General features: G+C 46.4%; 50 protein-coding genes, 2 tRNA genes and 1 pseudogene. 37 read left to right on the top strand and 16 right to left on the bottom strand.

Translation table 11 applies throughout. From position 1 onward, the window contains the following. Nucleotides 1–108: 108 nt before the first annotated feature. The 6 genes from trmB to AC4EVX_RS08190 all read left to right on the top strand — a co-directional run bounded on the left by trmB (nucleotide 109) and on the right by AC4EVX_RS08190 (nucleotide 5,521). A complete protein-coding gene (gene trmB / locus AC4EVX_RS08165) occupies nucleotides 109–744 on the top strand; it encodes a tRNA (guanosine(46)-N7)-methyltransferase TrmB (protein WP_177978361.1) in 636 nt (211 codons plus the stop codon). A gap of 258 nt (nucleotides 745–1,002) precedes the next feature. Then, nucleotides 1,003–1,317 carry a thioredoxin gene (gene trxA / locus AC4EVX_RS08170; RefSeq protein ID WP_177978362.1) on the top strand — a complete coding sequence of 105 codons (315 nt, stop codon included), beginning with the start codon at nucleotides 1,003–1,005 and terminating at the stop codon, nucleotides 1,315–1,317. 100 nt (nucleotides 1,318–1,417) lie between these two features. Then, nucleotides 1,418–1,490, top strand: a tRNA-Lys gene (locus tag AC4EVX_RS08175). A gap of 259 nt (nucleotides 1,491–1,749) precedes the next feature. After that, nucleotides 1,750–1,822: transfer RNA gene (locus AC4EVX_RS08180), tRNA-Lys, on the top strand. 203 nt (nucleotides 1,823–2,025) lie between these two features. After that, complete coding sequence (locus AC4EVX_RS08185) at nucleotides 2,026–3,360, top strand: CitMHS family transporter (RefSeq protein ID WP_177978363.1); 1,335 nt, start codon at nucleotides 2,026–2,028, stop codon at nucleotides 3,358–3,360. Between the two features lie 553 nt (nucleotides 3,361–3,913). Continuing rightward, nucleotides 3,914–5,521: a peptidoglycan-binding protein gene (locus tag AC4EVX_RS08190; protein ID WP_490159964.1), complete on the top strand. Its 1,608-nt coding sequence runs from the start codon at nucleotides 3,914–3,916 to the stop codon at nucleotides 5,519–5,521. A gap of 88 nt (nucleotides 5,522–5,609) precedes the next feature. Here the strand turns inward: AC4EVX_RS08190 and AC4EVX_RS08195 are convergent, their stop codons facing one another. From AC4EVX_RS08195 to AC4EVX_RS08225, 7 genes are all read right to left on the bottom strand, one after another. Further along, complete coding sequence (locus tag AC4EVX_RS08195) at nucleotides 5,610–7,913, bottom strand: histidine kinase dimerization/phospho-acceptor domain-containing protein (RefSeq protein WP_177978364.1); 2,304 nt, start codon at nucleotides 7,911–7,913, stop codon at nucleotides 5,610–5,612. A gap of 45 nt (nucleotides 7,914–7,958) precedes the next feature. Next, the gene (locus tag AC4EVX_RS08200) at nucleotides 7,959–8,654 is read right to left on the bottom strand and encodes a response regulator transcription factor (RefSeq protein ID WP_308450251.1); all 696 of its coding nucleotides are present in this window, start codon (nucleotides 8,652–8,654) and stop codon (nucleotides 7,959–7,961) included. A gap of 277 nt (nucleotides 8,655–8,931) precedes the next feature. Further along, the gene (locus AC4EVX_RS08205) at nucleotides 8,932–9,684 is read right to left on the bottom strand and encodes a phosphotransferase (protein ID WP_177978366.1); all 753 of its coding nucleotides are present in this window, start codon (nucleotides 9,682–9,684) and stop codon (nucleotides 8,932–8,934) included. A 256-nt stretch (nucleotides 9,685–9,940) separates the two neighbouring features. Then, nucleotides 9,941–11,866, bottom strand: a complete 1,926-nt coding sequence (gene glgB, locus AC4EVX_RS08210; RefSeq protein WP_490159965.1) for a 1,4-alpha-glucan branching protein GlgB — start codon at nucleotides 11,864–11,866, stop codon at nucleotides 9,941–9,943. A gap of 3 nt (nucleotides 11,867–11,869) precedes the next feature. Further along, nucleotides 11,870–13,204, bottom strand: a complete 1,335-nt coding sequence (locus tag AC4EVX_RS08215; RefSeq protein ID WP_490159966.1) for an alpha-amylase family glycosyl hydrolase — start codon at nucleotides 13,202–13,204, stop codon at nucleotides 11,870–11,872. A 132-nt stretch (nucleotides 13,205–13,336) separates the two neighbouring features. After that, entirely contained in the window at nucleotides 13,337–13,567 is a 231-nt protein-coding gene (locus AC4EVX_RS08220; protein WP_490159967.1) for a YaaL family protein, read from the bottom strand. Nucleotides 13,568–13,697: 130 nt separating this feature from the next. After that, nucleotides 13,698–14,033 carry a metalloregulator ArsR/SmtB family transcription factor gene (locus tag AC4EVX_RS08225; RefSeq protein WP_177978370.1) on the bottom strand — a complete coding sequence of 112 codons (336 nt, stop codon included), beginning with the start codon at nucleotides 14,031–14,033 and terminating at the stop codon, nucleotides 13,698–13,700. A gap of 444 nt (nucleotides 14,034–14,477) precedes the next feature. Between AC4EVX_RS08225 and AC4EVX_RS08230 the strand changes: the two genes are divergently transcribed. The 12 genes from AC4EVX_RS08230 (at nucleotide 14,478) to AC4EVX_RS08285 (ending at nucleotide 25,609) form a co-directional block, all read left to right on the top strand. Next, on the top strand, nucleotides 14,478–15,002 hold the full coding sequence (locus AC4EVX_RS08230; RefSeq protein ID WP_177978371.1) for a prepilin peptidase: 525 nt from the start codon (nucleotides 14,478–14,480) through the stop codon (nucleotides 15,000–15,002). 27 nt (nucleotides 15,003–15,029) lie between these two features. Beyond that, nucleotides 15,030–16,040 carry a hypothetical protein gene (locus AC4EVX_RS08235; RefSeq protein WP_177978372.1) on the top strand — a complete coding sequence of 337 codons (1,011 nt, stop codon included), beginning with the start codon at nucleotides 15,030–15,032 and terminating at the stop codon, nucleotides 16,038–16,040. Between the two features lie 205 nt (nucleotides 16,041–16,245). Next, on the top strand, nucleotides 16,246–17,508 hold the full coding sequence (locus AC4EVX_RS08240) for a TadA family conjugal transfer-associated ATPase (RefSeq protein ID WP_490159984.1): 1,263 nt from the start codon (nucleotides 16,246–16,248) through the stop codon (nucleotides 17,506–17,508). Beyond that, nucleotides 17,390–18,235 (top strand): type II secretion system F family protein, encoded by an 846-nt coding sequence (locus tag AC4EVX_RS08245; RefSeq protein WP_490159968.1) that lies wholly within the window; start codon nucleotides 17,390–17,392, stop codon nucleotides 18,233–18,235. The genes AC4EVX_RS08240 and AC4EVX_RS08245 overlap by 119 nt, the downstream gene beginning before the upstream one ends. A gap of 61 nt (nucleotides 18,236–18,296) precedes the next feature. Further along, nucleotides 18,297–19,523 (top strand): hypothetical protein, encoded by a 1,227-nt coding sequence (locus tag AC4EVX_RS08250; RefSeq protein ID WP_177978373.1) that lies wholly within the window; start codon nucleotides 18,297–18,299, stop codon nucleotides 19,521–19,523. Nucleotides 19,524–19,666: 143 nt separating this feature from the next. Continuing rightward, on the top strand, nucleotides 19,667–19,840 hold the full coding sequence (locus AC4EVX_RS08255; protein WP_177978374.1) for a Flp1 family type IVb pilin: 174 nt from the start codon (nucleotides 19,667–19,669) through the stop codon (nucleotides 19,838–19,840). Then, nucleotides 19,840–21,987 (top strand): DUF5702 domain-containing protein, encoded by a 2,148-nt coding sequence (locus AC4EVX_RS08260; RefSeq protein ID WP_177978375.1) that lies wholly within the window; start codon nucleotides 19,840–19,842, stop codon nucleotides 21,985–21,987. The genes AC4EVX_RS08255 and AC4EVX_RS08260 overlap by 1 nt, the downstream gene beginning before the upstream one ends. A gap of 141 nt (nucleotides 21,988–22,128) precedes the next feature. Then, nucleotides 22,129–23,001 carry a hypothetical protein gene (locus tag AC4EVX_RS08265; protein ID WP_490159969.1) on the top strand — a complete coding sequence of 291 codons (873 nt, stop codon included), beginning with the start codon at nucleotides 22,129–22,131 and terminating at the stop codon, nucleotides 22,999–23,001. A 7-nt stretch (nucleotides 23,002–23,008) separates the two neighbouring features. Continuing rightward, nucleotides 23,009–23,488 carry a prepilin peptidase gene (locus tag AC4EVX_RS08270; RefSeq protein WP_331681963.1) on the top strand — a complete coding sequence of 160 codons (480 nt, stop codon included), beginning with the start codon at nucleotides 23,009–23,011 and terminating at the stop codon, nucleotides 23,486–23,488. Between the two features lie 106 nt (nucleotides 23,489–23,594). Next, entirely contained in the window at nucleotides 23,595–24,017 is a 423-nt protein-coding gene (locus AC4EVX_RS08275) for a hypothetical protein (RefSeq protein ID WP_490159970.1), read from the top strand. A gap of 12 nt (nucleotides 24,018–24,029) precedes the next feature. Further along, entirely contained in the window at nucleotides 24,030–24,884 is an 855-nt protein-coding gene (locus tag AC4EVX_RS08280; protein WP_490159971.1) for a DUF6382 domain-containing protein, read from the top strand. After that, entirely contained in the window at nucleotides 24,881–25,609 is a 729-nt protein-coding gene (locus tag AC4EVX_RS08285; RefSeq protein ID WP_490159972.1) for an FHA domain-containing protein, read from the top strand. Before AC4EVX_RS08280 ends, AC4EVX_RS08285 begins: the two co-directional genes overlap by 4 nt. A gap of 164 nt (nucleotides 25,610–25,773) precedes the next feature. Here the strand turns inward: AC4EVX_RS08285 and sdaAA are convergent, their stop codons facing one another. Together sdaAA and sdaAB are read right to left on the bottom strand one after the other, a co-directional pair. Next, the gene (sdaAA, locus tag AC4EVX_RS08290; RefSeq protein WP_177978379.1) at nucleotides 25,774–26,697 is read right to left on the bottom strand and encodes an L-serine ammonia-lyase, iron-sulfur-dependent, subunit alpha; all 924 of its coding nucleotides are present in this window, start codon (nucleotides 26,695–26,697) and stop codon (nucleotides 25,774–25,776) included. Nucleotides 26,698–26,720: 23 nt separating this feature from the next. Beyond that, nucleotides 26,721–27,380 carry an L-serine ammonia-lyase, iron-sulfur-dependent subunit beta gene (gene sdaAB, locus AC4EVX_RS08295; RefSeq protein WP_177978426.1) on the bottom strand — a complete coding sequence of 220 codons (660 nt, stop codon included), beginning with the start codon at nucleotides 27,378–27,380 and terminating at the stop codon, nucleotides 26,721–26,723. Nucleotides 27,381–27,897: 517 nt separating this feature from the next. Between sdaAB and AC4EVX_RS08300 the strand changes: the two genes are divergently transcribed. From AC4EVX_RS08300 to AC4EVX_RS08310, 3 genes are all read left to right on the top strand, one after another. Continuing rightward, nucleotides 27,898–30,135, top strand: a complete 2,238-nt coding sequence (locus tag AC4EVX_RS08300) for a PTS sugar transporter subunit IIABC (protein WP_490159973.1) — start codon at nucleotides 27,898–27,900, stop codon at nucleotides 30,133–30,135. A 120-nt stretch (nucleotides 30,136–30,255) separates the two neighbouring features. Next, entirely contained in the window at nucleotides 30,256–31,071 is an 816-nt protein-coding gene (locus tag AC4EVX_RS08305) for a PRD domain-containing protein (RefSeq protein ID WP_177978381.1), read from the top strand. Nucleotides 31,072–31,243: 172 nt separating this feature from the next. After that, entirely contained in the window at nucleotides 31,244–31,753 is a 510-nt protein-coding gene (locus tag AC4EVX_RS08310; RefSeq protein ID WP_308450265.1) for a QueT transporter family protein, read from the top strand. Nucleotides 31,754–31,862: 109 nt separating this feature from the next. Here the strand turns inward: AC4EVX_RS08310 and AC4EVX_RS08315 are convergent, their stop codons facing one another. From AC4EVX_RS08315 to AC4EVX_RS08325, 3 genes are all read right to left on the bottom strand, one after another. Beyond that, complete coding sequence (locus AC4EVX_RS08315) at nucleotides 31,863–32,561, bottom strand: hypothetical protein (RefSeq protein WP_177978382.1); 699 nt, start codon at nucleotides 32,559–32,561, stop codon at nucleotides 31,863–31,865. A gap of 14 nt (nucleotides 32,562–32,575) precedes the next feature. Continuing rightward, complete coding sequence (locus AC4EVX_RS08320) at nucleotides 32,576–35,431, bottom strand: transglycosylase domain-containing protein (RefSeq protein WP_490159974.1); 2,856 nt, start codon at nucleotides 35,429–35,431, stop codon at nucleotides 32,576–32,578. 219 nt (nucleotides 35,432–35,650) lie between these two features. After that, nucleotides 35,651–36,736 carry a transposase gene (locus AC4EVX_RS08325; RefSeq protein ID WP_490159975.1) on the bottom strand — a complete coding sequence of 362 codons (1,086 nt, stop codon included), beginning with the start codon at nucleotides 36,734–36,736 and terminating at the stop codon, nucleotides 35,651–35,653. A gap of 234 nt (nucleotides 36,737–36,970) precedes the next feature. Here AC4EVX_RS08325 and AC4EVX_RS08330 point away from each other — a divergent pair, with 234 nt between their 5' ends. Continuing rightward, nucleotides 36,971–37,132: a hypothetical protein gene (locus AC4EVX_RS08330; protein WP_177976724.1), complete on the top strand. Its 162-nt coding sequence runs from the start codon at nucleotides 36,971–36,973 to the stop codon at nucleotides 37,130–37,132. Between the two features lie 115 nt (nucleotides 37,133–37,247). Here AC4EVX_RS08330 and AC4EVX_RS08335 read toward each other — a convergent pair whose 3' ends face one another. Both AC4EVX_RS08335 and AC4EVX_RS08340 read right to left on the bottom strand, forming a co-directional pair. Then, a complete protein-coding gene (locus tag AC4EVX_RS08335) occupies nucleotides 37,248–38,363 on the bottom strand; it encodes a 5-methyltetrahydropteroyltriglutamate--homocysteine S-methyltransferase (protein ID WP_490159976.1) in 1,116 nt (371 codons plus the stop codon). Between the two features lie 233 nt (nucleotides 38,364–38,596). After that, nucleotides 38,597–39,499 carry a LysR family transcriptional regulator gene (locus AC4EVX_RS08340; protein WP_177976722.1) on the bottom strand — a complete coding sequence of 301 codons (903 nt, stop codon included), beginning with the start codon at nucleotides 39,497–39,499 and terminating at the stop codon, nucleotides 38,597–38,599. Between the two features lie 183 nt (nucleotides 39,500–39,682). On the opposite strand from AC4EVX_RS08340, the gene AC4EVX_RS08345 reads away from it, so the two are divergent. From AC4EVX_RS08345 to AC4EVX_RS08360, 4 genes and pseudogenes are all read left to right on the top strand, one after another. Next, the gene (locus tag AC4EVX_RS08345; protein WP_490159977.1) at nucleotides 39,683–39,838 is read left to right on the top strand and encodes a hypothetical protein; all 156 of its coding nucleotides are present in this window, start codon (nucleotides 39,683–39,685) and stop codon (nucleotides 39,836–39,838) included. A 72-nt stretch (nucleotides 39,839–39,910) separates the two neighbouring features. Beyond that, nucleotides 39,911–40,621: pseudogene (locus AC4EVX_RS08350) on the top strand (alanyl-tRNA editing protein); the annotation flags it as partial. 30 nt (nucleotides 40,622–40,651) lie between these two features. Then, complete coding sequence (locus tag AC4EVX_RS08355) at nucleotides 40,652–41,149, top strand: DHHA1 domain-containing protein (RefSeq protein WP_490159985.1); 498 nt, start codon at nucleotides 40,652–40,654, stop codon at nucleotides 41,147–41,149. A gap of 24 nt (nucleotides 41,150–41,173) precedes the next feature. Continuing rightward, nucleotides 41,174–42,343 carry an exonuclease domain-containing protein gene (locus AC4EVX_RS08360; RefSeq protein WP_177976720.1) on the top strand — a complete coding sequence of 390 codons (1,170 nt, stop codon included), beginning with the start codon at nucleotides 41,174–41,176 and terminating at the stop codon, nucleotides 42,341–42,343. Nucleotides 42,344–42,582: 239 nt separating this feature from the next. Here the strand turns inward: AC4EVX_RS08360 and AC4EVX_RS08365 are convergent, their stop codons facing one another. Next, nucleotides 42,583–43,251 carry a GntR family transcriptional regulator gene (locus tag AC4EVX_RS08365; protein WP_490159978.1) on the bottom strand — a complete coding sequence of 223 codons (669 nt, stop codon included), beginning with the start codon at nucleotides 43,249–43,251 and terminating at the stop codon, nucleotides 42,583–42,585. A 761-nt stretch (nucleotides 43,252–44,012) separates the two neighbouring features. Here AC4EVX_RS08365 and AC4EVX_RS08370 point away from each other — a divergent pair. From AC4EVX_RS08370 to AC4EVX_RS08415, 10 genes are all read left to right on the top strand, one after another. Beyond that, nucleotides 44,013–44,699 (top strand): cyclase family protein, encoded by a 687-nt coding sequence (locus tag AC4EVX_RS08370; protein ID WP_177976718.1) that lies wholly within the window; start codon nucleotides 44,013–44,015, stop codon nucleotides 44,697–44,699. Between the two features lie 154 nt (nucleotides 44,700–44,853). After that, a complete protein-coding gene (locus tag AC4EVX_RS08375) occupies nucleotides 44,854–45,768 on the top strand; it encodes a 2-dehydropantoate 2-reductase (protein ID WP_177976717.1) in 915 nt (304 codons plus the stop codon). A gap of 61 nt (nucleotides 45,769–45,829) precedes the next feature. Further along, a complete protein-coding gene (locus tag AC4EVX_RS08380) occupies nucleotides 45,830–46,294 on the top strand; it encodes a YhcH/YjgK/YiaL family protein (protein WP_177976716.1) in 465 nt (154 codons plus the stop codon). Nucleotides 46,295–46,506: 212 nt separating this feature from the next. Further along, a complete protein-coding gene (locus AC4EVX_RS08385) occupies nucleotides 46,507–47,508 on the top strand; it encodes a TRAP transporter substrate-binding protein (RefSeq protein ID WP_490159979.1) in 1,002 nt (333 codons plus the stop codon). Then, the gene (locus AC4EVX_RS08390; RefSeq protein ID WP_177976714.1) at nucleotides 47,508–47,987 is read left to right on the top strand and encodes a TRAP transporter small permease subunit; all 480 of its coding nucleotides are present in this window, start codon (nucleotides 47,508–47,510) and stop codon (nucleotides 47,985–47,987) included. The genes AC4EVX_RS08385 and AC4EVX_RS08390 overlap by 1 nt, the downstream gene beginning before the upstream one ends. Nucleotides 47,988–47,990: 3 nt before the next feature. Further along, nucleotides 47,991–49,295, top strand: coding sequence for a TRAP transporter large permease subunit (locus AC4EVX_RS08395; RefSeq protein ID WP_177976713.1), 1,305 nt, complete (start codon nucleotides 47,991–47,993; stop codon nucleotides 49,293–49,295). A 454-nt stretch (nucleotides 49,296–49,749) separates the two neighbouring features. Further along, nucleotides 49,750–50,382, top strand: coding sequence for a rhomboid family intramembrane serine protease (locus tag AC4EVX_RS08400; RefSeq protein ID WP_177976712.1), 633 nt, complete (start codon nucleotides 49,750–49,752; stop codon nucleotides 50,380–50,382). A gap of 76 nt (nucleotides 50,383–50,458) precedes the next feature. Further along, nucleotides 50,459–50,875, top strand: a complete 417-nt coding sequence (locus AC4EVX_RS08405) for an HIT family protein (protein WP_490159980.1) — start codon at nucleotides 50,459–50,461, stop codon at nucleotides 50,873–50,875. Between the two features lie 75 nt (nucleotides 50,876–50,950). After that, entirely contained in the window at nucleotides 50,951–51,103 is a 153-nt protein-coding gene (locus AC4EVX_RS08410) for a hypothetical protein (protein WP_490159981.1), read from the top strand. 108 nt (nucleotides 51,104–51,211) lie between these two features. Continuing rightward, nucleotides 51,212–51,592, top strand: a complete 381-nt coding sequence (locus tag AC4EVX_RS08415; RefSeq protein WP_490159982.1) for an RNA polymerase sigma factor — start codon at nucleotides 51,212–51,214, stop codon at nucleotides 51,590–51,592. Between the two features lie 156 nt (nucleotides 51,593–51,748). Here the strand turns inward: AC4EVX_RS08415 and murG are convergent, their stop codons facing one another. Continuing rightward, nucleotides 51,749–52,831, bottom strand: coding sequence for an undecaprenyldiphospho-muramoylpentapeptide beta-N-acetylglucosaminyltransferase (gene murG / locus AC4EVX_RS08420; RefSeq protein ID WP_177976709.1), 1,083 nt, complete (start codon nucleotides 52,829–52,831; stop codon nucleotides 51,749–51,751). A 383-nt stretch (nucleotides 52,832–53,214) separates the two neighbouring features. On the opposite strand from murG, the gene AC4EVX_RS08425 reads away from it, so the two are divergent. Further along, the coding region (locus AC4EVX_RS08425; RefSeq protein ID WP_490159983.1) for a hypothetical protein at nucleotides 53,215–54,462 on the top strand (1,248 nt) is incomplete at its 3' end.

Here is a 54,462-nt window from a genome sequence, read left to right on the forward strand (position 1 = left end):
TTGCAAGTAGTATCTGTTTCGGCAGTATGAAAGCATACTCGATGAAGTAGGAATGGAACATAAAAGTTTATAACTTTTTATAAGTTTTCAGTGATGGAAAAAGAAAATATGAGATTGCGCCATATTCAGGGGGCGGAGGAGACGATTGCGACCAGCCCGTTTGTGATTCAGGAGCCGGAACAGCACAGAGGTCATTTTCATGAACTGTTTGGAAATGATCATCCGATCCGTATTGAGGTTGGAATGGGAAAAGGTCAGTTCCTGATGGAGCTTGCGACACGTCATCCGGAGATCAATTTCATCGGAATTGAACGATATTCCAGTGTTCTTCTGAGAGCGATCCAGAAGAGAGAACAGCTGGAACTTTCCAATATTTATTTTATGTGTGTGGACGCGAAGGGACTGTCTGAGATCTTTGCGCCGGAGGAGGTAGAGCGGATTTATCTGAATTTCTCCGATCCGTGGCCGAAGGATCGCCATGCGAAGAGACGTCTGACTTCCCCGGAGTTCATGAAAGTCTACGATCAGATTCTGAGAAAAGACGGAACCGTGGAGTTTAAGACGGACAACCAGGATCTGTTCACCTACTCACTCGAGTCGATTCCGGAGGCAGGCTGGAAGATTGATGCGTATACGCGTGATCTGCACCACAGCGAGATGGCTGAGGGAAATGTTATGACGGAGTATGAGGTGAAGTTCTCTTCAATGGGAAATCCGATCTGCAAACTGATTGCAAGCAGATAGTTCTTCGTGTATATTTGTGCAGATTCGTGTATCATGGAAGGCAGAGCGCATAAGATAGGGCGAAACCTGATAGATTTAAGAATAGGAAGAGAAGCCATGTGTCTGAGAGACAAGATAGTGCGAAACCTGCAATGCAGTTGTTGTGATAAGATTGATTTGAACCGAAAATTTCTTCATCTTGCGAAATGCATGAAGGAAGTAGATGCATGCATAAACCGCGGGAAATGTGGAAAAAATAAATAGAGAAGGAGAAACGCTATGGAGAAAAAGTTTACGACGGAAAATTTCAGCACAGAGGTTCTGGCATCGGATAAAGTTGTCCTTGTCGATTTCTATGCAGATTGGTGCGGACCGTGCCGGATGGTTGCCCCGGTTGTGGAGCAGATCGCTGAGGAGTATGCAGACCGCGCAGTGGTAGGCAAACTCAATGTGGATGAGAATGAGGAGATCGCGGTTCGCTATGGCGTGATGTCGATTCCGACGCTGATCGCATTTAAGAATGGTGAGGTTGCCGGAAAGCTCGTCGGCGTACAGCCAAAGGAAGTGATCGAGCGCCTGATTCAGGAAGCATAAAAAAATTTAAAAAAACTGTTGACATTTGTCAGAAGTTGCGGTATTATAATGTTCGTGCTGTTGAGGTAAACACTTCATCAGTACGAACAGAATAAGGAATGCGCCTTTAGCTCAGTTGGTAGAGCAGTAGACTCTTAATCTATTTGTCCAGGGTTCGAGTCCCTGAAGGCGCACGCGAGAGCACTGGTTTTGCAGACAGAGAGCTGTGGGGTTGGTGCTTTTTATTTTGCAAAATTCGCTTCCACCATTGTGTGATGCTATAATGCGGAATTTTCAGTTCAGAAAACTCTCATCCGCGTGCAGTAACCGTACAGGAATAACAGCTCAAAAAGAAAAAATAAAAAAATAAAAAAACTGTTGACAAAAGTGGAAAACTGCGATAGAATAACACTCGTGCTTGTGAGACAGCACAACAACAGAAAAAAAGAATATGCGCCTTTAGCTCAGTTGGTAGAGCAGTAGACTCTTAATCTATTTGTCCAGGGTTCGAGTCCCTGAAGGCGCACTGAAAGAAAAGGTTCGAGCATTTTCATAAGGAAGGTGTTCGGATTTTTTTTGTTTAATAGAGGATTTTTCGGGAATCTTAATAAACATTAAGGAGAAACTGAACAGTTTGTAAGGCGAAGATGGTACTCCTGTAAGAATTGTATCGTAGAATAAACATTGTTAATTTATTAATGATGTAGCGATGTTCAAAGGAGGAGTATCATGAGTGAGCAGATGCTTGCCCTGCTGGGGTTTGCAACCATCATTGCGATCATTGTGTTGTTATTAAGAAATGTGACCGTTCCGGCGATCGCATTTATCGGGGTATCCACAGTGACGGCGCTGATTCTGGTTCTTACTGGAACGTATTCAGTCAGCGAGATGGGAGATTTTGTTTCTGCCGGAGTGAAAGGTGTTCATTCTACCGCAGCACTTTTTATCTTTTCGGTATTGTTTTTTGGAATTATGTCCGACGCGGGAATGTTCGATGTCATCATCGGCGCCCTGTTAAAGAGAGTGGGCAATAATGTAGTCGGAGTCGCAATGATGACCTGCATTATTGCAATGATTGCTCATCTTGACGGAAGTGGCGCAGCAACCTTCCTGATTACGATTCCGGCAATGTTGCCGGTTTATAAGAAGCTGAAAATGCGTCCGACGACCCTGCTTCTGATCTGTGTCACCGCAATGGGTGTTATGAACCTGATGCCGTGGGGTGGTCCGACGATGCGTGCAGCATCTGTTCTGAGCATGGACTCCAACCTGCTTTGGATGCACATTCTGCCGATGCAGGCAGTCGGAATGGTGATTGCTCTGCTGACTGCATTCTTCTGGGGTACGGTTGAGAAGAAGCGCGGTGCAGGCGAGAACAGCACACTCGAAGTGGAGTATGGTGATCTGGAAGAGGCTGGAAGCGGTGCGACCAAGACCGATCTTGCAAGACCGAAGCTGTTTGCAGTGAATCTGATCTGGACTCTGCTGATTATTGTAGCCCTGATTCTGTTAAAGGTTCCGGCTTACTATATCTTCATGGTCGGCTGTGTGGTTGCTCTTCTTGTAAATTACCCGGGCGCGAAGTTACAGGGTAAGATCATCAAGTCCCATGCAGGTCCGGCACTCACGATGGCTTCCACGATTCTGGCAGCAGGTGTTTTCCTCGGTGTCATGGAGGAGAGTGAGATCATGAACCACATGGCAACGATTCTGGCAGCATTCATTCCGCAGTCTATGGGACGCTTCCTGCCGTTGATTGTTGGTGTTCTGTCCGTTCCGCTGACCCTGATGTTCTGTACGGATTCCTACTTCTACGGACTGCTTCCGGTACTCATCGGAGTTGGAAACCAGTTTGGTGTAGATCCGGTTCACACTGCAATCACAATGGTTGTGTGCAGAAACTGTGCAACTTTCATCAGCCCGGTTGTACCGGCTACCTTCCTCGGTGTTGGTCTTGCAGGAGTTGAGATCAAGGATCACATCAAGACGAGTTTCTTCTGGATCTGGGGTGTGAGCCTGATCTGCATGATTGCAGGTCTGGTCCTCGGAGTTTTGACGATTTAAGTAATGAGTTTTACCTTTTCCCCACACGGTTTGGAGCCTTCCCCCAATTTCCAGACCGTAACCATTTTCGATTTTCGACAAATATGATTTGATAACCGATATAGATAAACACATATAGCAAGAATTAAAGAATTACAGAGAAATAAAATAAGTGCTTGATCAGACATGCTTCTGCCTTTCCTCCCGCACAGGAAATGGCAGGGGCATGTTTTGATTTACGCATCCTTTTTGCAAAATCTGTTACAGTTTGTGCAAAGCATGAGTAGTAGCCTTAATGTTTTTATAAGAATTTCGCACATTGAAAGCAAAAAGGGAATGTGATAAAATAGATGAGATTTGGTGCGTCCGCTTCGGAAGCGGAATTAAGAAATATGAAAATGATTTTATAATTGTGGCGGAAGATAGCGAACCGTCACGATTATGGATGATACATCATGGATAGATAAGATAATGGATCGTTGATAAGTCGGTAAGTTACTTAATAATTAGAAAATAAATTAAAAAATCTTAAAAGACTTAGAAGAATCAAGGAAGCGAGGGACTGTTTATATTTATGACAGGAAAATACAAGCGATATAAACGATGGATGAATGGAGCATGCCGGTTTGGAGCCGTATTTCTGACCGGAGCATTGTTGGCAGGATGTCAGGCAAATGGAAAATCTGCCGATGCGTCTGCTGAGACAGAGCTGGTTTTGACGGACGAGACCCTGCCTCAGACGGCAGCGGATGAATCCGTGATGGCGCTTTCACCGGATGGACCGCTTTTGCCGTCGGTGGCAGGTGTGGATGCAGAGTATACCGATCCGATCCCGGATTATCTGCGTGTCGGAGAACAGCATCCGATTGTGGAAAAATTACAGCAGAGATTGATGGATTTAGGATTCATGGATAACGATGAGCCGACTGATTATTACGGCGAGGTGACGCAGAGTGCGATCAAGATCTATCAGCGTCAGAATCATCTGGCACAGGACGGTATCGTCGGACCGGATACGCTGGCAGCTGTGTTCTCACCGGACGCAAAATACTATGCTGCTCAGCCGGGAGATGTCGGTGACGATATCAGCCGGATTCAGAGCCGTCTGTACGAGCTTGGTTATCTGGCTCAGGCAGAGCAGGTTTCGGGAAACTTTGACGAGAGTACCGAGAATGCGGTAAAAAAGATGCAGAGTGTCAATGGTCTTGATCAGGATGGTAAAGTTGGACGAAAGACGATGAACCTTCTTTACAGCGATGAGGTAAAGCCGAACATGCTCTCCTATGGCGAGCAGAGTGAGGTGGTTCTCGCAGCGCAGAAGAGATTGAAGGAACTCGGATATCTGACAACCGATCCGGATGGTACATACGGATATGACACGACGGTTGCTGTAAAGCAGTTCCAGTCGAGAAACGATCAGATCGTGGATGGTTATCTTGGACCGTCAACGAGAGTTGCACTGAACAGTTCGACTGCAGTTCCGAACGCGCTGAGTATCGGAGACAGCGGTGACAATATCTCGAGAGTGCAGACACTCCTCAGCAAGCTGGGATATTTGAATTCCGGAAACGTGACGGGATATTATGGAGAGATGACGGAGGATGCAGTCAAGCTCTTCCAGAATACGAACGGACTGAGCCCGGATGGACAGGTCGGCATGCAGACGATGGCGAAGCTGACTTCGAGTGACGCGAGAAAGGCTCCGGCGAGAACTTCCGGTGGGAAGTCGAATTCCTCAAGTGGAAATAAGACTTCTGTCGCAAAGGGAAATTCCGGAAAAAAGGGAAGCAGTGGATCGGTCAATACCGGATCTGCGAGCGGAGGAGCAAGCGCTCTGATCTCAGTTGCAAGCTCGAAACTTGGAAGCCGTTATGTCTGGGGAGCAAAGGGACCGAACACATTTGACTGTTCCGGTTTCGTCTACTGGTGCTTAAATCAGGTCGGTGTCCGCCAGAGTTATATCACTTCCTCCGGTTGGAGAAGTGTGGGACGTTACACGAGAATCAGCAGTTTCTCAAATCTGAGAGCCGGTGATATCGTCGTTGTAAGCGGACATGTCGGAATCGTCGCAGGTGGCGGTACGGTAATCGATGCTTCTTCCGGTAACGGAAAGGTTGTCCATCGTTCTTTAAGCTCCTGGTGGGCAAAGAACTTCATCGTCGGATGGAGAATCTTTGGATAAAATAAAATCATCAAATAAATCATGAAATAAATAAAAATCGCCCGGACCGTATCAGGTCTGAGCGATTTTTTACAAAATCCTTTTCGGATTATTCTTTTTCTTTTTCTTTCTCTTTCTCCACAACAGGGAAACCGACACGGACTTTGAAGAGGTCGCCGTCGATGATGATCTCAAACGTGCCTTTCTGGAGCTTTGTCAGGCTCTTTGCGATTGAAAGACCGAGACCGCTTCCCTCGGTCGCACGAGAGACATCCCCGCGCACAAAACGCTCGGTCAGCTCATCCGCCTGAAAGTTCAGCGGATTTTCGGAGACGTTCTTGATCGTGAAGTAAACCATGTTGTCGACTTTGGCAATGTCCGTGTATACACGGCTGTGCTCCATCGCGTATTTGAATGTGTTGTTGTAGAGGTTCTCGAGAACCCTCCACAGCCTGCGCCCGTCAGCGCGGATCAGAATCGATTCGTCCGGCAGGTTGGAGACAAGCTCAAGGTGGCGTGTTTCAAATTTCTCCTCAAATTCTCCGTTTGTCTGCCAGATCATCTCGACAAAATTGATCGTCGTCATGTCCAGCTTGAGGTTGCCGGAGCTTGCCTTGGAGACTTCGACAAGGTCTTCCGTCAGATTCTTTAAGCGCTGTGACTTCTGGTCCAGAATCTTTAAGTATTCCTGAACTTTCTCACCCGGCAGATTCTCACGCTTGAGCAGGTCAACGTAGCTGATAATCGAGGTCAGAGGGGTCTTGATGTCGTGGGAGACATTTGTGATCAGGTCGGTCTTCATCCTCTCGCTCTTGAGCTGTTCCTTGAGTGCCTGCTCGAGACCGGTTCCGATGCTGTTGATCATTTTTCCGAGACCGAGTTCCTTGCCCGAGAGTCCGTCAAGATCCATCTGGTAACCGGTGTCCCCGCTTGCGATCATTGAGATCGCGTCGGCAATCCGATCTTCCTGCGTTGAGGAGATGTAGAGCCGGTGAAATGCGAGATAATCAACTGTGATCAGCCCTGCGATCAGAAGAGTCGCTCCCGCCTTGGCGATCGGGTAGTGCCAGAAGCGAAGGCAGACGCCGATCAGTCCGAGACAGACAACCTGAACAGAGATAAATCCACCGTAGAGGCAGGCGAGACGCTTGGAAAATGTTCCGTTTGTAAAGTAGGTCTGAATATTCTGCGTGACATGATGGACGACGCTGTTTTCCCAGAGCTGTCGGCTTTTGTAACGGCGCAGAAGGCTGAATGCGCCGGTCATGCAACAGCCGTAGACAATCAGTGCCCGTACGATTCTTTCCGCATAATCCCACTCAGATTCGATGACAAGAAGGTGAATCAGCCGGTAAATGATTTTCTCCCCGAGGAACAGGGCAAACATTGTGCTAAGTGCTGTCATTGCGATACAGCTCTCTGTCGTGATCATGTCAAAGCCGTGAAGATACGGATTGAGGCGTTCCTCAGTCTTGTAGCCGGAGACGAGAATCAGGTAGTAGAGCGTCACGATGCAACCAAGGATTCCGATCAGCAGGGCAGTGAGTCCCTCTAAGAAGTGACTGCGAAGCAACTGGTACTCGTTTGCTTGATTGGCATAGACATCCTCGGCGGAGTAGGTCGTGTCGACTCCCGCAATAATGTAATAGCTGTCTGCGTCATAGAGGTTGTTGTTTTCCATCGAGACCGTGATGTTCTGCGGGATCTCGCTCAGGTTCGTCTCAATAAAAATCGAATCGCTCGTCAGATAGCAGTAGCGCCCGAGTTTTTTCATCTCATCGATCGTCATGTTGCCGGTATTGGAGAAAATCGCATCCGGCTCTGTCTGATCCTCATCCTGATAGACGATTTTAAAGTAGAAATTCGACGGGTTCACGAGCATCCGATAGTGAACCGTGTAGTACTCGCTCAGACAGTTTAAAACCTCCCGGCACAGGTCAAGGAGCGAGGTGTAGGCATCGCCCGGTTCCTTGAGAATTGCGTTCGGGTCGTAGGCTCTCCAGTTGACATACTGATCGCGTGCGGTCGAGGCATTGTCATAGATGAAGGTATCGTTGACGACCTGAAACTGTTCATTCAGGTAGAAGCCCTGACTCTTTGCGTATCGAAGAACCTCCTCGAGTGTGTAAATGATCTCCGGGGAGTCCCCGCGTGAGACAGAAAACATCTGCTTCGACAGATCGAGACTTCCGTCAGACTCAAAGACATCGCGGTAGGCGGAGTATTTTAAAATGTGATCAATGTCGCTCTGAAATTGTTTCTGAAAGGCTTCTGAGTCTTCATAATGGTTGTCCGAAATCCATCCAATGCCTGCGCCGATCTGAGAGTGCAGATACATGATGCTGATGCCTGCGACCACGGTCAGCAGAAAGATAATGTGAAGGACAACGGCAAAATTTTTTTTGATTCTCATAGAACAATCTTTCCATCTCATCCGATTTTCAACACCGTCCTGTCCTTACTGTTTCTCAACCTTGTAGCCGACACCCCATACGACTTTCAGGTAACGCGGTTCACGCGGATTGATCTCGATTTTCTCACGGATATGGCGGATATGTACGGCAACGGTGTTGTCTGCTCCGATCGCCTCCTCATTCCAGATCTGCTCGTAGATTTCGTCGATTGAGAATACCTTTCCGGCATTCTTGACGAGAAGCAGAAGAATATTGTATTCAATCGGAGTCAGTTTGATCGGCTCCTCGTCGACCCAGACTTCCTTCGTGTCATCATTGATCACAAGACCACCGCATTTGTAGACCTGATCGCTTGTCTGCTGGGCGAGGTTGCCAAGCTGGGTGTAACGGCGAAGCTGAGACTTGACGCGGGCGACAAGCTCAAGCGGGTTGAACGGCTTTGAGAGATAGTCATCCGCGCCGATGTTCAGACCGAGAATCTTGTCGGTGTCCTCGGATTTTGCGGAGAGGATGATGATCGGGATACTGCTCGTCTCACGTACCTTGCGTGTCGTGCGGATTCCATCAAGACCCGGCATCATCACATCGATGATCATCAGATCAATGTGCTGTTTGTCGAGGATCTCGAGGGCTTCATAACCGTCGTAGGCTTTGACGACCTCAAATCCCTCCCCGCTCAAATAAATATCTATGGCATCGACGATCTGTTTATCGTCATCACATACCAGAATTCTCTGCATAAAAGTTCCTCCAATCTGCAATCCCTTTTGTGGGATTCACAACCCCCCTTTTAGGGGATTCACGAATCAGTATAACGCAAATTAAATTTTGTCGCAATCACGATTCACAAAAAAGAGTGTGCCGTGCTACATTCCCCATGAAGCGAAAAAGGACGGGGGAAATCCCCCGCCCTTCGGTGAGAAAGCCTGCCAGGATCAGATCCCGGCGTGAGCCTTCAAAAGTTTCGGATCAGACATCAGGCAGGAAGTCTGCCATTTTGCGTCACCGAATGTGGCTTTATGAATAATCGCAGACGTTCAGCCAACGGTGAAGCAGTTCGGATTCCTCCGGACGTTTCTTGGTAAGCTGTGCAGCTGCTACCAGAGGTAACCACTGCTGTACATACCGGCGGTCCGTGCCTGTTTTTTCGCAGAACAGGTTCATGTACTTGTCAGCAATGCCCTGATCCTTCAGGCAGAACAGCAGGTAAGTTCTTGCTACATCGGCACTTGCGTTACCCTGGGTTGCATGAACCCAGTCGAGTACATACATCGTGCCGTCCTCTTTTACGAGGATGTTGTTTGGCTGGAAATCACCGTGGCACAGCTTGGTGTGCTTCGGCATGCTGTCCAGCCGGGTAAGAAGATCATAGCGGTTGACTGCGTTCAGTTCCTCCATCTCAGAGATCTGCCGTGTCATCTTGTCTTTCAACTTGTTCAGTAAAGGGCAGGTCTTGGAATGAATCAAGAGCTGTAAGTCAACCATTTGATTCAGGTATTCGTCCATCTTGTCCGGGTTCTCTTCCATCAACTGCTGAAGGGTCTTGCCCTCAACAAAATCTCTTGTGATGGACCAGCAACCGTTCTCGTCAACGGATACCGCCAGAGTAGCAGGAAGATTGATTCCCCCGATTTCCTCAACTCTGGCACTGATCAAAGCTTCGTTCAGAACTTCCGCTTTCGGGAATCCCTTACAGAATTCCTTAATCGCCTTGTCGCCATCGCGGTAAACACGTTTGGTTGCGTTACTGGATACTAATTCTTTTGCCATACGAAACTCTCCTTTCTCCACTCATGCACCCTCGGTCCATCCCCCGCATTTGCTTCTGAGGAAAACACTCCCCTCTCAGGAGCGGACAGAGAGAGTCCGAGCGTACACGTTACCGTCTTGGTAATTATTCAATCAGCCGATATCATTTTACTACAAACCGTTCAGAATGTCATCTACTTTTTGATAATTTTTTAACAAAATTCTAAACCTGAAAAAAGTTACCCGTCAGGTAATATCAGAAAATATTCGCTATTATTTAGGTAAAACGTAAAATAGCAGTTCCATATGCCGGGAGCGGAAGTGCTACGGAGTATGGCTGACCGTCGCACTCTTTTTTCTGTGCGCGCAGAACCGGAGGTTTCTGCGGGGATTTGTACATGCCGTGCTCACTGTCGAGCAAAAGCGTGTAGTTGCCACGTTTTGGGACACCGACGCGGTAATCCGGGCGTGCTACCGGAGTGAAGTTGCAGACGAAGAGGAGACTCTTTTTGTGGTCACGGCTGTAACGGACGAAGCTGAAAATGCTCCGGTCGCCGTCGTTTGCATTGATCCACTGGAAGCCATCCCAGTCGTCATCTGCCTCGGAGAGAGACGGATATTTTTGATAAATATGTAACAAGTCCTTGACGTAGTTCTGGAGATCCTTGTGAAGCGGATCATCTGCCTCTTCCCAGTTTAAGCTGACCTTTTCATCCCACTCGTGGAGCTGACCGAAGTCCTGACCCATGAACAGAAGTTTCTTGCCCGGGTGTCCGATCATGAAGGTGTAACCGGCTTTGAGGTTCTTGAACTTATCCTCAAGAGATCCCGGCATCTTGTTGATCATCGAGCATTTCAGGTGGACAACCTCATCGTGGGAGAGTACCAGAATGAAGTTCTCGCTGTTGAAGTAGGTCAGACCAAACGTCATCTTGTTGTGGTTGAATTTGCGGAAGTACGGGTCGAGTTTCATGTACTCGAGGAAGTCGTGCATCCATCCCATATTCCACTTGAATGTGAAGCCGAGACCGCCGATCTTCGGATCATGGGTTACGAGTGGCCATGCGGTAGACTCCTCCGCAATCACCATTGCGCCGTGCTCTCTGCGGTCGATGATGTTGTTTAAGTGACGGAAGAATTCGATTGCGTCGAGGTTCTGGTTGCCACCGTACTCGTTCGGAACCCACTGTCCATCCTGACGACCGTAGTCAAGATAGAGCATCGATGCAACGGCATCAACGCGCAGACCATCGACATGATACTCGTGGAGCCAGTAGAGTGCATTCGCGATCAGGAAGTTGGAAACCTCATGACAGCCGTAATTGAAGACTTTTGTGCCCCAGTCCGGGTGTTCGCCCTTTCTCGGATCTGCATATTCATACAGAGCCTGACCGTCAAAATCAGCAAGTCCGTGGGCATCTTTCGGGAAGTGAGCCGGAACCCAGTCGAGGATGACGCCAATTCCCTTCTTGTGCAGATAGTTGACGAAGTACATGAAGTCTTCCGGTTTTCCGTAGCGGGAGGTCGGAGCGTAGTAGCCGGTGACCTGATAACCCCAGGAGCCGTCAAACGGGTGCTCGGCGATTCCCATCAGCTCGACATGGGTGTAGCCCATCTCGTGAACGTAGGCCGCAAGTTCCTCTGCCATTTCGCGGTAAGTGTAAAAGCCCTCTTTTTCTTCGCGGTCTTTACGCTTCCAGGAACCGATATGTACCTCATAGATACTGATCGGCTGTTCACGCGGATTGGCTTCTTTTCTGTGTTCCATCCAGGTATCGTCATTCCACTTGAATGACGGATCTGCGGTAATTGAGGCGGTTCCCGGGCGATACTCTGCGTATTGAGCAAACGGGTCTGCCTTGAACAGGAGCTTGCCGGTGCTTGTCGTGATCGTAAATTTATAAAGTTCGCCTGTGCCGAGTCCCGGAACGAAGGTTTCATAAATGCCGGAAGTCTCAAGCACTTCCATTGGGTTTGCATCCGGGTCCCAGTTGTTGAAGTCACCGACGACACTGACCTGAACGGCGTGAGGTGCCCAGACTGCAAAGTACATGCCTTTCTTTCCATTCACTGTGGCGGGATGAGCGCCCATTTTCTTATAAATTTCGTAGTGGGTGCCTTCGCCGAACAGATAGCGGTCCCCTTCTGTGATGATACCGATACCTGCCTGTTTTTTCTTATTTTTGACAGCTTTGACAGCCATAGCCTATTCCTCCGTGATCTTCAGGACAACACCACTGTTGCCTGGTAATGTGAGATTGAGTCTTCCGTTCGTAATCGGGATGATGGTTCCATCCATCAGATTTTTTGCTTCGGATGCGTGAATCGGAACCGGGACAGACAGATTCGCAGGAGCATCGTCGCTGTTGCCGGCAGTGATTGCGATCGAGTGATCTGCCTTGCGCGCAAATGCATACTGGCGGTTTGTCAGAAGGAGTTCCTGATAAACACCATTGTGAAATTCCGGCTCTCTGCCGTGGATTTCTCCGAGTTTTTCGATATATTTTGTGAGTTCGCATTCCAGTTTGTCGCCCTCTGCCATCGAGATGCAGGGGCGAAGTTCGGTGTCACTGTTTGGGGTTCGCATTCCCTCAATTCCCCATTCGCCACCGTAGTAGACGGATGGGATGCCCGGAAGTGTGTAGAGAAGCAGGTAGGCGAGCGGGAGATGGGTCTTCTTTTTCAGCTTGCTCGCAATTCGGTTCTCATCGTGATTGTCCAAAAACGTGTAGAGCTTTCTTCCGATTGCCTCGAGACGGCGGACGTTGTGCGCAATCTCAAAGAAGTTGTGATCGTTGAGTCCGGAATAAAGGCTCTTGTGAAGCTCGTAGTTTGTGACAGAGTGGAGCATTCCGTCGTTGACCCAGCGCGCATAATCGCCGTGGATGACCTCGCCCATCAGCCAGAAATCTTCCTTCATCGGGCTGGTCTGCTCGCGCATCTCGTGCATAAACTGGAAGTCCAGGACATTTGCACAGTCGAGGCGGATGCCGTCGATGTCAAACGTGTCGATCCAGTAACGGATCACGTCAAAAAGATACTGTTTGACCTCCGGATTCTGGAGATTCAGGCACGGAAGCTCAAAATGACCCTGCCATGCGTCGTATCCGAATCCGTCCCCATATGGAGAACTCCATCCGAAGTTCACGTTTCGATACCAGCCACAGTATCGGGAGCCTTCACGATTTTTTTGAATATCCTGAAAAGCAAAAAATTCTCTTCCGGTGTGGTTGAAGACACCGTCAACAACAACGCGGATTCCAGCTTCGTGGCAGAGTTTCACAAAACGGAGAAAATCGTCGTTGTCGCCGAGACGGCGGTCAACAAGACGGAAGTCGCGGGTGTCATACCCATGAGAAGAGGACTCAAAGAGCGGTCCTATGTAAAGAGCGGTGAAGCCCAGCTTTTTCATGTGAGGAATCCAGAGTTCCAGCTCCTCAAAGCGGTGAGTCACGCCCTCCTCGTGGTTCTCACGAGGTGCGCCGGTCATTCCCAGCGGATACATGTGATAAAATACAGCTTTTTCATACCAAGTGCTCATACTTGCAAGTCCTCCTGATGTGGATCATATAGTCGAAGCCCCGAAATTCGCTTAAATGCCTTCTGGGAAGTCTAAAAAAATCCCTTTAAGGTGTTAAAAATCCAGATTTTCTGGGATTTTCGTCTTGTTTTTTTAGGATTCTTCAAGGAATTTGAAGCGACGGAGCAAAAACTGATAGCGCAGTTGAGCTGCGTTCAGTTCATAAATATAACAGTCAATCAGCGACGGATCGGTTGCCTGATCAAAATGATTTCGCGCAGATTCCATGGAGGTCCGTGTCTGATCAATCTCTGCTTTCAGCCTCCGGCTTTCCAGGGAAAGCAGATCACTCTGAAATTTTCTGAAAAAAGTTCCTGAACTCATGTTTTCATCTCCTTCTTTTGTTTTAGTATTTTCCGAAAATGGAAATTTATACAGGAGATGGAATAAAATTGTTACAGTTTGCGCAAGACAGGGACTGAATACATGGATTGTAACATAAAATTATCAGGCATTATTGGCGGTCGTGAAAAGTTTCCTCCACGAGATTGCCAAGTTGCATGAGTTTGCGGGTACCGGCGATCAGCGAAAGCCGGTAAAAATTTGAAGTGCCGGAACGCTTCACCTGCACAAGCCCGGAATCCTTTAAAATTTTCAGGTGATGGGAGACTGCCGGACGAGAAAGGCTGGTCTGCCGTGTGATTTCGTTGACGTTGAGCCCTTCTGTCCGTCCGTTCTGATCTGCCCGGCTCAGCGTCTCAATAATCCCCAGACGCACTTCATCTCCAAGGGCGATGAAGAGGGGCATACAGCAGTGAAACTGAGATTCCAGCTCTTTGCCGTTAGTCATAAAATCCTCCTTTGGTTTAAAAAATTAAACTAAAACCATTCTATCACGATTTATGGGCAACGTCAACTAAAAAAAGGCGCATATATCTGATTGCTTTGGTCAAAATATATAAAAAATAGTCGGAAATTTGGAAGAAATGTCAATTTTGAAAAAGGGGATTGACAGTTTGGGGATGGGTGTGCCATAATGAGACAACAATCACCACCTGTTCCGGGTGGAAGATTTTCTATCTTTTGTTTCCGGCATCCGCTGTCTATGGATGTGTCAGGAACATTCAGCCGAATCGGCAAAATTTCAGTATTTTATTTTTAAAATTTTTCAAATTGTTTTATTCCTTTAAACCTTTGTGCTTTTGAGTTTTGCGTTTGGGTGTTTCGGAAAATTTAGGGGAAACAGAATTTTTTCAGTTGAGAATGTCAATCTGGGAAGAAAGGAGGAGCTTTGTTGGAGTGGCGGACGGCGATCAGTCTTTTTGTGATTGCAGTGGGAGCCGGATGGACAGATCTGTGGACGGGAAAGGTCAAAAATGAGTGGATTCTTCTCGGTGTGATTCTGGGAGTTGTGTTGAGAAGGGGGGGATTTTTTCCCGGAGCTGTGTTGTTTGGCATGGCGGGCTTTCTGCTGTTTCGTTTTCGAATGATGGGAGCAGGAGACGGAAAACTTACGTCTCTGATCGGCGGGTATCTTGGGATCTGGCAGGGATGTTTGGCGATTGGACTTGGATTTTTGATTGCGTGTCTTTGGTCAATCTGGAAGATCGCAAGGGCGGGACCGGTGAAATCTGGTTTGGAAGAGCGTTTTTTTCGCCTGTTTCGATACGTTCAGACCGTGAGGCGGACGGGGCAGATTGAACCCTATGTCCGGTTTGAACAAATGACGGATCAAGAGAAGATTCCTCTCGGTGCATGTCTGGCAATGGGCGTTTTTATCTATGAGATATTTGTTTTTCTGGGTAGCCAGATGAAATGAAGGTGGCGAGTAAATGGGGAGGTGCGAATGAACAAGAAAATCTTAGCGGTCTACGATGTAGATCCATTTTATGCGGAGCGTTTTTCCGAGTTTATCAACCAGAAGGAATCGACTCCGTTTATGGCGATCGCATTTACAAGCCTTGCGCGCTTAAAAGCGTTTGCGCAGAGACAGCAGATTGAGATTCTGCTTGCGGGAGATGAGGTCGCAGATCAGGAACTTGAGGATCTCGGCGTTCATCAGGTTGTGAGACTTTCGGAGGTTACGATGGTGAAGACGGGAGCTCCGGCAGTCTATAAGTATCAGGCATCAGACAGTATTTTGAGAGAGGTTATGGCGTGTTACCAGACCGGAGAACGGGAAGAGCAGATGACAGCCATGGGAACGAGAAGTCGGGTGATCGGGGTGTATTCTCCGATCGGACGATGCGGAAAGACCGGATTTGCCGTCACACTCGGTCAGGTGCTTGCAAAGGACAGTAAGGTACTGTTTTTGAGTCTGGAGGAGTTTTCTGGTTTTTCTCAGATGATGGGGACGCAGTATTCCGGAAGTTTTTCGGATCTCGTCTATTACAGTCGTCAGGGAGAATTTGATCGGATGAGACTTGGGAGTGTGATCTATGACTATGGGGGACTTGACTATGTACCGCCGGTTGCCTATGCGGAGGATCTCGCGCAGATGGAGGGCGCGGAGGTGGCCGGTCTGATCGAGAAGATCGCGAGAGAGTGTGGGTATGATGTATTGATTGTGGATGTCGGTCATTTTCTGAGAAATGTGGAGGCAGTTCTTGCAGTTAGTGATGTCGTGTATGCACCGATCCGCAAGGATATCGTGTCGGAGACGAAGATTCAGGACTGGAGACAGTATCTTGAGGATTCAGGGCGAATGAATCTATCGGAGAAGATTCGGATTTTGAGACTTCCGATGCCTGCGGATTGCGTGTCTGCCGGAGAGTATTTTGAACAGTTGCTCTGGGGACCGGTCGGAGACTTTGTGAGGGAGATGACAGGAAGGGCGGAAAAAGGAATGAGAGATTGATTGAAAGTGGAAGGTCAGAAGGGGAGAATACAGGAAACACTAGGATAGAAAGTGATTTGAAAGGGAAATGTGTTGAGAATGTGTTGGGAAGAGGAAGGAATAAGGAATGAGCATGGGTGGGAGGTGGTAACGAGGGCAAGGAATGAAAATGCGTGAAAAGAATTCGGATGATTGGAGTGAAACGGAGGGAAACAGTCAGAATCGAATGGAAAAAGAGAGTCGAGATGAAAAGCGGGAACGCTTAGAGCAGATCAAGGAAAGGATTCGGATTCAATTGAGGGATCGAAGCCAGGTGGATGACGATGTTCTCTACGCGTGTATTGAGGAAGCTGTGGAGGAGGAGGCGAGAGCGCGCTATCTTCCACTGGCGGGAAGGCTCGAACTCAGAAATCGCCTTGTGAATGCATTTCGGAGGCTTGATATCTTGCAGGAACTCGTGGATAACCCGGAGATCACAGAGATCATGATCAATGGAAAGGATCAGATTTTTGTGGAACAGCATGGTCGGATTTCGAGATGGGAGGAGGGATTTGACAGCAATCAACAGCTTGAGGATATGATTCAGCAGATTGTGAGCAGAATCAACCGCGCTGTCAACGTGGCAAATCCGATTGCGGATGCGAGACTCCCGGATGGTTCCCGTGTCCACATCGTGCTTCCACCGATTGCGCTTGACGGTCCTGTTGTGACGATCCGAAAATTCCCGGAACCGATCACTGTACAACGCTTACTGGAACTGGGCTCTCTGAGCGAGGAAGCTGTCGAATTTCTGAAAAAACTTGTGTGCGCGGGTTACAACATCTTTATCTGCGGGGGAACCGGATCGGGTAAGACTTCGTTTCTCAATGCGATGTCTGCGTTTATCCCGGAGACGGATCGAATTGTGACGATCGAGGACTCGGCGGAGCTGCAGATTTGTCAGGTGCCGAATCTTGTGCGCCTTGAGACGAGAAATGCAAATGCGGAGGGAGAGGGAGCAATTGAGATCAGCGATCTGATTCGGGCGTCACTCCGAATGCGTCCGGATCGAATTATTGTCGGAGAGGTCAGAGGAAAAGAATGTCTCGACATGCTTCAGGCGCTCAACACAGGTCATGCGGGGAGTCTGTCGACCGGTCACGGGAACAGTCCGAAAGATATGCTTTCGCGACTCGAGACGATGACCTTGATGGCGGGAGAGCTTCCTCTGATGGCGGTGAGAAGCCAGATCGCCTCAGCTCTTGATATTATGGTACATCTCGGGCGACTTCGGGACAAGAGCAGGAAAGTTCTCGAGATTGTCGAGGTGGGGGATTTTGAGAACGGAGAGATTCAGTTGAATCCGCTGTTTCGATTTGAGGAGGAATCGGATGAGGATCAGAAGAAGAGGGATGGAGGACGGCGAAGAGAAAAAGTCAAAGGAAGTCTTGTCAAAGTCGGCAGTCTCCGCTCCGTCGAGAAACTCCGTCAGGCAGGTTATCCAGTATGAGCATTACCGGCTATCGATGAAAGAGTGGCTGATGGCACTTGCGAAGGGCATTGGGATGTGTGCATTGGTTGCATGGACATTTTATCGGAGTCTGATTGCGTTTTTGATCCTTCTTCCGGCAGGGCTCTGTTATCCGTTTTATGAGAGCAGGCGTTTAAAAGAAAAGAGAATCTTGACACTGGCTTCTCAGTTTAAGGAGAGCATGGTGATTCTTGCATCTGCGTTGAGTGCCGGTTACTCGATTGAGAATGCGCTCAGAGTCAGTCAGGAGGAGCTTGTGACGCTCTATGGAGCGGAGGGGATGATTACGAGAGCGTTTTCGTGTATGAATGATCAGATCCGGATGAACCGTTCGGTGGAGCAGGTGTTGGAAGATTTTGCACAGAGAAGTGGGATTGAGGATATTCGGAATTTCTCGGAGGTATTTTCTGTCGCCAAACGGAGCGGAGGAGATCTAAGTGGAATCATGCGCCACACCGCAGAGATGATCCGGGACAAGATGCAGGTAAAGGAGGAGATCCAGACGATGACGGCATCGAGAAAATTTGAGCAGAGGATTATGAATCTGATTCCGTTCTTTATTGTATTTTATGTGGATGGGGCATCGCCAGGATTTTTTAAGCAGATGTATCAGACGATGATGGGAAGAGTGCTGATGAGTGGGTGTTTGATTGTCTATCTGATTTCTGTGTGGATGGCGAAACGAATTCTCGAGATTGAGGTTTAAGACTTGAAATTTGAGGGTTCGAGAGTTTTGAGAGCACATTATGTGGAAACGGGGGAGGCGAATGGGGTTAAAGAAAGAACAGGAACGTTGGATTCTTCCGGGACTCTGTGTAGTCGGGAGCCTTCTGCTCTATGTGGGTCTTACTTTTTTCTTGAAGGGGGAGAGTGAGATTGTCGGAAATCGTTTAGAGCGAGGAGGGTATGGGGATGGAAGCTCTGTCTATGAAGTTGAGGTTGATGGTCTTTTGGAAGAACCCGTTGATCTGACTGTGGAAGTTGAACCGCGGATTTACACGGAGCAGGAGGCGGAGCGGGTATTTGAGGAGATCATGGAGGGGATGGAGGAGAAGATTCGCGGAAAGAATCCTTCTCTGATGGAAGTTAGGGAGGATTTGAAACTGCCGTCCCGCTGGGAGGATTCCGGGGTTCGTCTTCTGTGGTATTCGGAGAATCCGGAGTGGATCAGCGCGGCAGGTAAGATTGAAAAAACGGTGGAGGAACCGCAGAACGTTCAGCTTCAGGTGCATATGAGTGCCGGAAAGTATCAGGCAGAATATCTGATATTTCTTCGTCTTATGCCAGCGATCCAGACGGATGAGGAAGCCCTCAGATCGGGATTAATCAAGGAAATTGCAAATCGGGAAGAGAGTGATCGGAGTGAACCGTGGATGGAGCTTCCTGAAATTTATGAGGGAAGAAAATTAACTTATCGGAAGAAGGAAGAAAATCTGTATGCAGTGATTCCGATTCTTGGAGTGGTGATGGCTGTCTTGCTTTTGAGTCAGGAGGGCGCGGAACAGAAGAAAAAAGAAAAACTTCGGGAAAAAGAACTGCTGATGGATTATGCGGAACTCGTGTCAAAGCTGATGGTTTTAATCGGTGCCGGACTAACGGTGAGAAGTGCGTGGGAGCGCATGGTCAGGGATTATGAGTCAGCTCTTGACGGAAAGCGGATCAAACGCCGGGTCGCCTATGAGGAGATGCGCCAGACTTCTTTTGAGCTTGCAAATGGAATTGCGGAGTCTGTCGCATTTCGGGAATTCGGTCGCAGGTGTGGGGTACAGCAGTATCTGAAGCTCAGCAGTCTTTTAGAACAGAATCGTCGCTCGGGCATGAAAAACCTGAGAGCAATTCTTACGGCAGAGATGGAGGATGCATTTGAGGCGCGCAAGAATCTGGCGAGGACAATGGGAGAGGAGGCGGGAACAAAACTGCTCGCACCACTGTTTATGATGCTTGGCATTGTGATGGTGATGATTATGGTGCCGGCAATGATGTCGATGGGATAGTAAATAGTAGGGAGCGGAATTTGGAGTAAATTTATTGCGAGGCATGAAAAAGCATGTGGTTTGGAATGTGATTTACAGAAATCAGATTGCAGTACATGAGTAGAAATTTCCCGAACCGTAACGAAATGAGAAAGGAGAAAAAGATGAGAAACGAGTTTGTTGAATTTATGCGTCAGGAAGACGGTGTTGGCGTGATCGAGGTGGTTTTGATTCTGGTGGTGCTGATTGGACTTGTAATCATCTTCAAGGAGCAGATCACCAAATTGTTAAACAATATTTTCAAGGAGATTGAGAAACAGTCGAAGGAAGTATACTGATGCAAAAACAAAAAAATGTGGGTGCTCAGGTCACAGTATTTCTCAGTCTGGTGATGATGTGTCTGTTCGCTTTCTTCTGTGTTCTATTGGAATCAGCGCGGACAGCTGGAGCGAGATGGTACCTGCGGACAGCGGTCTCTTCTGCAATGGATTCGGTCTTTGCACAATATCACAGGGAAGTTTGGGATTCCTATCGCCTTTTCTTTGCAGAGTATGATGTGCCGGAGAAGATGGAGGCAGATTTTGCCTCCTATCTTCAACCGTATCTTGAGGCGAAAAACTGGTATCCGATGGAGCTGGCATCTGTGACAGCGGAAAATCAGCTTTTTGCAGTGGATGATGATGCAGTCTATTTTGAAAAAGAGATTCTGGACTACATGAAATTTGGCTTCTGGAGAAGTGAATTTCAGGCAGAAGAGGCGAAAGACATCATCGAGAGAGGAAGGGATGCGGTGGCAGTCAAAGATACTGCCACCCTTTACCGGAAACATGCGAAGCAGGCACTCAAATTGGAAAAAGTACTTGAAGAGATCAGCGAGAATCTCAACTGTCAGGAAGAGTGGAAAAGAGAAGGTCTTTCCTGTCTGCAAGACTATGATGGATCGGGATTTCGAGAGCAGGCAAGGTCGTTGATCAAGGAGCTTGAGAAAATGCCCGGTCTCGTGGAGAAATACCGAAAGCAGGCGGACAAGCTCGCGGAGGATCTTGCAGAGACTCGAAAAAAAGTTGAAGCAAAATCCGATGAGATGAGTGCAGAGAGCATGGAATTGATGATGGAGGAAATCCGAGAATATGAGGATTATGTCTCGGAAGACGGAGTTCGTCGGAGGGAAATCGAGGCACTCGAGGAAAAGTCGAGAGAGCAGATCGCGTTCGTGGAAGAAGTCATCGAAGAATCTCTGGAGGTTGAGCAAGAGATCGATGACTGGGAGAGCGATGATGAGGATGATGACGGACCAGATCTTGAGGAATTATGGAGTCCGGTGGAACGCCATTTTCGGAGACTGGAAATTCCGAGACTTTCTTTTTCCTATGGCGTAAAAGATAAAGAAAAGGAGAATCTGCTTGAAAAAGTTGAGGAGCTCTTTCGGGATGGAGTGCTCACTCTGTTGATTCCGGGGGACCGAAAGCTGTCTGAAAAAACGGTAGATTTGAGTGAGGTACCATCCGCAGAGCATGGGGAGAGCAATCGAAACGTCGGAATCGCGTCGCATTTTATAGTCAACCAATATGATGGCATATTCTTTAAAAATTTTTGCACCGGGCAAAAGAAAAATCAGTCAGATGGAGAGAACAGAGAGATTCAGGCAGTTCAGATTCAGGCAGTTCAGATTCAGCAGGGTCAGGCATCTGGAATAGAGGGTGTAGAAGTAAAATCAGGCAGAAAGGTTTCTTTAGATAAGGATTCGCAGGGAGATTCTAAGGACAGTGAGGAAAACAAAGATCCTGATGGGGATACCGATTCAGAGGAGACTATGGGAAATGCAAATGCTCATCCGACCGCTTTGGATTACGAAGTCGAATATCTGATTGCTGGAAAAGATTCTGATAAAGCAAACCTGATGGGAGCGCTGGAACGTCTTCTTGCGGTGCGAGAGGGACTGAATTTGCTTCATATTCTCTCAGATTCTCAGAAGCGTTCTGAGGCGAGAAAGTTGGCGATGGAGATTACCGGACTGGCGAGCGCTTCCCCGCTGATTCTTGTGACAACATTTCTCGTCATGTCTGTCTGGGCGCTCGGAGAATCTCTGATGGATATTCGGGGACTATTAGCGGGAAAAAAGACTCCGATCTGGAAGAAAAAAGAAGACTGGAAATTGGAGCTCTCCGCCCTGCTCTCAATCGGAGAAAATAAAAAGGTTGAAGATGGCGGTGGAAAGCGGGGACTTTCCTACCTGTCATGGCTAAAAATCTTGTTACTTCTCGGAAATGGCGTAACACAGGAATATCGGATGATGGATTTGATAGAAAAAAATATCCAACTTGGCCAAAGTGAATTTCATATGAGAGATTGTCTATATCAGAGTGAGATTTGGACGACGGTGGAAGCCAAAAGAGTGTTCTTTTCACTGGGATTTGTGGAGCGTCAGACCGGAGGGGGAGATCCAGTCTATCAGATGGAACTTCTGACAGAGCGAGCATATTAAGCCGATGCTTACAAAGACTAAAGAAATAGTTAGATGGTTGATAAAGATGAATGGAGGCGGAGTGGCATGCCTTTTTCCATGGCAGTTTTTTCTTATATCAAAAAAATAAAAATCGTGACTCTCCAAGTACGAATCCTGATTATGAAAAAAAGATTGTGTTTATATTTAAAGTGTCGTGAGAAAAAGGTATGCCGGTCCGTCTCCGCATCTATGACGCTTGAGGCATCACTGGCGTTAAGTCTCTTTGTATTTGCATCTGTAAGTTTGATTCTGCCGATGAAGATCATGACAACTCAGAGAAGGATTCAGGCAGGATTGGAATCTGCATGTGAGGATCTCAGTAAATACGGTTATCTGGCAGATGCAATTTTTAAAGAAATGGCAGATCTTATTCCGGGCGCAGACGAGTCGGATCTGGAATTTGGAAAGAAAATTTTGGAGACAACGGCAGTGATTGCGTATGGGAAGACAGTCGCAATGTCAAAAGTGGATACCGAGCAAATCCGGTCCGTGTCGATGATTCATTCTGCTGTCACAGAAAATGGAGAGATTGTGGATCTTGTGATGGAATACGAGATTCAGATGCCGTTTCCGGTTTTGGGATTAAAAAGCATTTCGACGACTGCGAGAAGCAGACGGCGCATGTGGACGGGAAAGAGCGGATTATCCTCCTTAAGCGGAGGCGAGGAGAGCAAGGAAGAAGATCCGATTGTATATGTCGGAAAGGCAAGCACGCGTTACCACTTAAGCCGGGAGTGCCACTACCTTTCAAGTAAACTGACGGCTGTCCCGTTTGAAGTGATTGGAGAAAAGCGAAACACGAATGGAGGAAAATATTACCCGTGTGCAGTTTGTGGATCAGGGGCATCCACAGGAAGCAGTGTTTATATTGCATCGAGTGGGAGCAGTTACCACACGACAAGGGGATGTCGATCGTTGATTGCATATGTGAGGGCAGTGCATTTATCGGAGGTAAAGCATCTGGGGGCATGTTCTTACTGTGGAAACAGGTAGTGGAGAAATGTGTAGGATAAGGAGGAATTTCGTGATAGGCATAGGAATTTTTGCAGGCTTTCTTACTTTTTCTGCGATTCAGGATTTGCGAAAAAAGAGAGTTGCGGTATGGATATATATGCTTTTTGGAGGATTGGCATTATTGTGGGCGGGATGCCGGATTGTGAGAGCACGGGAAACGTATGTAATTTTGGATCATTTAGCCTCTATTTTGATTGGAATCGTGATTCTGCTTGCGGGAATATGGTCGGACGGTGCAGTCGGTTCGGGAGATGGATGGTTTTTCTGTGTGACAGGGGTGATTCTCGGATTTTGGGAGAATGTGATGTTGCTCTTATACGGAACTCTGCTCTGTGGACTTTTTTCATTGGGATATTTTTTCTGGGGAAAGATTCATCAAAGGGAGGGTGTGGGAAAGACGATGATTCCCTTTCTTCCATTTGTGGCAATTCCAGGGATCTGGCTGATTGTTGAGAGAATATCGTGAATATTTCAATAATTCAAGAGAATCAACCTGTCAACTCCCACATCGAAAGGAAGATCAGAATTGAAAGAAAATTCTTTTATAACTTGAAAGTCGGTGTAAATGAAAAATGAATATCAGAATCGAAAAAGAAAAGATCAGAGATACGAAGAAAAAGAAGGTTGCGAAAGCAAAAACGGAGAGAAGAAACGAAGAAAAAGGGAAAACATATGCAGAGCGGATGAGCAGAGGGCATCATGATTTGCCAGCATCCTACACTGTGGAGACTGCCGGAGTGATGGCAGTTGTCCTGTTCACGATTATGATTTTGATGGGGCAGGCGCTTAGGCTCAGCGGGGAGACAAGGGGAATGTTTCAACTTCATGAACAGGTCGAGAGAGTTCGCCATGAACCGGAACATAAGGAAGATAGAACGATCTCAATTCAATCAGGTGGAAATGGATGGAATCTCGAGATCACTGCTCCAGTGTTTCGCCCGGAGAATTTTTTGAGATTATGGAGTCTTGCGCAGGATGTGCAGTCTGGTAAGTAAAGGATTTTGTTTATGAAAATCAGTTATCGAAGAGAGATGAAACATAATTATCTGATTCTGGATTCAGAAGATCTTGAATGGGATGGGTATGAATGTCGGATGCTTGTAGCAAATTCCATTGAAGGGATTTTGCGGTTTCAGCTTCGTCAGATCGATGAGAAGATTTACTTTTATTATGAGATTACGTCGAAACAGCCGTTGGCAAGAGTCTTAGAGGGAAGAACGATCCGAGTCGGGGAACTGCGCAGTTTTATTATCGGGATTGTGCAGATTGTTGATCGAATGGAAAAGTATCTTTTGAAAGAGAGTTCAGTGATGTTGACTCCGGAATATCTCTACATAGAACCGGAAAATTTTCGTGTCTGGTTCTGTCTCATTCCGGGGATTCAGCGTAACTTCCCGGAAGATTATTCTAAACTTCTGGAATATCTGCTTGGAAAAGTCGATCATCAGGATAAGGATAGTGTTGTTTTGGCGTATGCGCTCTATCAGGAGACGCGAAAGGCAGATTATGGAATGAATGATATTCTCCGGATTTTGCAGACTTTTGGATATCCGGAGCAGGGGACAAGCTCTCGGGGCTGGGATAGAGGTCTAATTTTGGAGGATGAATCTGAGAATGGAGAGTGGGTGGACTACCGATCAAATGATGGCATGAATGAGGAAGCGGGGAGAGACAACAGCGATTTATTTTTGAAGATGCAGAACGGGAAAACAAGGGTGAAAATAATCAGGATAGCATTGATTCGTCTGAATGGAGAAATGGAGAGCAGAGCGGAAAGCGAATCGGAAGAAAAGAAAAAAGAGAGGCAAGGCGGGAAAGAAAACGGAGAAAAAAAGAAGAAAAGCAGAGAAAAAAGGAGATGAGACGGGAGAAAACCGAGGAGAGCGGGCAAAAGAAGAGACTGTGGGTGCGATTTAGGCGTTGGTGGAGGCGATTGTGGGGACGAGAGAAAGGAGTGCCAGATGGTGAGGAGTCAGTCTTAGAAAGTCAGTATCAGAAGGGAACGGAAGGACGATTTGCAGAGGGAGAATTTGCGGGTGAAGAGATTTTTCAGGATCAAGGATCTACTGGAGATTTGAATGATAGAGGAGATGCATGGGGCGCGCAGAATGGTAATTCCTGGGAGAACATGTTTGCTCCGGAGGAGGACGGACTGATTGGAACAATAGAAGCCTCAAAATCATCCTCCAAGATAGATCAGGGAGAGATGGACTGGTCAAAGTGTTCATTCTCAAATGTTGAACAGGATACGCTGGTGCTTGGAGAGTTAAATTTGAATCTTGCACAATCAAAAGAAAATCATCGTTTGCTTGCATTAGACCCAGGCTTGCCGGACATCGAACTTCGATATTATCCGTTTGTCATCGGGAAACAGGAAAATCTGGTGGACTTTGTGCTTGAGCGGGATGTGGTGAGTAGGCTTCATATGAAGATTGATCTGGTCGATTCGGAATATACCATTGAGGATTTGAATTCTACGAATGGGACATTTGTCGCCGGAAAAATGCTTGAGGCAAATGAGACTGTTACGATTCGAGAGGGCGATGAGGTCAAGATTGCAGATTGTCGATACCGGTTTGTCCTATGATCAGAATCACTGCGTTTTTTCGTTTCACTGTGGTTAATGCAAAAAAGCACCACTGGCGATTTGTCCCTTCGTTGAGCAGATAACTCAAAAGAGGATTGTCTCCCTTCTCTTGAAAAATCTTGTGATTTTCCACCTTATAGAGAAAGGGAGACATCGACTCTGGATCATCCCAGACAACCATTGCAACTGTTGCAACCGGAATTTGATCCGAATACCTGCTCCAACAGTTTCTTTCCACTTGGGGTTGCGGCAAGTCCACCTTCAGCCGTCTCTTTGAGTGTGGAGGACATTGCATCGCCGACCTTTTTCATTGCCCAGATGACTTCATCGGCTGGAATTGCGCTCTCGATGCCAGCGAGGGCAAGTTCGGCAGCAACGAAGGCTCCGGCAACACCGGAAGCGTTGCGCTTGATACACGGGATCTCTACGAGACCGGCAACCGGATCGCAGACGAGACCAAGAATGTTTTTCAGGGCAATGGCGACAGCGTGCGCAACCATTTCCGGAGTACCGCCGGACAGCTCAGTGATAGCAGCGGCAGCCATGGCGGCGGCGGAACCGCACTCAGCCTGGCATCCACCTTCTGCTCCAGCAAGGCAGGCGTTGTCTGCAATTACCATGCCGACGGCGGATGCTGTGAACAGAGCCATGACACAATCATCATGGGAACAGCCCTTTTCTGCTTCCATTGTGAGGACAGCGGCTGGAAGGATTCCACAGCTTCCAGCTGTCGGGGCAGCGACGATTCGACCCATTGCGGCATTGAGCTCGGATACAGCCAAAGCGCGGTAGAGCGCACTCGACATCAGAGAGCCGGTCAGACTTTTGCCAGATTCAGAGACCTGGCGCATCTTGTAGGCACTTCCTCCGGTCAGTCCGCTGGTGCTTCGGATATCCTTCTCACTTCCCGGATCGATACAGGCAGTCATAACCTGATAGTTGTTTTCCATCTGACGGAAGATGTCCTCCTCAGATCGCTCTAACTGATCCGCCTGTTGTTTTAAGACCAGTTCAGAAATGCGGGTCTTACTTTCTGTGGCAGTACGGACGATGGATGCGATGGTGTGATAATCAAAATGAAATTCCATAATCGTTTTCAGTCTCCTTCCGGTCAAATTGGTTTCAGCATGGTGCTGGAGTAGATGTTATCCAGCTTCTGAATTCGATCATTCAGATCTGGATCAATCGTTCCTTCCAGTTCGATGGTCATGACAGCTTCTCCCCCTTTTTCATTGCGGGAAAGACGGAAATTGCAGATATTGGCACCGGTTTGTGCCACTTCCTCTGTTACGGAAGCGATCGTTCCGGGAGCGTCGCGGTGGAGGACGATCAGGGTTGTGTACTGGCCGGTAATCGAAACATCCATGCCGTTGACTTTTGTCACAAGAATATTTCCACCGCCGATGCTGCTTCCCTGAAGACTGACTGTGCGGTTGTTGGCATCTGTCAGAGTAATCAGAGCTGTATTTGGGTGGGCACCATCAATTTCGCCGGTTGTGATTTCAACTTCAAGTCCTTCTTTTACCGCAAGGTCGGGTGCAAAGCGAATTCTCTCATCATCGGTATTCATACCCATAATACCGGCGATCAAAGCCTTGTCTGTACCATGACCACGATAGGTTTTTGCGAAGGAACCGTGAAGAAGGATGGAAGCGTGAACTGCCGGAGCACCGAGGAGGGCGCGTGTAATACGCCCGATTCGTGCAGCGCCAGCAGTGTGAGAACTGGAGGGACCGATCATAACCGGTCCGAGAATATCGAATACATTCATCATCTGCGTGCCTCTCTAAAGTGTAAGGATTATGACTAAAAATAGTCGTTGAGTATCTTTTTATTATAGACGGAAAGTCTCATAAAAGAAAGGAAAAGGCGAAAATTATGAAAATCTTTTTTAAATAAACAGAGAGAGTATTTTTCTGTTACTTTATGGGAGAATGAAATGAAGAATATAATTGTGGTTGAAGATAAAAAAATATCTAAACAGTATGAAAAAGATTTGTAGTAGTGGATAAAGAAACATAAAAATAACAAATCTCCTTGACATAAACAGAATTTACGGCTATACTTGTCACGAAAATAAATAACGGGCGTGTTACTGGTTATGCAGGCATCAACCTTTAGAGAACATTTTCCAAGTATGGTGTGTTCTCTATATGGTTGATGCCTTTTTTGTTTCATAGGAATGATTTCTGGGAACCCGGGAAATCCTAGAAGGTGTTTGAAACTTATTTTTGCAGAACAAAGAATGCAGACCGTGACAGAGCCTGACTAAAACAAGGAGAAAGAAAATGAAAGACAAGGTATTTGGGGTGCTCCAGCGAGTGGGGCGGAGTTTCATGCTTCCGATTGCAGTTCTTCCGGTTGCAGGACTGTTGCTGGGAATCGGCAGTTCCTTCACGAACGAGACGACAATTGCGACATACGGACTTCAGGGACTTTTGGGAAATGGAACCCTTCTTCATGCTCTGCTCGTCATCATGAGCAAGGCAGGAAATGTGATTTTTGATAACCTTCCGATTATTTTTGCAGTTGGTGTTGCGATCGGAATGGCTCAGGCAGAGAAGGAAGTAGCAGCATTGTCTGCGATGATCGCTTTTTTTGTCATGCATGCATCAATCAATGCGACGTTACTGATTTCAGGAAAGATTCTTGCAGATGGATCGATAGCAAGTGATGTTCTCGAGGGAACGATTGCGGGTGTATGTGGAATCCAGAGTTTGCAGATGGGTGTATTTGGTGGAATTATTGTGGGACTTGGAGTGTCTGCACTTCATAACCGTTATCACAAGATTGTGCTTCCGAATGCACTTTCGTTCTTCGGTGGTTCTCGCTTTGTTCCGATCATCTCGACTGTTGTGTATGTGGGTGTCGGAATTCTGATGTGCTTTATCTGGCCGACCGTTCAGAACGGAATTTTCGCTCTCGGCGGACTGGTTACGGGAACTGGATACTTCGGAACCCTGATTTTCGGAATCATCAAACGTGCACTGATTCCGTTTGGTCTTCATCATGTTTTCTATATGCCATTCTGGCAGACTGCTGTTGGCGGAACGATGATGGTAGATGGCAATCTTGTTCAGGGTGGTCAGAACATCTTTTTTGCACAGCTCGCATCTTCTGATGTGACACATTTCAGTGCAGAGGCAACCCGTTACTTCTCGGGTGAGTTTATTTTCATGATTTTTGGACTTCCGGGTGCGGCACTTGCGATGTACCGCTGTGCAAAGCCGGAGAAGAAGAAAGCAGCAGGCGGTCTTCTGCTGAGTGCGGCACTTGCCTGTATGTTTACCGGAATCACAGAGCCGATCGAGTTCTCTTTCCTGTTTGTAGCACCGATGCTCTTTGCTGTTCAGGTAGTTCTTGCAGGAAGTGCCTACATGATCGCTCATATTTTAAATATTGCAGTTGGACTGACGTTCTCGGGTGGTCTTCTGGACCTGTTCATCTTCGGTGTTCTTCAGGGAAATGCGAAGACGAGCTGGATGCGTATTATTCCGGTGGGAGTGATTTATTTCCTTCTGTATTACTTCATTTTTAGTTTTCTGATCAAGAAGTTTGATCTGAAGACTCCGGGTCGTGAGGACGATGATGAGGAGACAAAGCTGTATACAAAGGCGGATGTCAATGCACAGAGAAATGGCGGAAATTCCGGAAGTAATGCAGGTGTTTCCGGCGGATCAAATGCAAATGGAAATTCGGATGAGAAGAGCGTGATGATTGCGAGAGGTCTCGGTGGCAAGAAAAATATTGTCTCCGTGGACTGCTGTGCAACGAGACTGCGCTGTACGGTTTCTGATTCGGATCTTGTTGATGAAAAGATGCTTAAGGCAACCGGTGCAGTCGGAGTTGTAAAGAAAGGTCAGGGTGTTCAGGTTATTTACGGACCGCAGGTAACGGTGATCAAGTCCAATCTCGAGGCGTATCTTGAAACTGCTTCCGAGGAGGAGACGGAACCGACTGTAAGCGTAAATAATATGGCAGCAGAGACTGTGGATACACAGAAGGATAGCAAAACGAGCAAAGACCATGCAGAGACTGAGATGACAGCAGAAGAGAAGGCAACTGAGAAAGAGGTTCATGAACTCTGCTCTCCGTTTCGTGGAACTTTAAAACCGATCACAGAAGCACCGGATGAGGCATTTGCGAGCAAGGCAATGGGAGATGGATATTTTGTAATGCCGGAGGATGGAACGGTTGTGGCACCGGAGGACGGTGAGGTTATGTTTGTTTTCCCGAGCAAGCATGCGATCGGAATGAAAGCTTCTGATGGAACCGAGTATCTGCTTCACATTGGTGTCGACACCGTAAAACTTGACGGAAAAGGATTTGAGGTTTTCGTCAGCGATGGACAGAAAGTGAAAAAGGGCGACAAGCTGATGGAATTCGATCCGAAATTCATCAGAGAGAATGCGGTGAGCGATGCCTGCATCGTGATTTTCACCGGTCTGACAGAGGGACAGCAGTTGAAACTGGAAGGGGAGAAGACAGTGAAACGGCTGGAGAAAGTTGGTCAGATCTGCAAGTAGGATTTAAGAAAGTATTTGAATAAAGGGAGTATTTTTTATAATACCTTCTGCACATTGCGGTTCTTCTGATATCATGTATAATGATAATTAGAGAAGGCAGGTGCGGGAGGTATTTTTATTATGTATCGAATTGTGAAGGTTCTGAATAACAACGGAATTTTGGTTTTAGATGATGAATCAAAGCAGGAACAGATTTTGCTCGGAAATGGAGTTGGATTTGGACATCGGATGGGAGAGCGCATGAAGGAGCTCCCGAATGCGAGGCGATATGAGCTTGTCTCGGAGAAGACTTCAGCTTTGACGCGAGTCAACGGAATTGATCCGATTTTTATTGAAGTGTCTGGAAGGATCATCGAGGAGGCAGAGAAAGTTTTGGGGGCGCTTCATCATGATATTTTGATTCCGATGGCAGATCATATTGCGATGGCGGTTGCGCGTGCGAAAGAGAACAAAGAAATTCCGAATCCGTTTCGCCAGGATATTGAGGCGCTGTTTGAGGAAGAGTATCAGACGGCGAGACGGGGGAGTCAGATCATTGAGGAGATGACGGGAGTTCGTTTGGGGGAGGATGAGACCGGTTACATCACGCTTCACATTCACTCAGGACGCACAGAGGAAAATGTGGCAGAGTCGCTTGAGACGGCGCGGATGGTCAATGAGTGTCTGTCAATGATTGAGACAGGAATGAAGAAAAAACTTCCACTTGGATCGCTTGGCTATAATCGACTTGTGAGTCATGTCCGTTACATGATTGCGCGTGCGCGAAGGGGCGAGAAAGCGAATCTTGATATGGAGGATTATGCAAAGGGAACCTTCCCTCATGAGTATGAGCTTGCGGATCAGATCTGTCGGAAATTGGAAAAAGAGAGCAGGCTGAAATTCGAGCGGGAGGAGACCGGATATCTGGCAATTCATATCAAGAGAGTCATGGGATGAGGGATTAAGAGATTATGTAAAAAAGTCAGTCTTGATTTGAAACGCCTCCTATGCTATACTCGTATCCGTTGTCAAAACCCGCAAAAACCAAGGTCTTAAAGGGCTTACGCCGGGAATCGAGTGTTCGTGACCTTCCACTCGTAAAACAAAACTAGAGGAGAGAAAATAGAATATGAGTAGTTCTAAAAACAACGTGCAGTTTATGACAGAGGCTGCGATGATCGCAGCAATTTACACCGTGTTGACACTGGTGCTGGCACCGATCTCTTATGGTCCGGTACAGTTTCGTGTATCAGAGGCACTCTGTGTGCTTCCGTACTTTACGTCGGCAGGAATTCCGGGACTTTTCCTTGGATGCCTGATTTCAAATGGTGTTGGTATGGCAATGGGAACCACGATTCTTCCAGATGTGGTATTTGGAAGTCTGGCAACCCTGATCGGAGCAATCGGTTCCTATGTACTTCGCAAAAATAAGTGGCTGGTATGCATTCCGCCGATTGTGGCCAATGCGCTGATTATTCCATTTGTTCTGCGTTATGCATATGGTTCTCCAGATCTGATTCCGTTTATGATGCTGACGGTCGGAATCGGAGAGGTGCTTGCAGTCGGTGTTCTCGGAAATCTGCTCCTGACTGCACTGGAAAAATACAGTGGACGCATTTTCAGAAAGAATCATATTTAAGGTTTATACCCAAAGAACCAAGCGGAACCCGCTTAACACAAAAAGCCGTACAACCTGGAGAAAATTTCGGGAAGTACGGCTTTTTTGCATGGTTAAATTATTAGAGCATCTAGAGCATCTGCATATAAGCAAGCAATTTGTTGATTGCAATCGCACCGACGATGATAAGCACAATCAGGATCACAGCGGAAATTTTGAGGAAAAACCGCTTGTAATAGAGATAGGCCTCTGCAAAATCCTGCTGTTCAAGTGAGGTTGGAATCTTTCCGGTGGCGAGTCGGCGAAGATAAATCCAACCGTAAATCGGAATGTTCATGCACATGAAGGTGTAGAACCATGAGCGAATATCGTTTTCCAGATATTCATCATCATCCTCGTCGCGATAATCGTCTTTATAATCTTCTTCATCGCCATACACATCAGGGAAAATATCGTCATCTTCTTCATCAATCACTCCATGAGCGTTTCCTGAAAACATAAATTTTTGATGCGTATTTTGAGACGGCGTGGGCGTCGTATTGGAAGCGGAATCTGGGTCAGAAACCGGAATTTCACCAGGTACCTTTGTTGGTATCTCGCCAGATACTTTTGCAGATGTTTCATCCGATACATTTGCAGGCATTTTGTTCGCCACGTTAACGTTAGTGGGCATTTCACCAGATTCTTCCACAGGCGCTTTTTGATTTTGGTTTGGCTTCACGAGGGAAGCTCCCGGATATGGCTGAGGTTCCCGATTAGGTTTCACCGGATCTGCGATTCCCGAAGGAGTTTGAAATGCCTTGAAATTCGTTTTGTTTGTCTTGTTCATCTCATTCCATCCTTTCAATTCCCATCCGGGTTTGCAGTAACCGTGGAGCCTGTGACTCCGGGACCGCCGGTCAGGCCACTGTTGGTATTCCATTTGCGGGATTCCTGACGAAGCGACTGTTCGAGCTTCGTCTGCTCATTGCTGATCTGTTGTTGATCCTGAGCCTGTTTTGCATTTTCCTCGCGCTCTTTCTGTGCCTGCATGCTCTGCCACTGGCTTGCAGTCGGGAGAGTGGAGACGCGGGCAATCGCGCTGTTTAAGCGATCGCTGTATTCTTTTGCCTTATCGAGATCCTGAACTTCCGGCAATTTGTCGATTGCGGTCTGAATCAGGGAGGATGCATTCGGAGCCTGATACTCCAGATTTTCGACGTCCTCAAGGGCAGTCAGGAAGTCCTGACGGCGTGTCTCGGCTTCGAGTTCCTTGCGTTTCTTCACAGCCTCTTCCTCGGCCTTCTTCTGGGCATCGGCTTTCTCTCTTGCCTTCTGCTGTTCATAGCGGTCGATCGTGTCCTTCATGTTTGCGATGATCGGAGTGAAGGTGTCGTACTTCTTTTCGACACGCTCAAGAAAATCTGCGCGCTCCTCGCCCTCGTCGACCTGATTGATCTTTGCGAGAAGGGCGGTGTACTGATTCTTCACCCAGTAAGTATCCTCGACGGTCTCGATCGTCTTGTCCTCAAAGGAGGTGACAGAATTTGTGAGCTCCTCAACGAGCTTCTGCTGTTCCTTGTCATGGAGATTCTGCTCGGCGCGCAGGTCAGCGGTTGTGCTCATGTAGTCGACGATGCCGGTCTTCTTGTCAGCCTGTTCGACAACCGTCGTCGGCATCTCCCAGTCGAGAGGTTCCTTGCCGACGTGAATCTGATCCATGACATTCTTCCAGATTTTTCCGGCATATGTGCTTCCGTAGACACCCGGCATTGCGCGCGGGGTGTCGTAGCCGACCCAGACAGCCGTGGTGTAGTAGCGGGTGTATCCGCAGAACCAGGTGTCCTTACTGCTGTTTGTTGTTCCGGTCTTTCCGGCACACGGCATATCGTTTGCGAGTGCGAGACCGCGACCGGTTCCGTAGCTCTCGGTCATCGTTCCTTTGAGGATGTCGGTCAGCATGAAGGCGGAATCTTCCTGATAAACGCGGTTTGCGTGTTCCTTCATATCTTTTGTCAGCTCGCCCTTCTGCTCGTGCTCGATTTTCACGATGCAGGTGCGGTCATTGTATACACCATTGTTTGCGAGTGTGCTGTATCCCTTTGCCATGTCGACGATGCGGACACCGTTTGTGAAACCGCCGATGCTGATGGACGGTGCACTCTTATCAATGTAGGAGAGTTTCTGAAATTCCATCTCTCCGAGATAATTGAGTCCGTACTCGACACCGACATCACAGAGCACCTGCCAGGCGACGGTATTTAAGCTTCGGTTTAAGGCCTCGCGGACTGTCACATTTCCAAAGTAGTTTCCACCGCTGTTGGAAGGACCATCAGTCCACTTGTGGTCATTGACAATGCGCGCCGGATAGTACTCACCGGTGTCAAATGCTGGACCATAGTCAAGAAGAGGCTTGATCGTACTTCCCGGCTGGCGGGCACTCAAGTAAGCGCGGTTGTAAATATCCTCGGTACCGCGTCCGCCGACGATGGCGACAACGTAGTTGCTCTGGTTGTCGACGATGACGCCGGCTCCCTGAAGCGCAAATTTGCCATTGTCCTGAAGCTCCGTGTAGGAGGCGAGTGTCTTGTCGATCTCGACCTGAAGCTCTGCCTGAATTTGGCTGTCGAGGGAGGTGTAGATTCGGTATCCGCCGGAACGGATCTCGTCGTTCTTGTCGTTGTATGCCGTCTGGTAGGCATCCATGTATGCCTTGTAGTCATCCTTGTCGGAGAAGGTGTAGCGGAATTCAAATCCGTCGAGGGACATCAGGTAGAGAGCCGCACAGTGAATTGCGTAACTGCTCTGGTAGTTCTCATCTGTTCCCTCAGATTCTTCCTGAACGATGTTCAACGGCTGAGCTGTGTAGGAATCATACTGCTCCTGTGTCAGATCTCCGACCTCAAGCATGCTTAAGAGGACATCGTTTCGCTTTTTTAAGGATTCCTCCGGGTGCTTGACCGGGTCGTAGGCGGAAGGGCTGTTGCTGATGCCGACGAGAACTGCCGCCTCATAAGGTTGCAGATCTTCGGCGTTCTTTCCAAAATAGTACCGGCTTGCAGCCTGGACTCCGTAACAGTGGTGACCGTAGAAGTTCGTGTTGCAGTAAAACTCCATGATGTCTGCCTTGGAGTATTTCTTTTCGATCTCCGGTGCGAGAAGAATCTCCACGATCTTTCGTGTGAAACTGCGCTCCTGTGTCAGGTAGGTATTTTTCACAACCTGCTGGGTGATTGTGCTTCCGCCCTGCCTGATTTCGCCCTTATTCTTTACAAGGGAGAGGCCTGCACGAAAAGTTGCGATCCAGTCCACTCCGGAGTGGCTCTTAAATCGCCGGTCCTCCTGTGCGATGTAGGCGTTCTGGATGTTCATGCTGATCTGGCTGATCGGGACATACTCGTAGTGTCCTGCGTTGATCAGACCGATCTGGCGGCCATCCTTGTCGTAGACTTCCGTGTCCGAAAGCATGCTGAAATCGGAGCGCTGCATCTGCGCCAGCTTGTCGTAGGCGACGGAACGGCAGTGATCCAGTTCGGGGCGGACTTTTGCATAAATGAGGAGCGCCACAAGCGCACCGACGATCATGACGCTTGCCAAGATTTGAAACATGCCATTAAAAAGCCAGCCAAGGATTCCAAGGATGCTTGCCGGAATTCTTGAGAGCTTTTTTGGTGGTCGTTGTCCGCTGTGTGGTGACTGATTTGTGCTGTTGTTTTTCATAACATATACCTCGTTGAAATACAGTGGTGTGCAGTAACTGTAAGGATTTGGAACAGTTACTTACAAAGTACAGAAGTATTATAATACAAAACGAAAGAAAACGGTACAAAAACGAGGAAAACAAAGAAAAACATTGACTTTCTTTTCAAAAGGAAGTAAAAAAATAGGTGAAATCAAATAAGAAACTATAAATGAGCAAATTTGAAAAAATGCACAAAACTATGCCACAGACTTTACAAAGGAATCAAAATCATGGCATTCCTTTGCACATTGAAAAAGATACCTGTATTTTTCCATCTGAACAATATTGCTGATTTTGTAGTATCCGTTTTCAAAAGAACAGAATTCACCAGTTCCTGCCACACACATGTAATGTGCCAGTGACATCAGCAACCAATACCTTTGGATTCCCTGGGAAGAACGGATCTGGTAATTGTCCAGTGCCAGTTTTGTCTTGCATTGACGGAAAAATACTTCGATTGGCCACCGGCATATGTAATAAGCCAGAATCTCATCCATTGATAAGGATGTATCCGTGCTGAGAAAAGCCCGAAGCGCTTTCGGATTTCCAAATGCTTTTTCGGGATAACTTAAAAGAACTACGGCATTTTCAATTCCGTTGAGTTTTCCCTCATACTGGTACACATAATATTTTTGATTTTTCACTGTCACAAGGTGAAAATCAGAACTTGTAATCGACAGAAGGGTGGCAAACTCACTAAGTTTCTTTTTGATCCCAAAGGGATAAAGCATCCGGTTTGTTTTTAATGCGCCGATGGTATGAAAGCCTTTCGTAGCAAACGTATTGATTATTTTTTCAGAAACGTACCAACAGTCACAGAGAAAATAGGACATGACCGGTGGAACAGGCAACTCTTTTGCGATGTTCTGTACAATATCAATCTTCGAAACTGATTTATTGTACATTACAAAAGCGTAATTCAGAACAATGCCATTACAGGAAAGCATAACGGCAACTGCCTGATGCCCGTAATCCTGTTTCCTCTTTAAATGAGATTGGTGAAAATACGCATCTTCGATGGGATGCAGAGCCCGTGACGAAGGCTTTGTTTTTGAAGCTATCGTATCATCAACAATACAGAAAACAGGTTTTCCAGTACGGACTGCTTCTGAATAAATAATCTCAATAACAGACTGTTTTAATGCATTGGCAAGCAATGAGTCATTCCATTTCCCAGAATTAAGGAAATGTGCAATCGTAGTCCGGTGGCAAGAAGTGCTTTTAGCAAAATCCGTGATTTTTCCATGGTATCCTAAGATGAAAATACTGGTCAGGATACTCATAAAGTGGTTGATCACCCGATTCGAATAAAATTTACAGAGGTTTAATTTCTTAAACTGGTTGTATATGAATGCTGAATGATGTATAGTATTTGCAGGAGACACCTTCTTTCGTGAATGTTGCAAATGTTGGTTTGGTCACTTTCATTATACAACACAATCGAATCCAAGGTGTCTTTCTTTTATGCAAAATCACGAACTTGCTCATTTATAGTAAAGGAGGAATAAAAGATGCGTATGTTGAATATTGGATGTGTAATTTATGGAGCTAAAAAAGGAAGTAAGACTGGAGCACGTTTAGGTAAAAAATTTGGTACAAAGGGTGCAGTTATTGGTGGTGCTCTTGGAGGAATCATAGGCGGAACTATTGCAGCATCAACGCCTATTCTGAAAAGTTAAGAATCTATCTTTATGAAAACGGCATTGCAAGATGGAAGTGAGAGATTCCTTATCTATCCTGCAATGCCGTTTTTATTGTCTATTATTCGGCTATTCAATGACTGAGTAGTTCACTTTATCCCCAGACTTCCTCGGCGATTTTCTTGACGAGTGCGAGTTTTGCCCACTGGTCTTCGTCGGTCAGCTTGTTTCCGATCTCGCAGGAAGCAAATCCGCACTGTGGGCTTAAATACAGGCGATCCAGTGGAACATACTTTTCTGCCTCATGGATTCGGGCGATCACAGCCTGTTTATCCTCAAGTTTCGGGGACTTTGTGGTGATCAGACCGAGAACAACTTTCTTGTCATCGGCAACATGCTTTAATGGCTCAAAATTGCCAGAACGCTCATCATCGAACTCGAGATAGAAGGCATCCACATTCTCTTTGGCGAAGAGGAATGGAGCGACCGGAGCATATCCGCCGGAACTTGCCCAGGTGGAGTGGTAGTTTCCACGGCATACATGAGTTGTGACAGTCAGATCATCCGGTTTGCCTTCGAGAGCCAGATTGTTGATGCGCAGATATTTTTCTGCCTCAGCTTCAAAGGAAGTATCATCGCCTTGACGTGCAATCCAGTAGAGCTTGTCACAGAACATTCCCCAAGTGCAATCATCAAGCTGAATGTTCCGGCATCCTGCGTTGTAGAGATCCTGAATAACTGTGCGGTAAGCGCTTGCAATATCCTGAATCAGCTGTTCTTGATCCGGGTAAACAGAGTCCGTGATCTTGCCATTGTCCTCACGGTAGAGTTCTGCGAGGAGCTGTGCCGGAGCCGGGAAGGTCTGTCTTGCAACGGTATTCTCATCCTCAAACTGTTTTATGAATTTAAAATGTTCTACGAACGGATGATTTTCACCGGAAATCTTTCCTGTCACACGAACGGAACCGTGGGTAGTCTCCTCACCGTGGAAGAAGTAACCATGGTCAAGTTCCACTTCCTGAAGCCCCTGAAATCCCCACATGAAATCGAGATGCCAGTAGCTTCTTCTAAATTCGCCGTCGGTGATCACCGAATATCCAGCTTTTTTCTGCTTTTCTACAAGTTTGGTGATTTCCTCATCCTCCACCTGCTTTAATTCCTCAGCGGAAATTTTTCCAGCCTTATAATTTGCGCGGGCTTTTTTCAAATTTTCTGGGCGAAGAAAACTTCCTACATAGTCATATCGAAACGGTGCGTGTAAATTTGCCATTGTCTTATCCTCCTGTTTGCTTAACGTGCTGTTTGTTTAACGTGGTTTCATTGTAGCGGATGAAGACAAAACTGTAAAATACGAAAGAAATCGCGTTTGATATAGGGCGTATCTATACCAAGAGCGTTTATGCACAGGGATTTTGATGGGAAGGTGTCAGTAGCGACGACTAGAATTATGCGCTAAGTTTCCGCAAACGTCGACATGAATTACATAATTACATAACTACATAACTACATGGGAATATAGCGTTTCAGCGCCTCGATATAGAGCATGCCGAAACGTCCCGGTTGCATTTTTTTGTGGGTGATGTAGCCGATTTCCATATAGTCGTCGACGTCGAGTGGAACTGCCACAATATTTTTTCCGTTGAGTTCCTCGCTGATCACGCCACTGCAAATCGTGTATCCGTTCACGCCGATCAGGAGATTAAAGAGGGTTGCGCGGTCGCGGACAACGATATCCTTTTTAGATTCTCGCGTGCTCAAAATTTCCTCGGAAAAGTAAAACGAATTGTGTTCACCCTGCTCGTAGGAGAGGCGCGGATAGGGTGCGAGATCTTCCAAGGTAATCCGTTCTTTTTTGGCAAGCGGGCTGAAACTGCTGACAAAAACATGGGGATGGGCGACAAAGAGCGGATGGAATTTTAAATCGTGTTCTTTGAGTGTCTTTTGCAAAATCGTCTCGTTAAATTTATTCAGATAGAGGATTCCGACCTCACTGCGCAGGCGGGCGACATCCTCAATGATCTCATAGGTCTGGGTCTCGCGGATTCTAAAATCATATTCTTCTCCGCCGTATTGATGAAGAAGCTCCACAAATGCCTCAACGGCAAATGAATAGTGCTGTGTGGAGACGCAGAACTGGTGCTTGAGTGGTGCAGTTCCGAGATACCGCTCCTCGATCAGGTTGGTCTGTTCGATGACCTGACGCGCGTATCCGAGAAATTCTTCTCCCTCGGCGGAGACGAGAATGCCCTTATTGGTGCGCTGAAAAATCGTGATGCCGAGTTCGTTTTCGAGTTCGTGAATTGCGGAAGTCAGGCTCGGCTGGGTGATGAAAAGCTGTTTTGCTGCCTCACTGATCGTGCCGGCAGTCGCAGCGGTGACGGCATATTTTAACTGAAGAAGTGTCATGGAAAATCTCCTTGTATCTAATTTTTTTATATTTTGCATTCTGTACTCATATGGTATGGCGGAATAAATCTATGAAACGTCCATAATAAAAAACTTGATAAAACCTAGTATAATGCAAAATCAGAAAATGAGAAAGTTGAAAAACAGGAAAGTCGGAAAAATGGGAAAGTCGAAAACTCAAACATGAAAGGTATGGGAAAACCAGAAAGTACGCCGGAAGATAGGCCAAAAGATAGGCCAAAAGATACGCCAAAAGATACACCGGAAGATAAGTTAGAATATAAGCCCGAACATAAGTCAGAACATGAGCCTGAAGATATCAGGAAAATGATTCCTTGAATATCGGAGCATTTTTGGCTATACTGGAGAAGATCGATAAACAGGAAGAAACTGTAAGAGAAAGCACAAGAAAGCGAAAGTAAAAGAAAGCGAAAGCAAAAGAAAGTAAGAGGTGTGACGGACATGGCAGAGACAGCAGAAACGACAGAGAAGTTATTTTATGAGGACAGCCATATGAGCGCATTTACCGCCCATGTGGTTTCTTGTGAGTGGGATGAGAAAAAGGAGAGCTATGCGGTAGTTTTGGACCGCACGGCATTCTTCCCGGAAGGTGGCGGACAGTACGCCGATTCCGGAAAAATAAATGGCATGGAAGTAGTCGATGTAAAAGAGAAAAACGATGTGGTTTTCCATTACATGAAACAATCGATTGAGCCGGGCACAGAGGTCAAGGGTGAGATTGATTTTGAGGAGCGTTTTTCCAAGATGCAACAGCACACGGGTGAGCACATTGTCTCCGGTCTGGTTCACCGTCATTTCGGTTATGACAACGTCGGATTTCATCTTGGAAAAGAACTCGTGACGATGGATTTCAATGGCATGCTCGATGCAGAGGATCTTCGCAAGGTAGAGCTTGAGGCAAACCAGGCAGTCGCAGAGAATATTGAGATTGTCGTGACGTATCCGACAAAAGAAGAACTCGCTGAGATGGATTACCGAAGCAAGAAGGAGATTGCGGGTCAGGTACGAATCGTGACGGTTCCGGGATACGATGTGTGTGCGTGCTGTGCGCCCCATGTGGCAAAGACCGGCGAGATCGGTCTGATCAAACTTGTGGATGCCGTAAAATATAAGGGCGGTATGAGAGTCACGATGGTGTGTGGATTCCGCGCTTTGCAGGACTACCAGAAAAAGGAGGACAGTGTTCGTGAGATTTCCAGACTGCTCTCCGCAAAGCCGGATGAGGTTGCAGATGCCGTGCGTCGCCTTCAGGCAGAATCCTTAAGCTGGAAAGATAAGGTAATGCGGATGCAGAACCGTTACATGGAGCAGAAACTTGCCGAGATCCCGGAGGAAGCAGAGAACTGCATCCTGTTTGAGGAGGAGATGGACAAGAATGCCGGAAGAAAGTTTGTGGATTCCGGTATGCGCAAATGCAGTGGAATCTGTGCGCTTTTCCTTGGAAACGAGGAGAAGGGATACCAGTATACACTGGGAAGCCAGAGCATCAACCTCAAAGAGTTTATGAAAGAATTTCACAGTGTATTTCCGGGAAAAGGCGGTGGAAAACCGGAGATGGTACAGGGAACGGTTCAGCCTGGCGATCAGCTTTCTGAGGAAGCGATTCGGTTATATCTGTGCAAAAAGTAAAATCTGTGATAGAATCTTGATATTATGAGAGAATATATTGTTTTTGATCTGGAATGGAACCAGAGCTCGCGCGGAAAGGAAGAGGTGGCAGACCAGCTCCCTTTTGAGATTTTTGAGATCGGCGCAGTAAAGTTAAATGATAAGTTTGAGATGACGGATCAGTTCTGCCGACTGATCCGCCCACAGGTTTACACGAAGATGCACTGGATGATCCAGGAAGTGACTCATGTGGAGATGGAAGAGCTTCAGGAAAACGGAATGGATTTTGTGGATGCTTCGAGAGAGTTTTTTGAGTGGTGTGGACCAGATGCGGTGTTCTGCACCTGGGGACCGATGGATTTGACGGAACTCCAGAGAAATATGGATTTTTACCAGATGGAAAATCCGTTTCCAAAACCGCTTTTGTTCTTCGATGTTCAGAAATTGTACGGGCTTGCGTCCGGTGATGGAAAACGGATTTCGCTTGATACGGCGGTCGAGGAGTCAAAGATTGCAAAAGAGAGACCGTTTCATCGAGCAATGGATGATGCCTGGTACACGGCGCAGGTGATGAAAACCCTTGATTGGGAGAGATGGAGTGCGTTCTGTTCTGTGGATTATCACCGACTTCCGGAAGATCGGAGCGAGGAGATCCGCATGACATTTCCGGGATATTTTAAGTATGTCTCCCGCGTATTTTCTTCGAAGGAAGATGCGATGAAAGACAAGACGGTGACATCGATGAACTGCTACGCCTGTGGGCGTGCCCTGCGCAAGAAGATCCGCTGGTTTACCGCAAACCAGAAGACCTACTTTGCGCTTGCGCTCTGTCCGGAACATGGATATCTGAAAGGAAAGATCCGCATGAAAAAGGCGGACAAAAAATCCGAGGAAGAGCAGGTCTTTGTGATTAAGACGCTGAAACTGACGGATGAGGCGGGGGCAGAGCTGATCGCTCAGCGCCGGGACGAGATGCGAAAAAAGCGGGCGAAACGCAATCGCGCGAAGAAAAAGAAGGAGAAAGAATTTGAGCAGGGAATCTATCGGGTGTCGGAGAATGCGACTTCGGTTGCCTGTGCGATTTCAACAGCTTACAAGAATTCTGGGAAGACAAATACAAACTCTGCGGAAGCAGGGGCAAGTCATGGAACCCGCAGTGGAAACCATAATGGGAAGAAGCGCAGAGCTTCGTCAAAAAAAAGGAAATTCGGATGAGAATCCGGATTTCCTTTTTTGTTTCTCTGTTTCTCTTTTTTGCTTTTCTATAATTTATTTCGGTTCGTTTTAGCGTGTAATTGTGCTGTTTTTTATTTCTATTATTTTTATTAGTGCTATTGTTTTTCTTATTTTTCTTGTTTTTCTTAGTTCTGTTGTTTTTGGTATTCCTGTTTTTATTATTCCTGTTCTGGGTGTCTATTATAGGTGTTTCGTGATGTCTTATCAGTTCCGCAAGTCTACTGTTTATTTTTCAGCTCAACCGTGCTTTTGTGGACTTCGAGAGGCATCATCAGATGGTGAATCATGATTCCATAGGCTTTCTGCCCGTCTCCGGATTTCAGCGCATCAAAATAGGCGAGATGCTCGTCAACGGTTCCCTTCACACGTCCCTCTGTGGAGAGGGCATCCTGAGAAGTCAACTGGATCAGATAGAGTAGGCGCTGGAAAATCTGGTTAAATTCATCGTTGTGCAGATAATTGACCAGAAGAAGATGGAACTGGTGGTCGTAGTAGATAAACTGTTCCAGATTGTTGTCGCTGAGTGCATCATCCATATCTTTGAGTGTGCGCTCAAGGTCAGATAAGAGATGTTTGCCCGCAGGAGTGTCGATCTGGGATGCAATGACGGTGGTGCAGAAGCCCTCGATAGCACAGCGGACCTCAATGCTGGCTTTCATGTCTTTTTCATTCAACTGGCGGATCATGAAGCCCTTGCTTGGGATGATGGAAATATAGCCATCCTGACTCAGGCATTGAAGCGCTTCTCTCATTGGGGTTCTGGAAATGCCGATCTCGGCAGAAAGTTTTGTTTCAGAGTATAATTGACCGGGCTCTAATTCTCCGTTCAGAATACTGTTTTTGATGCAATCATAAGCCTGCATTTGCAGGAAACTCTTTGTTTTCATAATGAACAGTCAATCCTTATATATTTTATTCGTCATTTTTCATATTTCTATAAAAATTATACTTCTATAAAAATTTTAATACAAGTCTGATTAATTCTGATTAGGTTTGATTAATACTGATTAATTCCGATGTGATTTTATATCTGTTTTTTGACGTTATAATGCTATCTTAAAACAGATGATACAAGTATGTCAAGGGAATTCCCGATTCGGTGTTAAATTTGTGTGAAGAAAAAATAGAGGTGGGTGTAACAGTTAAAAAAAGACTCTTAAAGGCAGGAACGGAATCCCAAATAGGAGTGATGAGGAGTGAGAAATAAAAACAAAAATAAGAAAAAGAAGCTCAAATTCCAATTATGATTTTTTCAGCGAAGAGTCCTGCCCTGCAAATTTCTAAAACAGAGGGTGATTTGTGCGAGCGTGTAGAAGGAAAAATCCCGGATTTTCTTTAAAAACCCTATGTATATGGAAAAAAACAGACCATTTTTCATGTCAATTGTCAAAAGTGCACAAAGACATTGTGAAAGATTTGTCTAAAATGCAGGTCGATACCATCTTGACAGTATACCGACATACCGGTATACTGGTATACGAAACGAACGAGATGAGAAAAAACCTTCATCAAAAGTTCTGAACAAGTTACAAAGAAAATACAAGAAAAGATATTTTGTAACATGGTGTAAAGAACTTGTAAAGACAGAAAAAACACGTTATAAATAATATGTAGACCTAATAATTTAAAGTTTAAGGAGGATACAAAAATGTGTGTTTACGAAATGGGCAAACTGAGACTGATTGACTTATCCAAGATCATCGATCCGGCTACTGAGAGCAGAAGATGCCATCTGTTCCGCTTCAATACCGGTGGTGCTATCCCGGATTTCCACACCAACATGGATCTGATGAGCCATCTGGGAACCCACTGCGAGTGCCCGTATCATCACGATGACAACTGGCCGTCCGTAGCAGATCTTCCGCTGACCACCTTCCTTGGCCGTGCAGTTTATGTAGACTTCAAGGAGACCGTTGCAAAGCGTGGTCACATCACCGCTGCTGATCTGGATCGTGAGGCTAAGAAGGTAAAGGAAGGCGACATCGTGATCATCGATTCTTCCTACAAGCTGTATCCGTTTACCCCGGATACCAACACCGACAAGGATCAGAGACTTCTGGTTGGTGAGGAGAGTGCAAACTGGTTCAAGGAGCACAAGGTAAAGGCAGTTGGTTTCGGTGATGGCGTTTCCATCGAGAACTGCAACGAGGATGTAAAGCCGTTCCATGACATTCTGATGGCAGAGAACATCGTATTCCTTGAGGTTTTAAGAAACCTTGAGCAGTTGAAGTCTGATGTGTTCTTCATGAGCTATTCTCCGCTTCCGATCAAGGGACTGGATTCCAGCCCGGTTCGCGCTTATGCAATCGAGGGACTGGCAGAGTTCTCTGAATAATTAACGAAAGAGAAAGAATAGAAATCATTAAGTTCAGATCAGGTCAGATCGAAAATTAAAATCAAACCCAAACTTACAACAAAAAAACAGATCTGCCACAGACCGGAGTCAAATCCGGAATGTGGCGGGTCACCATTAGACAGGAGACGACGATATGCGAATTGCCGTAATCGGTGCGGGGGCAATGGGCTCTATTTATGGCGGCCATCTTTCCCAGCATAATGAGGTTGTACTTGTTGATACGAATGAAACGGTAGTGAAGAAGATTACCGACGAGGGACTGTGTATTGATGAAAATGATACCACAAATGTGTATCATCCATCCGCAGTTTCCAATACAAAAGAGGAGAAGCCGGCAGATCTGGTAATCCTTTTTGTAAAGGCACTGTTTTCAAGATCTGCTCTTGAGGGCAACCGCGCTCTGATCGGACCAAACACTCGCCTGATGACACTTCAGAATGGTGCAGGTCACGAGGATCTTCTGAAAGAGTTTGTAGCAGAAGACCACATCATCATCGGAACGACGGAGGATAACGGAGCTGTTCTTGGTCTTGGACATGTGCGTCACGGCGGAGCCGGTGTGACGAATGTCGGCATGCTGACCGAAGATCAGGAAGGTTTCCTTCCAAAATTAAAAGAGGCATTTGATGCCTGCGGATTCCAGGTAAAGATCCACGACAACATCCAGCAGTTGATCTGGGACAAGCTCTTTACGAATGTTTCCCTGAGTGCATTGACCGGAGTTTTACAGGTAGATATGGGATATATTGCAGGAAATGAGTATGCATGGAATCTTTGCTGTCAGCTGATTCATGAGACGGCTATGACTGCAAAGGCAGGAGGTCTGACATTTGACGAGGACAAGATGCGCGAGAAAGTGCGTCTGACTTCTGTAAATAATCCGAACGGATGCACGTCCATTCGCGCAGATCTTCGTGACGGAAGAAAGACCGAAGTGGATACAATCAGTGGTGCGGTTGTACGTGCGGCAGAAAAGTACGGAGTGGAAGTTCCGGGTCATTCCTTCATCGTTCGCATGGTTCATGCGATGGAAGGCAGAAACAAATAAGAAACAAAAATACATGACATCAAACACAAAGACAGAAAGATAGGACGAAGAGGTAGAGGATATGATTTTTTCATCAATTAAAAATGGAGATACGTTTGAGAGCTATCCAAAGGCAATTCAGACAGCATTAGATTACTTAAAGAGCCATGATTTTGCAAACATGGAGCCGGGTGTTTATGAGATTCAGGGTCGTGACATCTACGCGCAGGTTTTTGATGCAGTGACCGTTGAGGCAGACAGCAAGCATGCAGAGTCTCACGAGAAGTATCTGGATGTTCAGTATCTGGTTTCCGGAAAAGAGCGCTTGGGATTCACCAAGAACACCGGAAATTATAAGGTGAAAGAACATATCAAAGAGCGTGATCTGATTTTCTACGAGTCTGTTGAGGATGAGGGATATATCGAGTCTCGCCCGGGCTGTTTCTGCGTATTCTTCCCGTCTGATATTCATCGCCCAGAGGTGATTTCCGGAGAGTCCATGAAACTGCGCAAGGTTGTTGTAAAAGTAAGCGTTTCACTTCTCTAATCGTGTATGTCTGGAAAATCGGCTACCGTTGCATGCATCATGGTCCATCATTATCATATGGTATTTTGCATGCGCGGTGGCAGATCTTCCGGAAAACATAAGGATGTACTCTCGGAGTCTTTCTTGCACCGGCCTTTGCGACCGATTTTTCGCAAAAACAGGCACAAAGAGATTCCGAGAGCACATAAGGAAAAACTGGAGGGTTTGTAGAGATGTTTAAGAAAGTATGGATGGCTGTTGGGCTTGCATGCATGATGGGAATGCTGACTGCATGCAGTGGAAGTTCTGAGCAGAAGACCACCGAGATTCGTGTGGCATTCAACCAGAACGAGAATCATCCCCAGTATCGTGCCATGAAAGAATTTGGTGAGAAATTTGAGGAAGCAACAAACGGACGTTATCACATGACGATTTACCCGAACGGCGTTCTCGGCGAGCAGGGTGCGATGGCAGAGTTCATCCGAACCGGTGCTCTTCAGATGGCAATCGTTCCGTGTAGTGTTCCGGAGGGCTATGATGCGGATTTCGCAATCGTAGGAGCTCCGTACATGTATAACAATATCGATCATCTTAAGAAGGCAACTCTCGACGGTGTGTTTGATGATCTGTTCTCATCAACCGACAAATACAAGTTTCGCGTTCTGACCGTGTACACGGCCGGTGAGCGAAATGTGTATGCAAAGAAACCGATCAATTCTGCTGACGATTTAAAGGGTATGATTATCCGTGTAAACGACAGCCCGACCTACGTCGAGATGGCAAAGCTGATGGGCGGAAATGGAAGCGTTATGGCTCAGTCTGAGGTATACACCGCACTCCAGCAGGGGGTTATCGATGCAGCTGAGAACAGTGAGCTGGTTTACCGTGACTTCAAGCATTACGAGGTTGCTCCTTACTATGCATATACCCGTCATATCGTACATCCGGATGTTGTTCTTGCAAGTACAGCATTCTTGGATTCCATGAGCGACGAAGACCGTGCGATCTTCGATCAGCTGATGAAGGAGTCCACAGAGGAAGAGTTCTCCACCTTCAAGGCAGACATTGAGGTAGCAAAGAAGGATGCTGAGGAGGCAGGCGCTCAGTTCTGTTATCCGGATACCAACGAGCTTCGCGAGAGATGTATGCCTCTGCTGAACCGCATTGCAAATCAGTCTGAGGTCACCAAGAAGATTTATGACGAAGTCGTTGCGCTGAGAGAGGAGGCAGAATAATGAAGGCATTGAAAAAAGGACTGGATCGTTTCCTTGCAGGAGTCTGCATCATCGATTTCATCATGATGGTTCTGCTGACCGTTTATCAGGTCGTTGTGCGTTATGTATTTAAGAGCCCGAGCAGTGTCAGTGAGGTTCTGACCCGTTACTGCTTCGTATGGCTGATCCTGCTTTCTGCAACTTATGTATTTGGACAGCGCGATCACATTTGTATCAGTTTCCTGAAGGACAAGCTCGAGGGAAGTGCAAGAAGAACGATGGACATCATCATTGAGCTCGTTGTAATCCTATTCTCTGTTCTGGTTCTCGTGTACGGCGGTATCGTGATCACGACCATGAACATGCTTCAGTATGATTCCATTCTGAAGATCCCGACCGGAACGATTTACAGCATTATCCCGATCAGTGGTGTGCTGATCATCTTTTATAGTCTGTGCAATATTGCAGAGTTTTTAAATAAAAAAGAGGGGGGAAAGTAAGCTATGTCTATTGCAGTTCAGGTTGCTCTTGTAATGGTAGTACTGCTGGTTGTTATGCTGGCAGCAGGTGTGCCGATTGGAGTAGGAATCGGTCTTTCTTCCGCAATCTCTATGATTTGCATGTTACCGGCTAATGTAGCATTTGCTACTTCTGCTCAGAGAATTTTTGCAGGATCGAACTCCTTCTCTCTGATTGCAATTCCGTTCTTCATTCTTGCCGGAAACATCATGAACAACGGTGGTATTGCACTTCGTCTTGTAAACTGCGCAAAGGTAATCGGCGGTCGTATGCCGGGTTCTCTTGCTCAGTCAAATGTTATCGCAAACATGCTCTTTGGTGCAATCAGTGGTTCTGGTGCAGCAGCTGCTGCCGCAATCGGAAGTACGATGGGACCGCTCGAGGAGAAAGAGGGATATGACAAGAACTATTCCGCAGCAGTCAACGTAGCATCTGCTCCGGTTGGTATGTTGATTCCTCCGAGTAACACGATGATCGTTTACTCCACAGTAGCAGGAAGCGTTTCGATTTCCGCTCTGTTCATGGCTGGATATGTTCCGGGTCTGATCTGGGGACTTGGAGTTATCATTCTGGCAACTATTACCGCAAAGAAACTTGGCTATCGTGGTGAGGATAAGATCTCTGTCAGCATTGTTCTCAAAACTCTGTGGCAGGCAATCCCGAGCCTTCTGATGATCGTCATTGTAATCGGCGGTATCCTGTGTGGTATGTTCACCGCAACTGAGGGTTCAGCAGTTGCAGTTGTCTATGCAACCGTTCTGTCCCTGATCTACGGTTCGATCAAGCTGAAAGATATTCCCCGCATCGTTCTGGATTCTGCAAAGATCACCGGAACCATCACTTTCATGATCGGACTTTCCTCTATCATGTCCTGGGCAATGGCATTTACCGGAATTCCGGATATGGTAGCTCAGGCAGTCCTTAGTGTGACAAGCAACAAGTTCCTGATCTTCCTGCTGATCAACATCATTCTGCTGTTCGTAGGAACTTTCATGGACCCGACCCCGGCAATCCTGATCTTCACTCCGATCTTTCTGCCGATCTGCACCAGCCTTGGTATGAATGCAGTTCAGTTTGGTATTGTACTTTGCTACAACCTTTCCGTAGGAACGATCACCCCGCCGGTAGGAACGATCCTGTTTACTGGATGTAAGGTTGGCAATGTTACGATTGAGAGCGTAATCAGCCACCTGTTACCGTACTTTGCGATGATCATCATCGGACTGCTTCTGGTAACCTACATCCCGTTCCTTTCTCTCGGACTTCCGTCCCTGTTAGGATTGATCTAAGAGAAGTCAATTCATCGATCAGATTCATGATTCATCGGACAGGAAATAGGAAATCAGATAAGAAAATAAAAAGATGAATGAAGTAAGATAAACGAAGTAAGAAAAATGCTGATGTGTGTATCATGAATTTGATACGCATGTCAGCGTTTTTGTTTTGTGGAATATTTTGTTTTATAGAATATTTTGTTTCGTAGAAGAATGTAGAAGAATTGGGTACAGTGAGAGAAATGAAGAGACTAATTTTCTTAGATATGCAGGGGCGAATCGTGTGGGCAGAAAAGCTCAAAAAGTGAGACAAAATAGAGAAAATAGGGAAATTGACTTGAATATAGTTTGAAAAGTATGAATAAAAACGCAAATTACAAGAAAAGGACTTAACAAAGAAAATTATTCATGTTAAAATATCTTCAGAATATTGAATTCAGAATTTTAGGACATCGAAGGGAGCAATCAGATGAAAGAATATGAGCGCGCTCCCAGACGGGCTTGGATGACAAGTGCATTGATTGCCGTCAATATTCTCTGTTTTCTGTATCTGGAAATTGCAGGTTCAAGCGAAGATGTGCGTTTTATGCTGGAACATGGTGCAATGTACACGCCACTTATTCTGGAGAATCAGGAATATTACCGACTGATCACAGCGATGTTCATGCATTTTGGAATTGAGCATCTTGTGAATAATATGTTGGTTTTATTCGTTCTCGGGGATCATTTGGAGCGTACACTTGGAACGATTCGATATTTGATTTTTTATCTGCTCTGCGGAATCGGATCGAATCTTGCATCCATGATGATTCATATGAATGATGCACAGCAGTATGTCGGAGCCGGCGCATCGGGGGCAATTTTCGGTGTGATCGGTGGTCTTCTGTATGTGGTTGCGAGAAATCGTGGACATTTAGAGGATTTGAGTTCCAGACAGCTTGTCGTGACGATCTTGTTTTCCTTGTATTTTGGATACACCAGCACGGGAGTCGACAATGTCGCTCACGTTTCCGGTCTCATCATCGGAATTTTGCTGGGATTTCTTTTTTATCGGAAACAGAGAAGTGGGAAAGAAATCATTGATACAGGGGATGAAAATTAAAGAAGTACAGAAGAAGTAAAAAATAACAAGTAAAAAACATAAACAATAGAATATAGGATAATGGAGAAAAATGATTATGAAGGATGAGAATTGTATTTTTTGTAAGATTGCAAATGACGAGATTCCGTCAGCAACGGTTTATGAGGATGATGATTTTCGTGTGATTCTCGATCTGGGACCGGCATCAAAGGGTCATTCCCTGATTCTTCCGAAGAACCACTATAAAGATCTGTGCGAGGCAGATCCGGCGGTTACGACGAAGATTCTTCCGCTCGCCGGAAAGATCGGAAGCGCAATGAAGGCGGGACTGGGTGCAAGCGGATTCAATGTGGTTCAGAACAATGGAACAAGCGCTGGTCAGACGGTATTTCATCTTCATGTGCATGTGATTCCTCGCTATGAGGGCGGACCGGAGATGGTCGCATGGAATCCGGGTGAGGCAGATCAGAAGGAGTTAGCGGAAACAGCAGAGATTTTGAAGAAAGCATTTTAGGGAAACACTTCGGTTTTGCGAATCGAGGTGAGCTCTAAAGATTCCGCCACACAAAAGAAAACGGGAGGGATTATAATGTCTTCAGATGAACGTTTCCTGTCCATTTATCAGAAGAATCTGAAACTGCTCAAATGGATTGCTAAGAAAAACAGAATTCCGAAAGATGAAGTTGAGGATATTGTGCAGGAGACCTTTTTTGCATATTATGGTCACTACCCGCTCACATGAGATGATAGAAAAGTCCGTTATTATCTGGCAAAAATTCTTACGAACAAGTGCAGGGATTATTACAGAAGCCGTAACAGACGTCCAGTTGAGTATATGGACCCGACTGAATTGAGAAATATCAGTTTCGGAAATAAAGTGGGGCAAGATCCGTTGAGCATTGTGATGGAGCTTCAGGCATGCAAGGCTACGGCAGCTGGTTTGAAAACGATGAAGAAAGAGTGGTCGTCGATCATTATCATGTATACATTGCAGGGAATAAGTATACGGGAAATCAGCGAGATGATGAATATTTCAGAGGCTGCATGCAGAATGAGATTGATGCGCGGGCGAGAGCTTCTGTATCAGATGGTTGAAAGGGATCGTCCATTGACGGTAAAACAAAAAAGTCCGAAGCTGGCGAGGAAGAAATCAAAGGATTCTTCCTATACGAATACAAAGTATGCGAGCCAGCCTCGGTACATTCCAATCTCTCAGTTGTCTGACTCGTGAGACGGAAAGGAAAAGAAATCGTTAAGCGCAGTGATTCTGATAAGAAGATGTCAGCAAAGCTGATCGGAATCACGTGCCAAGTCGATGCTTGCGTCGATTTGAAATAATACATTGTGATCATGAAACGCAGAAAAAAATAACGGTTGGTCTCTGGTTTTATGATTTCTGGGTGCTCTTTTCGGCGTAGGATTCAATCAGTCCCACGATGGTGGTGACTGCGTCGGAATGAGCACTTTTGCTCATCGCGTCAATGAATTTCTGGCGATCTCTGTAAGTGCGGTCAATCGCATCGAACAGAGTGTCGTCCGTAACAGTTTCCTCTTCAAGAACTGTGGAGAATCCCTGCTTCTCAAAGGAGCGGGCATTCAGGATCTGGTCGCCACGGCTTGCGGCAGCGGAGAGCGGAATCAGGACGTTTGGTTTTCTGAGTGCCAGAATCTCGCAGATGGAGTTTGCGCCGGCACGGGAAAGCATGAGGTCTGCGCATGCGAACAGGTGACGCAGAGGAGCATCCACATATTCATACTGAACATATCCAGTCTGACCGATCAGAGACTCATCGAGATGTCCCTTGCCACAGATATGTATGATCTGGAAATGCGGGAGCAGACGCGGAAGCAGGCTTCTGACTGCGTTGTTGACAGCGACAGCACCGAGGCTTCCTCCGATGACGAGGATGACCGGCTTATCGGCGGAGAGACCTGCATACTGAAGACCGGTCAGGCGGTCGCCCTCGAGAAGCTCTCTGCGGATCGGGGAACCGGTCAGAACAGCTTTCTCTTTCGGGAGATACTGAAGTGTCTCAGGAAAGTTACAGCATACTTTTGCAGCGGACGGGATGCAGATCTTGTTAGCAAGTCCTGGAGTCATATCAGACTCATGAATGATGGTCGGGATTTTAAAGTGCTTTGCGGCGAGAACAACTGGAACAGCCACAAAACCGCCCTTTGAGAAGACAACATCCGGCTTGTATTTTTTCATCAGACTGCGGGCTTCCATGTAACCTTTGATGACACGGAAGGGATCTGAGAAATTCTTCAGATCGAAATAACGGCGGAGTTTGCCGGAGGAGATTCCATCGTAAGGAATTCCTGCTCCCTCGACGAGTTTGCGCTCAATGCCGTTGTAAGTACCAATATAATGAATTTCATATCCACGCTCTTTCAGAGACGGAAGAAGGGCTAAGTTGGGGGTGACATGCCCGGCAGTTCCACCACCGGTCAGAATAATTTTTTTCATAAAATTGCCTCCAGATGATTTTTGATGATTGATTGTGCAGAGATTAATAGATTGTGGGTGCTGAATGACCAGAAATTGTGAATTGCGAATTTCTGATGCTGAATTTATTGATCTTATGTTTATTAATCTTATTAATCTGCTGATCCTTATAGTATTATACTAATCACAGAGCTTAAAAAGTCAACCCTGAATCCATTTTCTGAGGAGATCATTGAAAAAAAGTTTGTTATTAGTTTGTTATTATTTTGAGTGGTTGGCGTACTAATAGTTAGATGGTCATTCGATATTGTATGGCTGTTTCGTTGATATTAGTTCGTCAATCACTTTGTATCACGTTGTATTTTTGAATTTAAATATTTTTGTGAGACATAAGGAGTGAAAAAGTGAGCAGAAACGGGCACCGTCAGACAAGAGTAGACTTAAATTCTTTAAAGCATCTCGAAGAGTGGAGTGAGCGGAAACTTTGGCAGGAGATCAAAGAAGGAGAAAAAGCCTGTGAATTAACTTCTGAAGAAGAGGTTAAGGAGTCTGATATGTCTGTGGCATCAGAAGAGTCATTTCTCCATGATCAGAAGCCATTTGAAACGAAAGAGAAAACTAACGTTGAAATGGGTGGAAAACTAAGAGAGACGGACATGGATGCAGATGGGGATGACGATGATCTTGCAGACAGTTTTCAAGATTTGATGAAACGAATTCAAGCAGCAAAAATTCAGCCGATTTCAGAAGAAGAATTTGAGCGAAGAAGCGAAGCAGTAAGAACAATGACGGAAGATTCATCAAAGATTCTAAGATATGGTCTTGCAAAGAATTTAAGTTCTTTGAATGGACAAACATTCTGTCCGAAAAAGATGTGTATTTTCACGAAAAGGTGCAGAGGTCCGAAAATCCAATCCAAAGCAATAGAAATAAAGTCGAGAAATTCATTTTTGGAACGTGGCGAGGTATTGGATTTAGCGGAAGAAATCATGAAAATTCAGGATTGGACAGAAGAGTTCCAGAAGACATCTACACAGACAAGAACAGCAGACAATCCGGTCAGCATCAAAACGCCTCCGGCAGTCACAGCCGGATCGCAAAAACACGGAGCGAGACCGGCTGTTGTTATATCAGAGGAGGTGAAAAAAGAAACGCCATCATTCCGAAAATCCCAATCCATTTTCCACAAAAAGCGCATGAAGGTTCTGCTCGTCGCCGTGGCAGCAGGCATTGCAGTCTTCGGTGGAACAATGGTGGCATCTGGAAAACGAGAATACAATTATGGGATTTATCCGATCGTGGGAAAGCAGAATCTTGTAATGAAGAATAATGCCGTTCTGGACACAGCAGATAATTTGGAGATGGCTTATCAGAGGATTGAGGATGAGTTAGGGATTCCGGTGTTAGAACTTCAACATATTCCGGATGGAATGAAATTTAGAAAGTTAATACTAGAAAGAAATATGGCTATTATTGAGTTTAAATATGGAGATAAATTTTTTTATTTAACTGAAGAAAAGTGTATATCATCCAAAGAAGTATTTAAAGTTAAAGTATCAGATCGAGTAGTTTTTACTCAAGTACATAATAAATGGATTGATATGAATATTCTTGTAGAAAAAAATGTATTAGAAAACAATTTAATTGAATAT

The sequence above is a fragment of the Brotaphodocola sp. genome (assembly GCF_983179755.1).

Bases quoted from the DNA above. Each gene is read 5' to 3' on its own strand.
- trmB (WP_177978361.1), top strand. From the start codon at position 109: ATGAGATTGCGCCATATTCAGGGGGCGGAGGAGACGATTGCGACCAGC.
- trxA (WP_177978362.1), top strand. From the start codon at position 1,003: ATGGAGAAAAAGTTTACGACGGAAAATTTCAGCACAGAGGTTCTGGCA.
- AC4EVX_RS08185 (WP_177978363.1), top strand. From the start codon at position 2,026: ATGAGTGAGCAGATGCTTGCCCTGCTGGGGTTTGCAACCATCATTGCG.
- AC4EVX_RS08190 (WP_490159964.1), top strand. From the start codon at position 3,914: ATGACAGGAAAATACAAGCGATATAAACGATGGATGAATGGAGCATGC.
- AC4EVX_RS08195 (WP_177978364.1), bottom strand. From the start codon at position 7,913: ATGAGAATCAAAAAAAATTTTGCCGTTGTCCTTCACATTATCTTTCTG.
- AC4EVX_RS08200 (WP_308450251.1), bottom strand. From the start codon at position 8,654: ATGCAGAGAATTCTGGTATGTGATGACGATAAACAGATCGTCGATGCC.
- AC4EVX_RS08205 (WP_177978366.1), bottom strand. From the start codon at position 9,684: ATGGCAAAAGAATTAGTATCCAGTAACGCAACCAAACGTGTTTACCGC.
- glgB (WP_490159965.1), bottom strand. From the start codon at position 11,866: ATGGCTGTCAAAGCTGTCAAAAATAAGAAAAAACAGGCAGGTATCGGT.
- AC4EVX_RS08215 (WP_490159966.1), bottom strand. From the start codon at position 13,204: ATGAGCACTTGGTATGAAAAAGCTGTATTTTATCACATGTATCCGCTG.
- AC4EVX_RS08220 (WP_490159967.1), bottom strand. From the start codon at position 13,567: ATGAGTTCAGGAACTTTTTTCAGAAAATTTCAGAGTGATCTGCTTTCC.
- AC4EVX_RS08225 (WP_177978370.1), bottom strand. From the start codon at position 14,033: ATGACTAACGGCAAAGAGCTGGAATCTCAGTTTCACTGCTGTATGCCC.
- AC4EVX_RS08235 (WP_177978372.1), top strand. From the start codon at position 15,030: ATGAACAAGAAAATCTTAGCGGTCTACGATGTAGATCCATTTTATGCG.
- AC4EVX_RS08240 (WP_490159984.1), top strand. From the start codon at position 16,246: ATGGAAAAAGAGAGTCGAGATGAAAAGCGGGAACGCTTAGAGCAGATC.
- AC4EVX_RS08245 (WP_490159968.1), top strand. From the start codon at position 17,390: ATGAGGATCAGAAGAAGAGGGATGGAGGACGGCGAAGAGAAAAAGTCA.
- AC4EVX_RS08250 (WP_177978373.1), top strand. From the start codon at position 18,297: ATGGGGTTAAAGAAAGAACAGGAACGTTGGATTCTTCCGGGACTCTGT.
- AC4EVX_RS08255 (WP_177978374.1), top strand. From the start codon at position 19,667: ATGAGAAACGAGTTTGTTGAATTTATGCGTCAGGAAGACGGTGTTGGC.
- AC4EVX_RS08260 (WP_177978375.1), top strand. From the start codon at position 19,840: ATGCAAAAACAAAAAAATGTGGGTGCTCAGGTCACAGTATTTCTCAGT.
- AC4EVX_RS08265 (WP_490159969.1), top strand. From the start codon at position 22,129: ATGAAAAAAAGATTGTGTTTATATTTAAAGTGTCGTGAGAAAAAGGTA.
- AC4EVX_RS08270 (WP_331681963.1), top strand. From the start codon at position 23,009: ATGTGTAGGATAAGGAGGAATTTCGTGATAGGCATAGGAATTTTTGCA.
- AC4EVX_RS08275 (WP_490159970.1), top strand. From the start codon at position 23,595: ATGAATATCAGAATCGAAAAAGAAAAGATCAGAGATACGAAGAAAAAG.
- AC4EVX_RS08280 (WP_490159971.1), top strand. From the start codon at position 24,030: ATGAAAATCAGTTATCGAAGAGAGATGAAACATAATTATCTGATTCTG.
- AC4EVX_RS08285 (WP_490159972.1), top strand. From the start codon at position 24,881: ATGAGACGGGAGAAAACCGAGGAGAGCGGGCAAAAGAAGAGACTGTGG.
- sdaAA (WP_177978379.1), bottom strand. From the start codon at position 26,697: ATGGAATTTCATTTTGATTATCACACCATCGCATCCATCGTCCGTACT.
- sdaAB (WP_177978426.1), bottom strand. From the start codon at position 27,380: ATGAATGTATTCGATATTCTCGGACCGGTTATGATCGGTCCCTCCAGT.
- AC4EVX_RS08300 (WP_490159973.1), top strand. From the start codon at position 27,898: ATGAAAGACAAGGTATTTGGGGTGCTCCAGCGAGTGGGGCGGAGTTTC.
- AC4EVX_RS08305 (WP_177978381.1), top strand. From the start codon at position 30,256: ATGTATCGAATTGTGAAGGTTCTGAATAACAACGGAATTTTGGTTTTA.
- AC4EVX_RS08310 (WP_308450265.1), top strand. From the start codon at position 31,244: ATGAGTAGTTCTAAAAACAACGTGCAGTTTATGACAGAGGCTGCGATG.
- AC4EVX_RS08315 (WP_177978382.1), bottom strand. From the start codon at position 32,561: ATGAACAAGACAAACAAAACGAATTTCAAGGCATTTCAAACTCCTTCG.
- AC4EVX_RS08320 (WP_490159974.1), bottom strand. From the start codon at position 35,431: ATGAAAAACAACAGCACAAATCAGTCACCACACAGCGGACAACGACCA.
- AC4EVX_RS08325 (WP_490159975.1), bottom strand. From the start codon at position 36,736: ATGAGTATCCTGACCAGTATTTTCATCTTAGGATACCATGGAAAAATC.
- AC4EVX_RS08330 (WP_177976724.1), top strand. From the start codon at position 36,971: ATGTTGAATATTGGATGTGTAATTTATGGAGCTAAAAAAGGAAGTAAG.
- AC4EVX_RS08335 (WP_490159976.1), bottom strand. From the start codon at position 38,363: ATGGCAAATTTACACGCACCGTTTCGATATGACTATGTAGGAAGTTTT.
- AC4EVX_RS08340 (WP_177976722.1), bottom strand. From the start codon at position 39,499: ATGACACTTCTTCAGTTAAAATATGCCGTCACCGCTGCGACTGCCGGC.
- AC4EVX_RS08345 (WP_490159977.1), top strand. From the start codon at position 39,683: ATGAAAGGTATGGGAAAACCAGAAAGTACGCCGGAAGATAGGCCAAAA.
- AC4EVX_RS08355 (WP_490159985.1), top strand. From the start codon at position 40,652: ATGGTGTGTGGATTCCGCGCTTTGCAGGACTACCAGAAAAAGGAGGAC.
- AC4EVX_RS08360 (WP_177976720.1), top strand. From the start codon at position 41,174: ATGAGAGAATATATTGTTTTTGATCTGGAATGGAACCAGAGCTCGCGC.
- AC4EVX_RS08365 (WP_490159978.1), bottom strand. From the start codon at position 43,251: ATGAAAACAAAGAGTTTCCTGCAAATGCAGGCTTATGATTGCATCAAA.
- AC4EVX_RS08370 (WP_177976718.1), top strand. From the start codon at position 44,013: ATGTGTGTTTACGAAATGGGCAAACTGAGACTGATTGACTTATCCAAG.
- AC4EVX_RS08375 (WP_177976717.1), top strand. From the start codon at position 44,854: ATGCGAATTGCCGTAATCGGTGCGGGGGCAATGGGCTCTATTTATGGC.
- AC4EVX_RS08380 (WP_177976716.1), top strand. From the start codon at position 45,830: ATGATTTTTTCATCAATTAAAAATGGAGATACGTTTGAGAGCTATCCA.
- AC4EVX_RS08385 (WP_490159979.1), top strand. From the start codon at position 46,507: ATGTTTAAGAAAGTATGGATGGCTGTTGGGCTTGCATGCATGATGGGA.
- AC4EVX_RS08390 (WP_177976714.1), top strand. From the start codon at position 47,508: ATGAAGGCATTGAAAAAAGGACTGGATCGTTTCCTTGCAGGAGTCTGC.
- AC4EVX_RS08395 (WP_177976713.1), top strand. From the start codon at position 47,991: ATGTCTATTGCAGTTCAGGTTGCTCTTGTAATGGTAGTACTGCTGGTT.
- AC4EVX_RS08400 (WP_177976712.1), top strand. From the start codon at position 49,750: ATGAAAGAATATGAGCGCGCTCCCAGACGGGCTTGGATGACAAGTGCA.
- AC4EVX_RS08405 (WP_490159980.1), top strand. From the start codon at position 50,459: ATGAAGGATGAGAATTGTATTTTTTGTAAGATTGCAAATGACGAGATT.
- AC4EVX_RS08410 (WP_490159981.1), top strand. From the start codon at position 50,951: ATGTCTTCAGATGAACGTTTCCTGTCCATTTATCAGAAGAATCTGAAA.
- murG (WP_177976709.1), bottom strand. From the start codon at position 52,831: ATGAAAAAAATTATTCTGACCGGTGGTGGAACTGCCGGGCATGTCACC.